Source organism: Shimia biformata, assembly GCF_016888515.1.
Taxonomy (GTDB): Bacteria; Pseudomonadota; Alphaproteobacteria; order Rhodobacterales; family Rhodobacteraceae; genus Shimia_A; species Shimia_A biformata.
In genome coordinates this window covers 1135633-1190425 of record NZ_JAFEJK010000001.1, presented here as the reverse complement: position 1 = coordinate 1190425, position 54793 = coordinate 1135633, and the positions used below count along the sequence as shown (strand labels likewise).

At 61.2% G+C, this 54793-nt stretch carries 62 protein-coding genes (2 of these 62 running past the window's edge); 22 read left to right on the top strand and 40 right to left on the bottom strand.

The features are described 5' to 3' along the window. The 6 genes from JQ863_RS05855 to JQ863_RS19620 all read right to left on the bottom strand — a co-directional run. Positions 1 to 296: the start of an energy transducer TonB gene (locus JQ863_RS05855; protein ID WP_204113375.1), read on the bottom strand. 823 nt of this gene lie to the left of the window's left edge; the window shows 296 of its 1119 coding nt (coding positions 1-296); it begins with the start codon at positions 294 to 296; its stop codon lies off the left edge, out of view. A gap of 14 nt (positions 297 to 310) precedes the next feature. Then, entirely contained in the window at positions 311 to 790 is a 480-nt protein-coding gene (gene tolR / locus JQ863_RS05850; protein ID WP_204113374.1) for a protein TolR, read from the bottom strand. 3 nt (positions 791 to 793) lie between these two features. Next, positions 794 to 1468, bottom strand: a complete 675-nt coding sequence (tolQ, locus tag JQ863_RS05845; protein WP_204113373.1) for a protein TolQ — start codon at positions 1466 to 1468, stop codon at positions 794 to 796. 111 nt (positions 1469 to 1579) lie between these two features. Next, positions 1580 to 1969: a tol-pal system-associated acyl-CoA thioesterase gene (gene ybgC / locus JQ863_RS05840; protein WP_204113372.1), complete on the bottom strand. Its 390-nt coding sequence runs from the start codon at positions 1967 to 1969 to the stop codon at positions 1580 to 1582. A 72-nt stretch (positions 1970 to 2041) separates the two neighbouring features. Next, positions 2042 to 2560, bottom strand: a complete 519-nt coding sequence (gene thpR, locus JQ863_RS05835; protein ID WP_204113371.1) for an RNA 2',3'-cyclic phosphodiesterase — start codon at positions 2558 to 2560, stop codon at positions 2042 to 2044. Next, positions 2560 to 2742 (bottom strand): hypothetical protein, encoded by a 183-nt coding sequence (locus JQ863_RS19620; RefSeq protein ID WP_420826226.1) that lies wholly within the window; start codon positions 2740 to 2742, stop codon positions 2560 to 2562. The genes thpR and JQ863_RS19620 overlap by 1 nt, the downstream gene beginning before the upstream one ends. On the opposite strand from JQ863_RS19620, the gene JQ863_RS19615 reads away from it, so the two are divergent. Beyond that, entirely contained in the window at positions 2723 to 3133 is a 411-nt protein-coding gene (locus JQ863_RS19615) for a GspH/FimT family pseudopilin (protein ID WP_420826225.1), read from the top strand. The two genes, JQ863_RS19620 and JQ863_RS19615, sit on opposite strands and share 20 nt — an antisense overlap. Positions 3134 to 3283: 150 nt before the next feature. Here the strand turns inward: JQ863_RS19615 and ruvB are convergent, their stop codons facing one another. From ruvB to JQ863_RS05810, 4 genes are all read right to left on the bottom strand, one after another. Then, on the bottom strand, positions 3284 to 4303 hold the full coding sequence (gene ruvB, locus JQ863_RS05825) for a Holliday junction branch migration DNA helicase RuvB (protein WP_204113369.1): 1020 nt from the start codon (positions 4301 to 4303) through the stop codon (positions 3284 to 3286). Between the two features lie 4 nt (positions 4304 to 4307). Beyond that, positions 4308 to 4994, bottom strand: a complete 687-nt coding sequence (gene ruvA / locus JQ863_RS05820; protein WP_204113368.1) for a Holliday junction branch migration protein RuvA — start codon at positions 4992 to 4994, stop codon at positions 4308 to 4310. Further along, positions 4991 to 5497: a crossover junction endodeoxyribonuclease RuvC gene (gene ruvC / locus JQ863_RS05815; protein WP_204113367.1), complete on the bottom strand. Its 507-nt coding sequence runs from the start codon at positions 5495 to 5497 to the stop codon at positions 4991 to 4993. Before ruvC ends, ruvA begins: the two co-directional genes overlap by 4 nt. Positions 5498 to 5599: 102 nt before the next feature. Beyond that, positions 5600 to 5737, bottom strand: a complete 138-nt coding sequence (locus JQ863_RS05810) for a hypothetical protein (protein ID WP_204113366.1) — start codon at positions 5735 to 5737, stop codon at positions 5600 to 5602. Between the two features lie 91 nt (positions 5738 to 5828). Here JQ863_RS05810 and JQ863_RS05805 point away from each other — a divergent pair, with 91 nt between their 5' ends. Beyond that, positions 5829 to 6017, top strand: coding sequence for a DUF1127 domain-containing protein (locus JQ863_RS05805; protein WP_204113365.1), 189 nt, complete (start codon positions 5829 to 5831; stop codon positions 6015 to 6017). 221 nt (positions 6018 to 6238) lie between these two features. Here the strand turns inward: JQ863_RS05805 and JQ863_RS05800 are convergent, their stop codons facing one another. The 5 genes from JQ863_RS05800 to JQ863_RS05780 all read right to left on the bottom strand — a co-directional run bounded on the left by JQ863_RS05800 (position 6239) and on the right by JQ863_RS05780 (position 12718). Beyond that, on the bottom strand, positions 6239 to 6844 hold the full coding sequence (locus JQ863_RS05800; RefSeq protein WP_204113364.1) for a hypothetical protein: 606 nt from the start codon (positions 6842 to 6844) through the stop codon (positions 6239 to 6241). Positions 6845 to 6860: 16 nt separating this feature from the next. After that, positions 6861 to 7730 (bottom strand): 50S ribosomal protein L11 methyltransferase, encoded by an 870-nt coding sequence (locus JQ863_RS05795; RefSeq protein ID WP_204113363.1) that lies wholly within the window; start codon positions 7728 to 7730, stop codon positions 6861 to 6863. A gap of 31 nt (positions 7731 to 7761) precedes the next feature. Next, positions 7762 to 9129, bottom strand: a complete 1368-nt coding sequence (locus JQ863_RS05790; RefSeq protein ID WP_239113213.1) for an MATE family efflux transporter — start codon at positions 9127 to 9129, stop codon at positions 7762 to 7764. 13 nt (positions 9130 to 9142) lie between these two features. Next, positions 9143 to 10375, bottom strand: a complete 1233-nt coding sequence (locus tag JQ863_RS05785; RefSeq protein WP_204113362.1) for an MFS transporter — start codon at positions 10373 to 10375, stop codon at positions 9143 to 9145. A 132-nt stretch (positions 10376 to 10507) separates the two neighbouring features. Beyond that, complete coding sequence (locus JQ863_RS05780; RefSeq protein WP_204113361.1) at positions 10508 to 12718, bottom strand: primosomal protein N'; 2211 nt, start codon at positions 12716 to 12718, stop codon at positions 10508 to 10510. Between the two features lie 103 nt (positions 12719 to 12821). Between JQ863_RS05780 and fsa the strand changes: the two genes are divergently transcribed. From fsa to JQ863_RS05765, 3 genes are all read left to right on the top strand, one after another. After that, positions 12822 to 13475: a fructose-6-phosphate aldolase gene (gene fsa / locus JQ863_RS05775; RefSeq protein WP_204113360.1), complete on the top strand. Its 654-nt coding sequence runs from the start codon at positions 12822 to 12824 to the stop codon at positions 13473 to 13475. Positions 13476 to 13636: 161 nt separating this feature from the next. Continuing rightward, a complete protein-coding gene (locus tag JQ863_RS05770) occupies positions 13637 to 14347 on the top strand; it encodes a DUF484 family protein (protein WP_204113359.1) in 711 nt (236 codons plus the stop codon). Continuing rightward, a complete protein-coding gene (locus JQ863_RS05765; protein ID WP_204113358.1) occupies positions 14344 to 15258 on the top strand; it encodes a tyrosine recombinase XerC in 915 nt (304 codons plus the stop codon). Before JQ863_RS05770 ends, JQ863_RS05765 begins: the two co-directional genes overlap by 4 nt. Here the strand turns inward: JQ863_RS05765 and JQ863_RS05760 are convergent, their stop codons facing one another. Continuing rightward, positions 15259 to 16278 carry a YcjF family protein gene (locus tag JQ863_RS05760; protein ID WP_204113357.1) on the bottom strand — a complete coding sequence of 340 codons (1020 nt, stop codon included), beginning with the start codon at positions 16276 to 16278 and terminating at the stop codon, positions 15259 to 15261. Further along, positions 16275 to 17690 carry a YcjX family GTP-binding protein gene (locus JQ863_RS05755; RefSeq protein WP_204113356.1) on the bottom strand — a complete coding sequence of 472 codons (1416 nt, stop codon included), beginning with the start codon at positions 17688 to 17690 and terminating at the stop codon, positions 16275 to 16277. The genes JQ863_RS05760 and JQ863_RS05755 overlap by 4 nt, the downstream gene beginning before the upstream one ends. Before the next feature lie 164 nt (positions 17691 to 17854). Between JQ863_RS05755 and truA the strand changes: the two genes are divergently transcribed. After that, on the top strand, positions 17855 to 18622 hold the full coding sequence (gene truA / locus JQ863_RS05750) for a tRNA pseudouridine(38-40) synthase TruA (protein WP_204113355.1): 768 nt from the start codon (positions 17855 to 17857) through the stop codon (positions 18620 to 18622). Positions 18623 to 18707: 85 nt separating this feature from the next. Further along, complete coding sequence (locus tag JQ863_RS05745) at positions 18708 to 19829, top strand: beta-ketoacyl-ACP synthase III (protein ID WP_204113354.1); 1122 nt, start codon at positions 18708 to 18710, stop codon at positions 19827 to 19829. 320 nt (positions 19830 to 20149) lie between these two features. Here the strand turns inward: JQ863_RS05745 and JQ863_RS05740 are convergent, their stop codons facing one another. Beyond that, positions 20150 to 21034 carry a helix-turn-helix transcriptional regulator gene (locus JQ863_RS05740; RefSeq protein WP_204113353.1) on the bottom strand — a complete coding sequence of 295 codons (885 nt, stop codon included), beginning with the start codon at positions 21032 to 21034 and terminating at the stop codon, positions 20150 to 20152. Further along, entirely contained in the window at positions 21034 to 21495 is a 462-nt protein-coding gene (locus JQ863_RS05735; RefSeq protein ID WP_204113352.1) for a hypothetical protein, read from the bottom strand. Before JQ863_RS05735 ends, JQ863_RS05740 begins: the two co-directional genes overlap by 1 nt. 309 nt (positions 21496 to 21804) lie before the next feature. On the opposite strand from JQ863_RS05735, the gene JQ863_RS05730 reads away from it, so the two are divergent. After that, a complete protein-coding gene (locus tag JQ863_RS05730) occupies positions 21805 to 22395 on the top strand; it encodes a thymidine kinase (protein ID WP_204113351.1) in 591 nt (196 codons plus the stop codon). Between the two features lie 2 nt (positions 22396 to 22397). On the opposite strand, the gene JQ863_RS05725 is transcribed toward JQ863_RS05730, so the two are convergent. The 8 genes from JQ863_RS05725 to JQ863_RS05690 all read right to left on the bottom strand — a co-directional run bounded on the left by JQ863_RS05725 (position 22398) and on the right by JQ863_RS05690 (position 29927). Then, the gene (locus JQ863_RS05725) at positions 22398 to 23348 is read right to left on the bottom strand and encodes a 2-hydroxyacid dehydrogenase (RefSeq protein WP_204113350.1); all 951 of its coding nucleotides are present in this window, start codon (positions 23346 to 23348) and stop codon (positions 22398 to 22400) included. After that, positions 23348 to 23686 carry a tRNA-binding protein gene (locus JQ863_RS05720; RefSeq protein WP_204113349.1) on the bottom strand — a complete coding sequence of 113 codons (339 nt, stop codon included), beginning with the start codon at positions 23684 to 23686 and terminating at the stop codon, positions 23348 to 23350. The genes JQ863_RS05725 and JQ863_RS05720 overlap by 1 nt, the downstream gene beginning before the upstream one ends. Next, positions 23679 to 24494: a pyrroline-5-carboxylate reductase gene (proC, locus tag JQ863_RS05715; protein WP_204113348.1), complete on the bottom strand. Its 816-nt coding sequence runs from the start codon at positions 24492 to 24494 to the stop codon at positions 23679 to 23681. Before proC ends, JQ863_RS05720 begins: the two co-directional genes overlap by 8 nt. Before the next feature lie 34 nt (positions 24495 to 24528). Then, entirely contained in the window at positions 24529 to 25029 is a 501-nt protein-coding gene (locus JQ863_RS05710; RefSeq protein ID WP_204113347.1) for a type III secretion system chaperone family protein, read from the bottom strand. A 252-nt stretch (positions 25030 to 25281) separates the two neighbouring features. Continuing rightward, the gene (locus JQ863_RS05705; RefSeq protein WP_204113346.1) at positions 25282 to 26508 is read right to left on the bottom strand and encodes an efflux RND transporter periplasmic adaptor subunit; all 1227 of its coding nucleotides are present in this window, start codon (positions 26506 to 26508) and stop codon (positions 25282 to 25284) included. A gap of 5 nt (positions 26509 to 26513) precedes the next feature. After that, the gene (locus JQ863_RS05700; RefSeq protein WP_204113345.1) at positions 26514 to 28880 is read right to left on the bottom strand and encodes an ABC transporter permease; all 2367 of its coding nucleotides are present in this window, start codon (positions 28878 to 28880) and stop codon (positions 26514 to 26516) included. A gap of 3 nt (positions 28881 to 28883) precedes the next feature. After that, on the bottom strand, positions 28884 to 29612 hold the full coding sequence (locus JQ863_RS05695; protein WP_204113344.1) for an ABC transporter ATP-binding protein: 729 nt from the start codon (positions 29610 to 29612) through the stop codon (positions 28884 to 28886). Positions 29613 to 29681: 69 nt separating this feature from the next. Further along, on the bottom strand, positions 29682 to 29927 hold the full coding sequence (locus JQ863_RS05690; RefSeq protein ID WP_204113343.1) for an accessory factor UbiK family protein: 246 nt from the start codon (positions 29925 to 29927) through the stop codon (positions 29682 to 29684). A 96-nt stretch (positions 29928 to 30023) separates the two neighbouring features. On the opposite strand from JQ863_RS05690, the gene lgt reads away from it, so the two are divergent. The 4 genes from lgt to JQ863_RS05670 all read left to right on the top strand — a co-directional run bounded on the left by lgt (position 30024) and on the right by JQ863_RS05670 (position 33024). Beyond that, positions 30024 to 30905, top strand: a complete 882-nt coding sequence (gene lgt / locus JQ863_RS05685; protein ID WP_204113342.1) for a prolipoprotein diacylglyceryl transferase — start codon at positions 30024 to 30026, stop codon at positions 30903 to 30905. Continuing rightward, positions 30902 to 31960, top strand: coding sequence for a class I SAM-dependent methyltransferase (locus JQ863_RS05680; RefSeq protein ID WP_204113341.1), 1059 nt, complete (start codon positions 30902 to 30904; stop codon positions 31958 to 31960). The genes lgt and JQ863_RS05680 overlap by 4 nt, the downstream gene beginning before the upstream one ends. Further along, positions 31957 to 32715, top strand: coding sequence for a peptidoglycan editing factor PgeF (gene pgeF / locus JQ863_RS05675; protein ID WP_204113340.1), 759 nt, complete (start codon positions 31957 to 31959; stop codon positions 32713 to 32715). Before JQ863_RS05680 ends, pgeF begins: the two co-directional genes overlap by 4 nt. A gap of 165 nt (positions 32716 to 32880) precedes the next feature. Then, complete coding sequence (locus tag JQ863_RS05670; protein ID WP_204113339.1) at positions 32881 to 33024, top strand: hypothetical protein; 144 nt, start codon at positions 32881 to 32883, stop codon at positions 33022 to 33024. An 83-nt stretch (positions 33025 to 33107) separates the two neighbouring features. Here the strand turns inward: JQ863_RS05670 and JQ863_RS05665 are convergent, their stop codons facing one another. After that, positions 33108 to 33608 (bottom strand): Lrp/AsnC family transcriptional regulator, encoded by a 501-nt coding sequence (locus JQ863_RS05665; RefSeq protein ID WP_204113338.1) that lies wholly within the window; start codon positions 33606 to 33608, stop codon positions 33108 to 33110. A 229-nt stretch (positions 33609 to 33837) separates the two neighbouring features. Between JQ863_RS05665 and trxB the strand changes: the two genes are divergently transcribed. From trxB to JQ863_RS05650, 3 genes are all read left to right on the top strand, one after another. Continuing rightward, on the top strand, positions 33838 to 34779 hold the full coding sequence (gene trxB / locus JQ863_RS05660) for a thioredoxin-disulfide reductase (RefSeq protein ID WP_204113337.1): 942 nt from the start codon (positions 33838 to 33840) through the stop codon (positions 34777 to 34779). 179 nt (positions 34780 to 34958) lie between these two features. Continuing rightward, on the top strand, positions 34959 to 37034 hold the full coding sequence (locus tag JQ863_RS05655; protein ID WP_204113336.1) for a bifunctional sulfate adenylyltransferase/adenylylsulfate kinase: 2076 nt from the start codon (positions 34959 to 34961) through the stop codon (positions 37032 to 37034). 128 nt (positions 37035 to 37162) lie between these two features. Further along, positions 37163 to 38002, top strand: coding sequence for a glycosyltransferase family A protein (locus JQ863_RS05650; RefSeq protein WP_204113335.1), 840 nt, complete (start codon positions 37163 to 37165; stop codon positions 38000 to 38002). A 46-nt stretch (positions 38003 to 38048) separates the two neighbouring features. Here the strand turns inward: JQ863_RS05650 and JQ863_RS05645 are convergent, their stop codons facing one another. Together JQ863_RS05645 and JQ863_RS05640 are read right to left on the bottom strand one after the other, a co-directional pair. Next, positions 38049 to 38276: a DUF1150 family protein gene (locus JQ863_RS05645; protein WP_204113334.1), complete on the bottom strand. Its 228-nt coding sequence runs from the start codon at positions 38274 to 38276 to the stop codon at positions 38049 to 38051. 3 nt (positions 38277 to 38279) lie between these two features. Further along, positions 38280 to 38693, bottom strand: coding sequence for an Hsp20 family protein (locus JQ863_RS05640; protein WP_204113333.1), 414 nt, complete (start codon positions 38691 to 38693; stop codon positions 38280 to 38282). 152 nt (positions 38694 to 38845) lie between these two features. Between JQ863_RS05640 and JQ863_RS05635 the strand changes: the two genes are divergently transcribed. From JQ863_RS05635 to JQ863_RS05625, 3 genes are all read left to right on the top strand, one after another. Further along, complete coding sequence (locus JQ863_RS05635) at positions 38846 to 39070, top strand: YdcH family protein (protein WP_204113332.1); 225 nt, start codon at positions 38846 to 38848, stop codon at positions 39068 to 39070. A 70-nt stretch (positions 39071 to 39140) separates the two neighbouring features. Further along, the gene (gene purE / locus JQ863_RS05630; protein WP_204113331.1) at positions 39141 to 39629 is read left to right on the top strand and encodes a 5-(carboxyamino)imidazole ribonucleotide mutase; all 489 of its coding nucleotides are present in this window, start codon (positions 39141 to 39143) and stop codon (positions 39627 to 39629) included. Then, positions 39622 to 40692, top strand: a complete 1071-nt coding sequence (locus JQ863_RS05625; protein ID WP_204113330.1) for a 5-(carboxyamino)imidazole ribonucleotide synthase — start codon at positions 39622 to 39624, stop codon at positions 40690 to 40692. Before purE ends, JQ863_RS05625 begins: the two co-directional genes overlap by 8 nt. Here JQ863_RS05625 and JQ863_RS05620 read toward each other — a convergent pair whose 3' ends face one another. After that, the gene (locus JQ863_RS05620) at positions 40693 to 41826 is read right to left on the bottom strand and encodes an alpha-D-ribose 1-methylphosphonate 5-triphosphate diphosphatase (RefSeq protein ID WP_204113329.1); all 1134 of its coding nucleotides are present in this window, start codon (positions 41824 to 41826) and stop codon (positions 40693 to 40695) included. After that, positions 41826 to 42602: an alpha/beta hydrolase gene (locus JQ863_RS05615; RefSeq protein ID WP_204113328.1), complete on the bottom strand. Its 777-nt coding sequence runs from the start codon at positions 42600 to 42602 to the stop codon at positions 41826 to 41828. Before JQ863_RS05615 ends, JQ863_RS05620 begins: the two co-directional genes overlap by 1 nt. 62 nt (positions 42603 to 42664) lie before the next feature. On the opposite strand from JQ863_RS05615, the gene JQ863_RS05610 reads away from it, so the two are divergent. Continuing rightward, positions 42665 to 43135, top strand: coding sequence for an NUDIX domain-containing protein (locus JQ863_RS05610; protein ID WP_204113327.1), 471 nt, complete (start codon positions 42665 to 42667; stop codon positions 43133 to 43135). A 4-nt stretch (positions 43136 to 43139) separates the two neighbouring features. Here the strand turns inward: JQ863_RS05610 and JQ863_RS05605 are convergent, their stop codons facing one another. Further along, a complete protein-coding gene (locus JQ863_RS05605) occupies positions 43140 to 43970 on the bottom strand; it encodes a DMT family transporter (RefSeq protein ID WP_204113326.1) in 831 nt (276 codons plus the stop codon). Positions 43971 to 43993: 23 nt separating this feature from the next. Next, a complete protein-coding gene (locus JQ863_RS05600) occupies positions 43994 to 45652 on the bottom strand; it encodes an NAD+ synthase (RefSeq protein ID WP_204113325.1) in 1659 nt (552 codons plus the stop codon). A 167-nt stretch (positions 45653 to 45819) separates the two neighbouring features. Between JQ863_RS05600 and JQ863_RS05595 the strand changes: the two genes are divergently transcribed. Further along, positions 45820 to 47220 carry a 2-isopropylmalate synthase gene (locus JQ863_RS05595; protein WP_204113324.1) on the top strand — a complete coding sequence of 467 codons (1401 nt, stop codon included), beginning with the start codon at positions 45820 to 45822 and terminating at the stop codon, positions 47218 to 47220. 54 nt (positions 47221 to 47274) lie between these two features. Here JQ863_RS05595 and JQ863_RS05590 read toward each other — a convergent pair whose 3' ends face one another. From JQ863_RS05590 to JQ863_RS05570, 5 genes are all read right to left on the bottom strand, one after another. Beyond that, a complete protein-coding gene (locus JQ863_RS05590) occupies positions 47275 to 48321 on the bottom strand; it encodes a threonine aldolase family protein (RefSeq protein ID WP_204113323.1) in 1047 nt (348 codons plus the stop codon). Next, positions 48321 to 48794, bottom strand: a complete 474-nt coding sequence (locus JQ863_RS05585; protein WP_204113322.1) for a YcgN family cysteine cluster protein — start codon at positions 48792 to 48794, stop codon at positions 48321 to 48323. Before JQ863_RS05585 ends, JQ863_RS05590 begins: the two co-directional genes overlap by 1 nt. Then, complete coding sequence (locus JQ863_RS05580; RefSeq protein ID WP_204113321.1) at positions 48791 to 49723, bottom strand: bifunctional riboflavin kinase/FAD synthetase; 933 nt, start codon at positions 49721 to 49723, stop codon at positions 48791 to 48793. Before JQ863_RS05580 ends, JQ863_RS05585 begins: the two co-directional genes overlap by 4 nt. Before the next feature lie 106 nt (positions 49724 to 49829). After that, positions 49830 to 50273, bottom strand: a complete 444-nt coding sequence (locus JQ863_RS05575) for a MaoC family dehydratase (protein ID WP_204113320.1) — start codon at positions 50271 to 50273, stop codon at positions 49830 to 49832. A 103-nt stretch (positions 50274 to 50376) separates the two neighbouring features. After that, positions 50377 to 51252 (bottom strand): TIGR01459 family HAD-type hydrolase, encoded by an 876-nt coding sequence (locus JQ863_RS05570; protein WP_204113319.1) that lies wholly within the window; start codon positions 51250 to 51252, stop codon positions 50377 to 50379. A gap of 109 nt (positions 51253 to 51361) precedes the next feature. Between JQ863_RS05570 and JQ863_RS05565 the strand changes: the two genes are divergently transcribed. After that, positions 51362 to 52507, top strand: coding sequence for an acyl-CoA dehydrogenase family protein (locus JQ863_RS05565; protein WP_239113212.1), 1146 nt, complete (start codon positions 51362 to 51364; stop codon positions 52505 to 52507). A 41-nt stretch (positions 52508 to 52548) separates the two neighbouring features. Here JQ863_RS05565 and JQ863_RS05560 read toward each other — a convergent pair whose 3' ends face one another. After that, positions 52549 to 53883 (bottom strand): ferredoxin reductase family protein, encoded by a 1335-nt coding sequence (locus tag JQ863_RS05560; protein ID WP_204113318.1) that lies wholly within the window; start codon positions 53881 to 53883, stop codon positions 52549 to 52551. A 359-nt stretch (positions 53884 to 54242) separates the two neighbouring features. On the opposite strand from JQ863_RS05560, the gene JQ863_RS05555 reads away from it, so the two are divergent. After that, positions 54243 to 54793: the 5' portion of a glutathione S-transferase family protein gene (locus tag JQ863_RS05555; protein WP_204113317.1), read on the top strand. 244 nt of this gene lie beyond the right edge of the window; 551 of the gene's 795 nt are visible here — the first part of the coding sequence; the start codon lies at positions 54243 to 54245; its stop codon lies off the right edge, out of view.

The window sequence follows — 54793 nt, the reverse complement described above, 5'->3', positions numbered from 1 at the left end:
ACGTCCGGCTCTGCCGTTTCAGTCTCGACCGGGGTCGGGCGCGTCACATCGGGGTCCGCTTCAGGTGTCGTCGCAGGCGGTTCGGGATTGATTTCGGGGGCAACAGGCATCGCCACATCGGTTTCCGGCCTTGGCGTCTCTTGCGCCCTCAGCACAGCCTCGAAATCCTCGGTCGAGATCATGGACACCGATGCAATCTCAAATTCAGGTGGCTCCGAGGCAAAAACCCCGGCCAGAAGCGCCCAGCCGATCAGACCCGCATGCGCGGCGCCCGAGATATAATGCCCGATATGCAATCGCGCCTCCGGCCTTACCCGTCCTGCCCGCTGCCATGGTCGGGCCCGCCAATATCGGTCACCAGACCGATATCGCTGAACCCGCCGGCATTGAGCGCCCCCATGACCTGAACCACCAGCTCATAGGGCAAGGTGCCATCAGCCCGCAGGAACACCCGCTGCGACGACCGTTCGGCAGCAATGGCACGCAGTTTTGGCACCAGTTGGTCGACTGGCGTTTCCGTGGTCTGGATCATGATCCGGCCATCCGCGGTCAGGGTGATCGTCAGCGGTTCTTCCTGCTCGCCAGGCAAGGGGTTGGCGGCCGTTTTCGGCAGTTCCACCGGCACCCCCACTGTCATCAGGGGGGCAGCAACCATGAAGATGATCAAAAGAACCAGCATGACGTCGACAAACGGGGTGACGTTGATCTCTGACATCGCCACCGCGCGACGGCGGCTGCGGCGTCGCTTACCTCCGCCGCCGCCCGATTTCTGCATGACACCCGCGCCCATAGGTCAGGAATCCAACTGGCGGCTGAGGATGGTCGAAAACTCGTCCGCGAACGCCTCGTATCCCGCGACGATCCGGTCGCTGTCGGCGCTGAGCTTGTTATAGAATATTACCGCAGGGATCGCGGCCAGAAGCCCAAGCCCGGTGGCAAACAGCGCCTCGGCAATACCGGGGGCAACAACGGCAAGGTTGGTGTTCTGCTGCTCGGCGATTTCGACAAAGGCATTCATGATGCCCCAGACCGTGCCCAGAAGCCCGATGAACGGCGCAGTCGAGCCGACGGTCGCAAGGACTGGCAGCCCCCGCTGCAAATCCTCGGCTTCCTTGGCAATCGCCACATCCATCGACCGGTCTATCCGCGCGGACGCATTGGCGATCATGCCGCCATCCTGCCGGTGACTGCGGCGCCACTCCATCATCCCGGCCGAAAATATCCGCGCCGAGCGCCCCTCCGGTTCCGGCCCCAATTCCTCGAACAGTTCATCCAACGGTTCACCCGACCAGAAGGATCGGTCGAACCGCCCTGCCTCCGACCGCGCGCGGCGATAGGTCAGGATTTTCTGAATGATCACGGACCATGACCAGAACGATGCCACGATCAGGATGATCATGACGATCTTCACGCCAAAAGTTGCGCGCGCAAAAAGCGCCCACACGGACAAGTCGATTGCTGATTCCATCTGCCTGCTCTTTCCTCGGCCCGGGTTGCCGGTGCCTCTTTTGCCGTAAACCTACAGAAGTTCCACGGGGAAAGCCATCAATTTGGCGTCAGGTGCGAGATTTCGCGGGGTTTAGTGGACCATTTGGCGGATATTCGCCGGAAGTCGCACCGGCGCGCCCTCGGTTGTCATGCAAATCACCGTCACGACGGCCTGAAACAGGATCTCTTCGCCGCGTTTCACCGACTGATCCATTACCATGCGGACGCCGGAAACCGAGCGCACTTCGGTTTCGACCACCAATTCATCGTCCAGCCGCGCCGGAGACAGGTAATCGCATTCGACCCGACGCACGGCAAAAACGATCCCGTCCTCGGATTTCATCCGTTTTTGATCCATGCCAATCTCGCGGACCCACTCGCTGCGACCACGCTCGATGTAGCGCAAGTAGTTCGCGTAATAGACGATGCCGGCCATGTCGGTGTCTTCATAATAGACGCGGATCGGGTGGGTATAGATCATGGGGCCTGCCTTGGTCTGCTTCCTCGCCGCGACCCTAGGGCGGTGTGCTGGCCGGGGTCAAGTCGGCGGGCATCAACCCAGCGGATAGGTCGCCAGCACCTCATAGCGCGCGCCCTCGGGCCGCAGAAAGGATTGGCACAGGCTGATCGAAGTTGCGGTCGCCGCCGGCACGGGCGGCACGGCATCGGACACCACAGGCGGCGCATCTCCGCGGGTGAAGCGGCGTAGGGTGACATGCGGGCGAAACCGCTCTCGCCGCAGCGGGATCCCAGCCCGCCGCACAGCTTTCTGCACCTCTTGGTGCAACAATCCAAGTGCGGCGTCCCGCACCAGATCAAGCGCAAGGCAGCGCGGCGGCTGGCCGCGCAAAAACGCATAACTGCCAAAAGTGATCTCGACCGGAGCGGCCTGGATCACGGTCAATTCTTCGTGCAGGGCTTCGAGCGCCTCGACCGGCTGGTCGTCGAGAAACGCCAGCGTGACATGTAGGTTGTCGCGCGCCACCTGCCGGCCACCCCGCGCCGCCGCCCCGACACGGATCAGCGCATCGCGACAATCCTCGGGCAGATCCAGCGCAACGAAGCTGCGCATCATTTCAGCCGTGCGAACAGGCGAAGCGCATGCGAGGTATCCCCCGCCGCCACAGGCATCATCCGGTCATACGCAGCGGCAATCACCGCAGCAATTTCCGGTCGTAGGATCGTTGCGCCGTTTTCAGGATGCAGCGCCAGCGGCGATTGCGCCTCAAACGCCTTGTCACCCCAAGTCAGCATCGCGCGCACCGCGACATTCAGCGCAATCGCCTCGGCTGGCATCTTGGCAAGGTCCGAGTCCATACAAAGGAACACGAAATGCGCCCGGATCGCGCCTGACTCGTCAAAGCGGAAGGCGCGATACTCGGCGGCACCTTCCGCCGACAGGCGGGCCACCAGTCCCGGCAGACCGGGGATCAGCTTGTCTAGATCGGGAACGTCCAACAACTCGGCCCAGTCGCGGAAGAAAAACACCATCAGGTTCGCGCCCAGTTCCGGGTCGGTCTCGGCCATCTGGTGCCCGGCCAGCGTGACCATCGCCTCGACCGCACCCTTGACCGTTTTCAGCGTCGCGTCTTCGACCCCGAAAACAATTGGCGCAATCGGTCGCCCCCAACGGGCAAACCCATAGTTTCCATCGGTGCGGGTAAACAGGGCTTCGACATCTTGCGGGGTCATGGGCGATCCTTTCCAAACCGGCCCTCACATGCCGCAAACCACACCGCAAACGCAATAGCCCCGGCTTTTTGCTGGTCAAAAATACCCCAGCGCGACGCCGATCCTATTCGAACAGGTCGGACTGATTACGCGGCGGGGCCAGACCAAGGTGTTTCCACGCCTTCTGCGCCAGCATTCGACCGCGCGGTGTGCGGTTCACCAGCCCCTGCTGCAACAGGAACGGTTCGATGACCTCTTCAATGGCATCGCGCGCCTCGGAGAGCGCGGCGGCGATGGTGTCTATCCCGACAGGCCCCCCGCCATAGTTTTCCGCGATAAAGCGCAGATAGCGGCGGTCAGCCCCATCCAGCCCAAGCTGGTCCACGCCAAGCCGCGTCAGCGCGCCATCCGCCAGTTCGCGGGCAATATGGCCATCCCCCTCAACCAGCGCGAAATCCACCACGCGACGCAGCAGCCGTCCCGCGATCCGGGGCGTCCCGCGCGAGCGGCGGGCGATCTCGCGTGCGCCAGGCTCATCGGCGGGCACGCCCAGCTTGCGGGCATTGCGGGTGACAATCTCGTGCAATTCGGCCTCGGTATAGAACTGCAGCCGGGTCGGAATGCCGAACCGATCCCTGAGGGGAGTCGTCAACAGGCCCAGCCGGGTCGTTGCCCCGACAAGGGTAAACGGTTGCAACTCGATCCGCACCGTGCGCGCGGCAGGCCCCTCGCCAATGACAAGGTCGAGTTCGAAATCTTCCATCGCGGGGTAAAGCACCTCTTCCACCGCCGGGTTCAGGCGGTGGATCTCGTCGATGAACAGAACGTCCCGCGCTTCGAGGTTGGTCAGGATCGCGGCAAGGTCGCCGGCCTTGGCCAGAACCGGGCCAGAGGTCATGCGGAAGCTGACCCCCAGTTCGCGGGCCATGATCTGCGCCAGCGTGGTCTTGCCCAACCCCGGAGGACCATGGAACAACGTGTGGTCCATCGCCTCGCCGCGTTGACGGGCGGACTGGATGAAAACCTTGAGATTTGCGCGCGCTTCGGCCTGACCGATGAATTCATCCAGCACTTGTGGCCGCAGGGCGCGGTCGGCATCCTCGGGACGCGGTTCGGGGCGCAGGGTGGGGTCGGGTTCAGTCATGTCGTCACCCTTTCGGCGCCAGCAACTTCAGCGCCGCCCGGATCAGCGCCGGGGTCTCAGCCTCGGGATCGTCGCTGGCCGCCTGAGCCACCGCGCTGGCAGCTTCGCCCGGGCCGTAGCCCAGGTTCGACAATGCCGACAGCGCCTCGGCCTGGGCCGCCGCCCCTGAACCGCTGGCCGCGGGTGCAACGGGGGGTGCCGCCGGCGTGTCGCCGCTGTCCACAAGCGCTTCATCCGACGCCGGCGCCCCGCCCTGCGCCGCCGCCAGCGATCCGCCCAGCGCCATAACCGCCGGTGCCTTGTCCTTCAACTCGTTCACCACGCGCTGCGCGGTCTTTGGGCCGATGCCCTTGGCGGCCTTGATCGCGTTCCAGTCGCCCAGTGCAATCGCCCGCCCGGCACCGTCCGCCCCCAATGTGCCAAGAATCGCCAGCGACGCCTTGGCGCCGACACCCTGCACGCTCATCAACAGGCGGTGCCATTCCTTTTCCAAGAGGGTCGGAAACCCGAACAGCTGAAGATTGTCCTCGCGCACCAGAAGGTCGGTGAACAACGCCACCGCCTCACCGTTGCCAGGCAATGTCGACAAGGTCCGGTCCGAACAATAGACAACATACCCGACGCCGTTCACGTCGATCACCACGTGATCGTCACTGCGATAGAGCAGGCGTCCCGCGATACGTCCGATCATGCCTGTGCCCTCCTCAAAGCTGCGTCATAGCCGCCCGAGGCGCGGGCATAATGTGCGTGGCAGATGGCAATGGCCAGCGCGTCAGCGGCGTCGGCACCTTGGATGACGACACCCGGCAGTTGCAGCTTCACCATATGTTCGACCTGATGTTTCTCGGCATGTCCAACCCCAACAACGGTCTTCTTGACGCGGTTCGGCGCATATTCCCCGATGTGCAAACCCGCCTGCGCCGGAACCAGAAGCGCGATCCCGCGCGCCTGCCCCAGTTTCAGCGTTCCAGCCCCATCCTTGTTGACAAAAGTCTGTTCGATCGCGGCATGGTGTGGCGCAAATCGGGCCACCACGTCGGTCAAACCGGCATGCAATGACAATAGCCGCGTGGCCAGGTCCTGGCCGGTGGAATGGAGAATACCATTAGCCACATGAGACAACCGGCTGCCATCCGCATCGATGACACCCCAGCCCATGTTCCTCAGACCGGGATCGATTCCCAGAACCCGCATGTTGCGCCCCTGTCTGCCCGTGTTTTCATTGTCGTTGCGCCTTCATTAGCACGAAACAAGAACATTCGCCAAGGGCCAACGGACCAGGCCAATCACATTTGGCTACTGCACCTGCCCTCGGAATAGGTCAAAAACGACACTTTTCGGCTCCAATTCAGGCAAAAGCGACACCGCCGGGATCACCTTTGTTTCAAGGCGTTTCAACTCGGCCCAGCCATGCAGAAACCGCATATCAAACATGCAATTTCCCACCTTGCTGCCGGTTTTATGCGCAACTAATTGCGCCGGGTGAAAACGAAGACATCGACCACTCAATAGAAGGAATACTGATATGGCCGTATTCGACACCCACGCCCCCGCAAGTTTCACCGGCCGCATCGGTCAGTTTTTTGCATCCGTGGTTGCAACTGTCGCCGCATGGAACGACGCCCGCGTGACCCGCAATGCCCTTTCCGAATTGTCGGACCGCGAACTGGACGACATCGGCCTGTCGCGCGGCGACATCGAAAACATCCGCTAGGACGGTCGAAGCACAGCTTCGCCGTTTTCGCCGTCACTCACGTGTGACCGGAACCGCAGTTCGGAAACGAACTGCGGTTTTTCGTTATTGAATGGTTTGAATCGGGTAACGACATCAAAACAGAAAGACCCCGCGAGAGAGTGCAGCGGGGCCTTCCGTGCGAAATTGAAATGGCGGCCGAACACGTCAAAGGACAGAAAACGTGCCCTGCCCGCGCATCCTCATCGCAGCGATTTTATCTGGAGCGCAATCCACCGCGACAGCGGATCAGGCTGCATAGTCCATGCCGCAGCGCGTTCCACGATGTTGGCCGGTTCCAGCTTGGACACTTTACTGTTGTAGAAATCGTTACCCATCGTCGCGATCATCGTGCCTTTGACACCAAAGAACGCGGCCGCAATCATAATCAACCCGGCCCAGGGAACCGACCGACGCGGCGCGCGGCCGCGAATGACGACATATCCGTCACGATCAACATAGCGCGAAACCTTGCGCAGGCGCGGGCCCTTTTCGTGCTTGGCATAAATATGTGCCACACGGTCTTGGAATTCAGAATATGAATCAGACATGGCAGACTCGAAACTGTACTGTTTGGCCCCCACCAAACATGTCCAAAATATGTCGCCAATTGTGGCGGAAATGTGGCGAAGCTGACAAATTGAGGCAATTTTTGGCCAATTCTGACAGGTTTGCCGCAATTCAATTTTCGACTTGGAAACGATCCCCAAAGCGCCACCGGACCATGCCAAAACAGGAAACAGTGCGACGTCAGAATTGGGCGCAGTCGGGGCGGTCACCGCACACTGCGCGAGGTGATTCTCGGGCACTGTGACGTGAAGCGGCTTAGCGGTGGCAGAGTGTCAGAGTAGTCCATTCGCCGATTTCTTCGCGCGTATGGACATCAAATCCAGCCGCATCATAGGCGGCGACCACCTCGTCGGCCTGTTCGTTCAGAATACCCGACAGAATGGCAAACCCGCCCGCTTGAATGTTCGCGCCCATTTCAGGTGCAAGATCCACCAGTGGGGCTTTCAGGATATTGGCAAAAACCAGATCGAAAGGTGCTTTTGCGGCAAGGTCCGGGTGGCCAAAACCGGCCGCCTCGACGCAGCGCACCTGGCCCGTCAACCCGTTTGCCGAGACATTCGCCTCGGCCACTTCCACCGCGACCTCGTCAATATCCGAAGCCAGAACCGTCTCGGGCCAGATCCGCGCAGCGCCCATGGCCAAAACCGCAGTGCCACAGCCGATATCGGCAACCGAGCGCCCATGAAACCCTTCTCCGGCAATACGGTCCAGCGCTTTCAGGCACCCCAGCGTGGTGCCGTGGTGCCCGGTGCCAAAGGCCATCGCAGCCTCGATCAGCAACGGTTCCGACCCGACCGGGACTTTGTCGGCGTCATGGCTGCCATAGACAAAGAAGCGGCCCGCTTTGACCGGGGCCAGTTCGCGTTTGACCTTGGCGACCCAGTCCGTCTCGGGCAACTCGCTGACCACGAAAGGCTTGGCGTCAAAGGCGGCTGCCAGCACCGCCAACCCCGCCGCATCCGGGCTTTCGGTAAAATATCCGCCGACTTCCCACAGACCTGATCCATCCTCGATCTCAAAAACGCCAACACCGGTGGGTTCCGGGGTCAGGCGCTCCATCGCTTCGCCGAGTTTTTCGGCCGAGTCCTTGCCGACAAGGGTGGTCAGGGCGGTAAAGGTGGGCATGGGTCGGGTCCTTCAAAAAGATGGGTTTCGCCTAAGCCTGCGGCGGCGGCGCGTCAAGGGGCGCAGCCGCGGGCGCGCCGAAGCCACGCAGGAAATACCAGGCCCAGATCGCGGCCAGCACCCCCACGACCGATCCAGCGATCGACTGGCCATAGATCACGCCCGGCGCACCCCAGATCGCGGCCGCGGCCCAGGCGATAGGCAGGATCAGAACCCCGTCCCGAAACCAGTTCGCCACGGTAGAGCGGGTCGGCTTGCCGAGGTTGTTGAATGCCGCATTGGACACGAAAAGCGTCCCGGTGAAGACAAAACTGCCCGCTCCGACCACCGCAAAGGCCCAGAACACCTTGGCACCTGCCGGCGTCAGCCCGAACCCCCGGATCACGTAGGGCGCACTTAGCATCAGCAGTCCCCAAGCGACCAGCGTATAGACCGCGCAGAACCTGAGCGCGTCGGCATAGGTCGAGCGCAATCGGTCATAGAGACCCGCGCCGTAGTTCTGGCCAAAGATGCCCCCGACCGCACCGGACAGCGAGAAGATGCCGCCAAAGGCCACCACGGTCAGCCGGTTCACCACCGCCCAGGCCGCCACAGCTTCGTCTCCGAAACCAGCAATGACGCCCGTTAGGAGGTAATTGCCGAAGGGTGTGGACAGCTGGGTCAGGATCGCCGGGATCGCGATGGCAAAGAACGGACGGACCGCGCGTCGCACCGCCCAAATCGCAGGACGCGCCAGCAGATCGTGGGTGCCGATGGCAAAGCGCAGCGCCATTGCCGCAAGGACAAAGCGCGACAGAACAAGCGCCAGCGCCGCCCCGTCCAGTCCCAGACCCAGCCAGATGATCAGCACCGGGTCTACAATGATCGAAACGCTGCCCGAGGTCAGGGTGACATACATTGCCCGGTGCCCGTCTCCCTCGGCGCGCAGGACCGCAGACCCAACCAACCCGATCGCCATCACCACCAGCGATGGCACCGTCATCAGCAAATAGCGCGCCGCCAGGTCAAGCGTGTCGCCCGCAGCGCCCACAAGCTCGAGCAGCGGGTAGCGGAACAGCACGACCAGTGCCGCCACAAGTGCCTGGAAACTGACTGTGATGATCATGCCCGAAGTCGCTTCGTGACGGGCGGTGTCGCGGTCGCCCATTCCGATGCGGCGCGACACAAGCGCGGTCGCCGCAATCATCAGCCCGATACCCGACGAGACCGAAAAGAACTGGATAGCAAAAGCATATCCGATGGCGGCGACCAGCTGGGGATCGCCAAGACGGGAGATCCAGAACAGGTTGGCAAGATCGACAAGAAAGACAAAGGTGATGCCGGTGGCGCCGGTCAGGGTCATGCGGATCACATGGCTCATGGTCGAGCCGGTGAGGAAACGTCCGCGCTGGCCGCTCATCAATTTCCTTGCCTTATTCCGCCGGTGCGGGCACGAAGCGCGCCAGCCGGGTTTCGTTGCCTTTCTCGGGGTGGCGCGGGATCAGCAGCGCAAGACCAAAAGACGTTGCCGCCATCAGCGCAGCAAGCCCAAAGACAGCCGCCGGGGACACCAGCCACAAAAGTCCCAGAAGCACAGGCAGGAACACCGCCGCGATATGGTTGATGGTAAAGGCCACCGCCGCCGTGGGCGCAATGTCCTGCGGGTCGGCAATTTTCTGGAAATAGGTCTTCAACGCCAGCGCCATGGCAAACAGCAAATGGTCAATCACGTAAAGCACCATCGCCAGCACGACACCCCAGCCGAAGAAATAGATGCCGCCATAGGCCAGAAACACCACGATCAGCCCGAGGTACTCAAACAACAACGCCCGCTGCTCTCCGAACCGCTGCACCACGCCGCCTATCACCGGGGCAAAAACGATATTGGCGACCAGATTCACAAGATATAGCGTCGTCAGTTCATGCACTTCGAAGCCAAAGCGCTCGACCATCATGAAACCGGCAAAGACGACAAAGATCTGCCGACGCGCTCCGGCCATGAATTGCAGAGCATAATAGAGCCAATACCGGCGGCGCAGCACCATCTTCTTCAGTTGCGGTGTAGGATTGTCGAATTGCGGAAAGGCAAACAGGCAAACCAGCGCGATCAGCACTGTCGCCCCGCCCGCCAGCATGTAGACGGTATTGTAGGACAGGCCGAGCGACTTCCATGTCATCACGATCAAGAGATAGACAACAAGCGTCACCGCAGACGACACCGCCAGCATCCAGCCCAGCACACGCGGCGCGCGCGCCTTGTCGATCCACTGCAATTGCAGAGATTGGTTCACAGTCTCGTAATAGTGGAAGCCAATCGACGACAGCATTGTGATCGTCAGGATGCCTGCCAAGGACGGGAACCACGCCGTCACCGCCGTCGCCGCTCCCAACAAGATCAGCGAGACCACGCCCAGCACCTGTTCGCGCATGACCATGATGATCGCGATTACGCCAACCGCCAGGAAACCCGGTATCTCGCGCACGGTATGCAACAGACCGATGTCAGCCCCATCGAACCCCGCAACCTCAATCACAAAGTTGTTCAGAAGCGCCGACCAAGTCTGGAACGCAATCGGCATTGCAATCGCCATCAGGAACAACAGCGCGATCGGGCGGCGCCATACAGGAAGATGCTGCGCCTCGTCGAGAGTGAAGATTCTTAACATGCTTTGCAAATAGCCCCATTCAGCTGACTTGGCGAGGGCAATCGCGACATTTGCGCTTCGCTTTTGCCTGTCTCGCCGCGAGGCGCTGCCTCGCGCTCCGGGGTATTTGGGACCAGCAAAAAGGCCGGTTTGTCAGTAGAAGCTTTGCGGGTCGATATCGATGGACAGGCGCAGATCACCCTTCAGCTTGATCGGCGCGACCCATTTGGCCAATGCCGCCTGGATCGGCGCGCCTTTCGGGGCCTTGACCAGAAGCCGGACCCGATGGCGGCCGCGCACCCGGGCGATCGGGGCTGGCGCGGGGCCGTAGACTTCGGCGCCGATCTCGCGCAGCGGTCCGGTGGTGCGGGCAAGGTGATTTCCGAGATCAAAGACCTGGCTCACATCCGAACCCGACAGAATGATCCCCGCCATGCGGCCATAAGGCGGCACTCCGGCTGCGCGGCGGCCTTCTGCCTCGGCCCGCCAGAAGGCTTCTTCGTCATTGCCGAGGATGGCGCGGATTACCGGGTGGTCAGGCTGATAGGTCTGGAGCAAAGCCTCGCCCGGCTTTTCCGCCCGGCCCGCGCGTCCGGCGACCTGCCTCATCAGCTGGAAAGTACGTTCAGCGGCGCGCAGGTCCGAGCCCTGAAGCCCAAGGTCGGCATCGATCACCCCGACAAGCGTCAGAAGCGGGAAATTATGCCCCTTGGCCACCAGTTGCGTGCCGATGATGATATCGGCGCCGCCTTCGGCGATCTTGAGGATGCCCTCTTTCAACGCCCGCGCCGAACCGAACAGGTCCGAGGAAAGCACCGCCAGCCGCGCGTCGGGGAAAAGCGCTTGCGCTTCCTCCGCCAGCCGTTCAACCCCCGGTCCAACCGCCGCAAGCTTGCCCTCGACATCACACGAGGGACAGGTTTCCGGCATCGGCTTGGTCTCACCGCATTGATGGCATACCAGGCGCTTCAGGAAACGGTGTTCAACCATACGGGCGTCGCAGCGATCACAGCCGACCTGATGACCACAGGCGCGGCAGATGGTGACGGGCGCATAGCCGCGCCGGTTGATGAACAGAAGCGACTGTTCTCCCTTGCCCAGCCGGTCCCACACCGCCCGTTGCAGTTTTTCGGAAATCCAGCGGTTCGCGGGCAGGTCTTCGATCCGCATATCGAGACTGCGCATCTCGGGAAGGATCGCATCCCCGAAACGGGTCGTCAGATCGATACGGTCATATTTGCCCGCTTCGGCATTGGCCCAGCTTTCCAGGCAGGGCGTGGCCGAGGCAAGGATCACGCGGGCATCGTTGATCGAGGCACGCAGTACAGCCATGTCGCGGGCATTGTACAGCACGCCGTCTTCCTGCTTGTAAGACGTATCGTGTTCCTCATCGACCACGATCAGGCCAAGGTCGCGGAACGGCAGGAACAGGGCCGAGCGCGCACCGATTACCAGCTGTGCCCCACCCTGCCCGACCATGCGCCAGATGCGGCGGCGTTCGGTCATCGTAACGCCCGAGTGCCATTCCGCCGGTTTCGCGCCGAACCGCGCCTCGACCCGGGTCAGAAACTCCGCCGTCAGCGCGATCTCGGGCAGCAGCACCAGCGCCTGCCGTCCCTTGCGCAGGGTTTCGGCCACCGCTTCGAGATAGACCTCTGTCTTGCCCGACCCGGTGACTCCACGCAACAGGGTGGTGCCATAACGTCCCGTTTGAACGGCGTCGCGCAGCCGGTTGGCGGCTGTGGCCTGGTCTTCGGTCAACTGTTTTGCAGAATAGTCGGGATCAAGGCGGGGAAAAGGCAGGTCGCGGGGCGTGTCCTCTTCTCGCACGACGCCCTGCTGCACCAGCCCTTTGACCACCGAGGATGTCACCCCAGCCATGTCGCTGAGTTCCTTCAACGTGAAGGCGAGCCCGCCATATTCCTCAAGCGTTTCGATTACCCGGCGGCGGGCATCGGTTTCGCGCTCGGGCCGCCCCTCGCCCCGGCGATAGACCTTGCGCATCGAGGGCGGGTCCCCCAGCCCCGGCGCGCGGGTCGCCAGCCGCAGCATGGCCGGGCGCGGGGTCAGTGTATAGGCCCCGGCCGTTTCGAGAAACTGCATCATCTCGGCCCGCATCGGCGCGACCTCAAGCACCCGGTTGACCTGCCGAACCTTGGCCGGATCCCAGTCGCCGCGCCCCGGCCCCCAGACCACGCCAAGCACCTTGCGCGGGCCAAGCGGCACCTCGACATAGGCCCCGGCAAAACACCCGCCTTCGGGCGCGCGGTAATCCAGCACGCGGTCAAGCGGTTGGGCCGTCAGGACGCCCACCAGGGCGCCTTCCTCGAAATATCCGGGGGTGGCGTGTGGATCGGATGGCATGTTAGCGATAACAGAAAAACCTCTTTCGGGCTTTCAGCATCGCCAAACTTGCGCTAAACGCAAGCCGAAGCCTTACCCAATCCGTGAAAGGGATGCTGCCCCCATGAAATTCTTTGTTGATACCGCTGAAATCGACGCAATTGCCGAGCTGAACGACCTTGGTATGGTCGATGGCGTGACCACCAACCCGTCGCTGATCAAGAAATCCGGCCGCGACATCATCGAGGTCACCAAGGAGATCTGCGACCTGGTTGACGGTCCGGTCTCGGCCGAAGTTACCGCAACCGATGCCGAGACCATGATCGCCGAGGGCCGCAAGCTGGTCCAGATTGCCGACAATATCGCCGTCAAGGTGCCGCTGACCTGGGACGGGTTGAAAGCGTGCAAGGCGCTGTCTGACGATGGTCACATGGTCAACGTGACGCTTTGCTTCTCGGTCAACCAGGCGATTCTGGCGGCCAAGGCGGGCGCGACATTTATCTCGCCCTTCATCGGACGTCTGGACGACATCAACCTAGATGGCATGGACCTGATCGCCGACATCCGCCAGGTCTATGACAACTATGGGTTCGAAACCGAGATCCTGGCGGCCTCGATCCGCTCGGTAAACCATATTGCCGACAGCGCCCGGATCGGCGCCGATGTGATCACCGCACCGCCCGCCGTGATCAAGGCGATGGTCAACCATGTGCTGACCGACAAGGGGCTGGACGCCTTCCTTGCCGACATCAAGGCAGCGGGCATCAAGATCCTGTAAGCCGACACAGGAGGGGGGCCAGCCCCCTTACCCCCCGCGGTATTTCCGGCAAGAGGAAGGGACGGTTGCCGATTGTTGCCGACCCTTCAAATCCTCGCGAAAAAAGATGAGGAATTTCGCGGCACCCTCTGTTAGAGTGCCGCAAACAAGACGAGGCACGCATGAGCAGCACGCCCAAGATCGACGACGCATTGCGCGAGAAAATCATCTCGGAACCCGATGTGATCCTTGAGGATCGCGACCTGATGCGTGCGCTGATCGCCGCCAATGAGCGCGCGATGGGCGGCAATATCGTCGATCTGCGCGGCATTGCGATGGAACGGCTTGAGGCGCGGCTGGACCGGCTTGAGGACACCCATCGTTCGGTCATTGCGGCGGCCTATGACAATCTGGCCGGCACCAACCAGGTACATCGCGCGATCCTGCGTATGCTGGATCCGATCGAGTTCGAGACCTTCCTGCACGATCTTGGCGGCGAAGTGGCCGAGATCCTGCGCGTCGACGCCGTGCGGCTGGTTCTGGAATCCGAGGAAGAAGCGGAGGGCGACGCCGCGATCCAGAAACTAGGGGACGTCCTGTCCGTCGCCGAGCCGGGGTTCATTGACGACTACCTGGCGGGCGGACGCAACATCCCTATCCGCCAGGTCACGCTGCGCCAGCTGCATCAGGGAAACAAACTGATCTATGGCGAAAGTGCCGACTGGATCAGGTCCGAAGCCTGCCTGAAACTGGATTTCGGCACCGGGCGGTTGCCCGGAATGCTGGTATTGGGGGCCGAAGACCCACACCAGTTCACACCACAACAGGGCACCGACCTTTTGGCGTTCTTTGCCGGTGTTTTTGAACGGGCGATGCGCCGCTGGCTGGCATGATCAGCCCTGCGCTTACTTCTGCAATTGACGACTTCCTCATTCAGCGCCGTGCGCTTGCGGGCAATGCCGAGAACACGATTGAGGCCTATCGCCGCGACCTGACCGGATTCCTGAGTTTCATCACCCTGCACAAGGGCGAGGCCTTGGGATTACAGCCGCTGTCGGCGATCGGAGTCTCTGACATGCGGGCATGGATGGCACGCGAACGAGGCGCCGGTATTGGGGCGCGGTCGCTGGCGCGCAAACTCTCAGCCGTCAAAAGCTTCTTTCGCTGGCTGAGCGATCGCGAAGGGTTTGACGCCACCGCCGTTCTGTCGGTCCGTGCGCCCCGGTTTCAGCGCAAGCTGCCCCGCCCCCTGGCCGAGCCCGCCGCGCGTGAGGTACTCAATATGGTCGAGATGCAAAGCGACACGCCCTGGGTTGCGGCGCGGGATGTGGCGGTGGTCACCCTGCTATATGGCTGTGGGCTACGGATTTCCGAGGCACTGGGACTTGATCGCAGATCCGCACCTCTGGGCGAATCGCTCAGGATTGTCGGCAAGGGTGGAAAGGAACGGCTTGTGCCGGTCCTGCCTGCGGCGCGGGACGCGGTTGATGATTATCTTGGCCTTGCTCCGTTTGGACCCGAGCCCGATCAACCGCTGTTTCGGGGCGTGCGCGGCGGGCGGTTGTCGGCACGGCAGGTCCAGAAGGTGATGCAGGCGACCCGGATGCAGCTTGGCCTGCCTGCCAGCGCAACACCTCATGCGCTGCGCCATTCCTTTGCTACGCATCTTTTGAATGCCGGTGGCGATTTACGCGCGATTCAAGAGCTTCTGGGACATGCCTCGTTAGGCACCACGCAAACCTATACCGCCGTCGATAGCGCCCGGCTGATGGACGTCTATAACCGCGCCCATCCGAAAGCGTAGTCAGTCTTTTGACGGTGTATTCTGATCGGCGGCGCTTCCAAACAACCCGGTCAGTGAGCGCTTGATGATCGCTGTTACTTTGGGGCGACGTGAAGGCGAGAACGCCATCGGGCGGCAGACATCCATCGCCGCCACCCCGACGCGCGCTGTCAGCGCGCCGTTGACCAGCCCCTCTCCGAAACGGCGTGACAGCTTGCCCAAAAGCCCCCCACCCGCCAGCGCGCCGATCATGTCGTCTCCGACGGCCACAGCACCAGTTGCAACCAAGTGCGCCATCACTGCGCGGGTCAGGCGCCAGCCGCCGAATGCGCCGGACCTGCCGCCATAGATGTCGGCGATGCGGCGGATCATGCGCAGGTTCGCGGTCAATGCGGTGATCAAGTCCGCCAGCGCCAGAGGCACCAACGCCGTCACCGTTGCGACCTGACGCGCGGCGGCCTCGACCTCGGCCTGGGCGCGGACGTCAAGCGGGGCCAAAAGTTCGGTCTCGACAAGCTCGATCAGGGCGTCGGCGTCCATTACCTCATCCATCCGCTCATCCAGCCGGGCGCGCGCCCAAGCGGTGTCTTCGCGGTTGTGATACAGTGCAACCACGCGGGACGTTGCAATGCGGGCCGATGCCAGGTCACCTGCCGCCGAGACTTGATCCATGTCGCGGCGGATGCGATCAACCCGACGCAGGCGGGAAAACGCGGCCAACTCTCTGGTTGCGATGGCCAAAGCCACCACGCCCAGCGCCGTAAGGAGCCCGATTAAGGTCCAACCAAGGATCGGCACCCGCGCCACAAGGCCGGTTGCAAAATCCCAGGCCGCAATCGAAGCCACCGTGCCGAGAACCGCCATCAACAGCGTCCAGAACCATCGCGCCAGCCGCGACGGGCGGCGGTTTGCGAAACGGGCAGCCGCCTGCATTGCGGCGCCTTCGGGCAGATCGTGATCCAGATCCGGCACCGGCGCGGCGTCAGCCACGGGCGGCAGGTCCCGGCCGTCCAGATCAATCAGAATGGGGCCATTGGTCATAGCTTGTCTCCGATCAGGAACTCGGCCGCCCGGTCAAGGCGGATATGCGGCGGCCCCTCGCCCGGTTTCAGATTGAGCCGCGCAGGGGCAAACCGCATGGCGCCATAATCTGCATCAAGCCAGCGGTCCGCCCCCTGTCGCGCCGCGCGCAACAGCAGGTTGGGATCATCCGGCAGTTCGCCGGGATAAAAGGCCGCCGGCTTGCCGGTATCAAGTAGGGTTCCGCGCACGCAAGGCAGGTCGCGCCCCTCGTGGGGAATGACCTCTTCTGTGGTGGCCCGCAACGCGGCGATGGCCAGCGCCTCGGTCCGGGCCCCTGCGAACTGAGCGCGATCGCGGGCATCGCGTGTTACCGCCTGCATGATCGCGGCAAGCCGGGCGTGTTGTTCGTGGTGCAAGTGGTCGGCCTTGGTCGCGGCAAACAGGATGCGTTCGACACGTTTGCCCAGAAGCAATCGGGACAGGAACGCGTTTCGACCCGGGCGGAACGTGCCCAGGATGTCCCCCATGGCTTGGCGCATACCGTCAAAGGCTTGCGGACCGCGGTGGATCGCACCCAATGCGTCAACCAGAACCACCTGCCTGTCGATCCGCGCAAAGTGATCGCGGAAAAATGGCTTCACGACCTTCGACTTGTAGGCTTCGAAACGGCGCTCCATTTCGCGCCTCAGCGACCGGCGCCCGGCATTTGCGACTGCGGGCAGCGGGGCGAATGTCAGGACAGGAGACCCGGCCAGGTCTCCGGGCAAAAGGAACCGCCCCGGGGTGCAGTCATAAAAACCTGCATCTCGTGCTGACTGAAGGTAGGTGGTGAAATGGGCTGCAAGCGACTGGGCGACGGGTTCTTCCAGCTGCGCGGCCGGGTCAACGTTCGCCAGCAGGTCAAGAAACGGTTTTGCCTGTGAACGCGGCGTGATGCGGCCCAGCACCTCGGCTGACCAGATGTCATAGTTTTTGTCCAGAAGGCCAAGGTCCAGCAGCCATTCGCCGGGATAATCTACGATATCCAGATGCACCGTACGCGGCCCTTGCAGTCCTCCGAGTAGGCCGTCGGGCCGGACACGCAGGGAAAGCCGCAACTCGCTGACTGCACGGGTGCTGTCGGGCCAATGCGGAGACGGACCGGCAAGCACCGCGAGATGCGCCTCATAGTCAAAGCGCGGGACGGTGACATCAGGCTGAGGCTGCAGGAAAGCCGCCGAGATGCGCCCGTCGGCAACCCCGGACAGGCGCTGCATCCGCCCCCGATCCAGAAGATTTGCCACAAGCGAGGTGATGAAAACCGTCTTGCCCGACCGCGCCAACCCTGTCACACCCAGCCGGATCACCGGCTCGAACAGGGTTTCCGAGATCGTGTCGCCCATGCTTTCGATGCTGCGGGTGACGCTGTCAGCCAGGGAAGAAATGACCAAGGGCAGGCCCTTTTTGTTGCCTTTCTCGATACCTAAGCACCGAGCGGGCGTTTTGCCAGCCCCACCGTGCGGCCCGGGGGTTCCACCCCCAGACCCCCGGGGAACTTCAAACCAGCAAAAAGCCGCGACTTTCGCTTGGCGAAGGAATGAGGTATCGCCAGCCCATGCCAAGATACGCACTGAAAGTCGAATACAACGGGGCGCCCTTTGCCGGATGGCAGAGGCAAGCCGATCAGCCCTCGGTCCAGGGGGCGGTCGAGGCTGCGCTGGCGCGGCTTGAACCCGGCCCGTTCACCATCGCCGCTGCCGGGCGTACCGATGCCGGGGTGCATGGGCTGGCGCAGGTGGCGCATTGCGACATGGCACGAGAGTGGGATCCGTTCCGTCTGTCGGAGGCGCTGAACCATCATCTGAAGCCGAACCCGGTGGCAATCATCGGCGCGGCGCGGGTGGCGGAAGACTGGCACGCGCGGTTCTCGGCGGTCGAGCGGCGTTACTTGTTCCGCATCCTGATCCGGCGCGCACCGCCGACGCATCAGGCGGGGCTGGTCTGGCATATCCGCCACGACCTGGATGTGGACGCGATGCAGGCCGGGGCGGATTTCCTGATTGGGCATCATGATTTCACCACCTTCCGGTCTTCGATCTGTCAGTCTGCCAGCCCGGTGAAAACGCTTGACGCGTTGCAGATCAAGCGGATCGGGACACCGTGGGGGGACGAAATCCATTTCCACGTCCGTGCCCGGTCTTTCCTGCACAACCAGGTGCGGTCCTTTGTCGGAACGCTGGAACGCGTCGGCGCGGGGGCATGGGGGCCGGATGATGTTCGTACAGCCCTAAATGCCCGCGACCGGGCGGCTTGCGGTCCAGTGTGTCCGCCGCATGGATTGTACCTTGCCGGGGTTGGTTACCCCGAAGATCCGTTCGCCTGACAACCTTTCCCTTGCGTAAAGACTTGACCACAACCCCAGGATTGGTGCTTCTAGGGAACGCCTTGCAGCATCATCGGGGGTTTTCATGTTTACGCCAGCCATCACCGGAACCGGAGTGTTCACACCGGAAAACGTCATCACTAATGACGAGCTGGTCCTGGCCTTCAATGCCTATGCCGACCGGGTGAACGAACAGAATGCCGCCGCCATTGAAGCCGGCGACGTTGAGCCGGTCCCGCATTCCTCTACTGAGTTCATCGTCAAGGCATCCGGTATTGAGCAGCGTTTCGTGATGGACAAGGAAGGGGTGCTGGACCCCGAAGTAATGCACCCCAAACTGCGCGAACGGTCAGATGACGAACCGGGGATCATGACCGAGATGGCGCTGGATGCCTGCCAGAAGGCACTGGCTCAGGCGGGGATCGCGGCGGATGAAATTGACCTCGTGATCTGCGCGGCATCCAACCTCGAACGTGCTTATCCCGCTGTGGCAATCGAGATTCAGCAAGAACTGGGCGCAGGTGGGTTTGCCTTTGACATGAACGTCGCTTGTTCCTCGGCCACGTTCGGCATTCAGGCTGCGGCGGACATGATCCGGTCCGGTTCAGTGAAAAAGGCCATCGTGGTCAATCCCGAGATCTGTTCGGCCCATCTGGAGTGGCGCGACCGCGATTGCCATTTCATCTTTGGCGACGTTGCAACGGCGACTGTGCTGGAACGGGCCGAAGACGCAAAAGGCGGCTATTTCGAGGTGCTGTCGACACGCTGCGCCACCCAGTTCTCCAACAATATCCGCAACAACAACGGCTTCCTGCGCCGTACCCGCCCCTATGGCCTTGAGGACCGGCGCGACATGCAGTTCATGCAGAACGGACGCAAGGTGTTCAAGGAAGTGCTGCCGATGGTATCGGCCCACATCCTGTCGCACATGGAGGAAGAGGGAGTTGCGCAGTCCGACCTGAAGCGGGTCTGGCTGCATCAGGCGAACAAGACAATGAACGATTTTATCGGCAAGAAGGTCCTTGGTCGCGAACCGGAACCGGGCGAACAGCCCAACATTCTTCAGGACTACGCCAACACCTCGTCCGCGGGTTCAATTATCGCCTTTTCGAAATACAACGAGGACTTCGCCGCCGGCGAGTATGGGCTGATTTGCAGCTTTGGCGCAGGGTATTCGGTTGGGTCAGTGCTGGTGAAACGGCATTAAGGGTATGGCAAATATGAACTGCTATTAATTGCAGGTATCAGAAATATTCCTGTAATAAATAGTAGTACCTTTACGCCAAAACTGCGGAAAACCCCACCTTACACTGCCATGGCTTCGCACTAGACTCTTCGTCGTGGCTACGGGTTCAAGTACGCCGGTTCCCCAGATTGGCAGAGCCCGGTGCAATCCTGCTGGACAGGAAAGCAGTCGCATCCCACGCCTGTCGTGGGCTGACTGGTCCGGTAATCCGGATTGGTTTCCGTGAGTGATTTGATCAGTTTCGGGTGCCTCGGTGAAAGCCGGGGCACCCTATTTTCAGGTCATGTCCGTGGTGATGGCCGCGACAGTTTCTGACGCACCGACGGCATCCCCATTTCCTTCTGGATGATGACCTCGTCGGACCCCATTTGGCGCAGCGGATCGGGCAATAGGCCGATGCTCATTGCGAGCGCCGCCAGTTCCGCCCTGTTTCCCAACCCGGTTTTGCGCATGACGGCCTTCATGCGCTGGCGTACCGCAGAAATCGAGACGCCCAGCGCCTCGGCGATATGTTTGTCCTGATAGCCATTGCCAATCAGCTTGAGCAATTCGCTTTGCTTTGCGGACAAACGGTTCCGCTCAGGGAATTCGTTGGCAAAATGCATGACAAAATGCTGGTGTCCCATCAAAGCGGCTGTCTGCAGTAACCAGCCGTGATTGCGGATGATGACCTGCATCTCGCGGCGCGAATGATTGCCGGAGAACGTGATCAGAGCAGCCTGCGGCGGCGCATGTGCGCGCAGAGGAATCGAAAATCCCGCACGAATACCCCGCCGCGCGGCTTCCCGCAGGACATGGACGCGTTTCTCGGGGATGTGCCGGTATTCATCGACAAATTCGAGCCCCACGGCAATAGGCGTCAAATAGTGCATCGCATGGGTGCGGAAATATGACCATTTCTGAACGTCGGGGTCCTTGTTCAGGTCATTGAGCCACGTGGAATCATAGGACGTCCGAATAAAGGTGGTTCGTTTCCAATCGGCATAATTGCTGGCGGTGATGAAGTCGATGAAAGGCAGATTGAGCGTCTGCCCCAACCGGATAATCAACTGCCAGACTTCTGACGAATGCCGCGTTGCCTCGAGATCGACCAGGAACTCCTGCAGCAGTTCCGGCACGTGACGTTCAGCGTCAATCAGCTCGCGGCGTGGCGGCAGGGGTTGCATCAGGTCTCGGTTTCCTCTTCCAGATGCAGCTTCATTTCGACCAGGACCTGTTGCAGGGCCAGCGTCTCTTTCAACAGGCGCTTGGCCTCATTCACGGTGATGATGCCGTCTTCGATCGACTGGTGGTACTCGGCCATCAGCATGCCGAACCGTTGGCTCAGCGCGATAACGTCGGTATTGACGCCGCCCTTGTCACTGTCGTTGCGCCGACGGTCATCATAAGACAGGGTTATGCCATTGAGATCGGCCAGCGCCGAGGTGACATGTGGAAATGACGCGGCCTCTTCCAGCGCGGCAACCGCATCGACCGGCATGAAGCGGTCGGCATGTTCATCGTGGTCCGAATAATAGCGGCCCAGGGTCGCCTTGGACTTGCCCGTCAACGTACACGCCGCTTCGATGCCGACATCTTTGACAAGGGCCTCTGTGTGTTTTTTCAGGTAGCGCCCCATGTCCGCCATGCCTTCACTCCCACGCGTCATTCAAGTCCAAAAACGGGGAATGGCCCCGGTCGTTTCCCATTATAGGCTTGCGGCAATATTGTCATTTGTAAAGTGTTCCCAGTGTTTTCGGGAATAATGACGAGTGTCCGGCCATCCCAAGGCCGGGTCTTGTTGCCCCGGGGCGGCGCCACGAAACTCGGCGGTGCGTCCCTAGGATCGGGACAAGGGCGCCTTTGTCCATCCCCAGAGGCCCTGCCTCGCGAATGCGGCTTTGTTCCGGTCCGAACCACCCTTGCAATTACGCCGCTGGGCGGGATAACTCGCGCCATGGCCAAGCTGTATTTCCAATATTCGACCATGAACGCCGGCAAATCGACGGTGCTTCTGCAAGCCTCTCACAACTACCGCGAACGCGGCATGGACACCTATCTGCTGACTGCCAAACTGGATAACAGGGCAGGTACCGGGCGGATCGCGTCACGGATCGGAATCGGGGCAGAGGCGGATACGTTCACGCCTGCCGACGACCTGTTTGCCCGGATCGAGGCCCGGCTGGACGCTGGCCCGATCGCTTGCGTCTTCATAGACGAAGCACAATTCCTGACCGAAGATCAGGTCTGGCAGCTTGCTCGCGCGGTGGATGATCTGAGGGTGCCGGTCATGTGCTATGGTCTGCGCGTCGATTTCCAGGGCAAGCTGTTCCCGGGCTCGGCCGCACTTCTGGCGCTGGCAGATGAAATGCGCGAGGTGCGCACGATCTGTCATTGTGGAAAGAAGGCGACGATGGTGGTGCGCATGGGTCCCGACGGCAAGGCACTGAAGGAAGGCGCGCAGGTACAGATCGGCGGCAATGAGACCTATGTCTCGCTCTGCCGCCGTCATTGGCGCGAAGCTGTCGGGGACGCGGCCCCGGCCTGAAATCAGACCGCGTTCGGGAGCGGTTCTTTTCGCTTGAAGGCGACAAGATTGGCCACCGACATCAACCCCATACCTGTCCGCACTTCAAGGGCGGCGGTGCCCAGATGCGGCAGAAGCGTGACGTTGTCCAATGCCCGCAAAGCGTCGGGCACATCCGGTTCGTGTTCATAGACATCCAACCCGGCTCCGGCGATTTCACCCGATTTCAGCGCCTGCACAAGCGCGCCCTCATCGACGATTTCGCCTCGCGCGATGTTGATGAAATGGGCATGAGGCGGCATCGCGCCGAAAACCTCAGCACCAATCAGGTGTCGGGTGTTGCCGCCACCGGGCAAGGCCACGACCAGAATGTCGACCCGCGCCGCAAGATCACGCAGTTCCCAGTGCCGGGTGGCGGGAAACGGCAGGTCTTTTTCTGAGCGGTTGAAGTAATGCACAGCCATGTCGAACCCGAAGTGGCAGCGCTTGGCGATGGCCTGACCGATCCGGCCCATGCCGACGATTCCAACCGATTTCCCCGTCGCATGAAGGCCAAGCATCTGCGTCGGGGTCCAGCCCGTCCATTGGCCGGAACGGACCAACCGATCGCCCTCGGCGGCGCGGCGCGCACTCATCAACAAAAGCGTCAGGGCAATGTCGGCAGTTGCGTCTGTCACCGCACCGGGGGTGTTGGTCACAACCACGCCAGCCTTTGCGGCCGCGACAGTATCAATATGGTTATACCCGACGCCGAAATTCGCCAGTATCCGGCACCGCGCGGTCGGCACATCGGCAAAGACATCGGCGGAGAACGCGTCGCCGAGTGTTGGCAAAACCGCATCGAAGTCACGTAGCGCTGACCGCAACTCATCGTTGCTCAGCGGTAAATCGTTGTTGCGTACCGTGACATCGAACTCGGTTCGGGCGGCGTCGATCACTGCGGCAGGCAGCGGTCGCGTGATCAGCAGCTTCATCAATGCATCCTTCCGCCGCTCGGCACCGGGCTGTCCGGTCCGATCAGAACAATCTCTCCGTTTTCATCTGGCAGGCCGAGAACCAGGATCTCGGACATGAACTTGCCGATCTGACGGGGCGGGAAATTCACCACCGCCATCACCTGCTTGCCGATCAACGTCAAGGGATCGTAATGCGCGGTAATCTGGGCCGAGCTTTTGCGTATCCCCAGTTCTCCGCCGAAGTCGACCCAAAGCTTGATCGCCGGTTTGCGCGCCTCAGGATAGGGTTCGGCATCGACAACCGTGCCCACACGAATGTCGACCTTGAGGAAGTCGTCGAAACTGATATCACCCACCAGCCAGCTCCTTCGACCGGTTTGTTGCCGCCGCAACGGTTTTTCCGATTAGCGCCGGAAGCCCGGTTTCAGGGTCCATAAGCACCTCTAGCCCCGCCTGCGTGGTTCCATTCGGGCTGGTGACATTGACGCGCAGTTGCGCTGGAGTTTCGTCGGCGGCCTCAGCCAGCGCCCCTGCCCCGGCCACCGTCGCCTTTGCCAGCGCCATGGCAAGCTCGGCTGGAAGGCCCTGGGCTTCGCCCGCCGCGGCCAGCGTTTCAATCATGTGAAAGACATAAGCCGGGCCCGAGCCGCTGACCCCGGTGACCGCGTCCATCTGGCTTTCGCTGTCCAACCGCACGACCTGCCCAACAGCCGACAGAAGCGCCTCTGCCAGATCAAGCTGCGCGGCGCTGGATTGCGTGTTGCCAATGATGGCGCTGATGCCGCGCCCCACAGCGGCGGGTGTGTTCGGCATGGCGCGGATGATCGGGGTCTTGTCCCCCAGCATGTCTTCGTAAGTGTCGATGCCTATTCCCGCTGCAACAGACAGGAACAGCGTGTCGCCATTGCCCATAGGCTTCAGGACCGGCAGCGCGTCCGCCATCATCTGCGGCTTCACGGCGATCAGCACGATCGCGGGTGCTGCGGGCAAGTTTTCGTTTATGTGGACTCCGGTGGCTTTCAGCCAGTCTGATGGACGTGGGTCCATGACCCACACCGATGCGGCAGGCAGCCCGCCGTCAAGCCAGCCCTGCAACATGGCCGACCCCATCTTGCCGCAACCCAACAGCACCAACCCGCGCCGCGCCACAATATCCATGTTCATGAATGCCCCCGTCTATCGAATACCGGGGACTTTCTTATGCGCGCCCGTAGGCTTCCGCAATCGCAACCTGTATCGCGTCTTCGGCGCTGCGCTCGCCCCATGTGGCCAACTGGAAGGCCGGGTAGTAGCGTTCCGCGCTGAGGACGGCGGCATTGATCATCGTGTCGATCTGTTCGGCGCTGGCAACCTGCCCGCCAGCCAGCACCAGCCCGTAGCGGTAAATCATCAGCTTCTGACCGTCCCAGTAGGTGAAAGCACCGGCCCAACACTGGTCATTGACTGCGTTCAGCACCTCGAAAAGCGCGTTCATCCGGCCTTCTGGGGGCTCCATTTCGAAGGAACAGACCAGGCGTAGCGTTTCATCGAACCCAGACCAGGCCAGTGTGATCGAATAGGTTTTCCACTGTCCCTCGACAGCCATGGCGATCTGGTCGTCGGCGATGCGATCGAAGGTCCAGTCGTGGTGTTCGGCGATATGCTCCACGATATCAATCGGGTGCATTTCCTCTTCAAGATAGGATTCTGACAGTGCCATGGCGCCACCTCTTTTTGCTGTTGCGCCGGGGAATGGCAGCGCCCCTAGCGCTTGGTGCCTGCTCTAGGAAAAGCGGCAATTGCCACCTCTCTTACTAGATATGGTGGTCCGTCAGCCGTCATCTGTAAAGCTATATTTCTGTGGATAACGCAATAAGTTGTGGATTGATTACCAAGAGACACAAAAAATGGGCAGGTAAATCACCTGCCCTAATCCTTGCGTTTCCCTTGTGTTTCCCTTGTTCGAAGAGGGTCAACCTGCCGATCTGATGGCAATTCCGGCCCCGTCCACAAGCCCGGCAGTGGGGAACAGGACGACCTTGTCTCCGGCCTGCAATCCGCCCAGAACCTGGGCGTCGATGCCATTGTTGCGTCCGATCTCAACCTCGGTTCTAAGTGCCTTGCCCCCCTTTGCGACAAACACGGCCCAGCCGCCGTTATCCCGGAACAACGCACTGGAGGGAACAATCAGGCTGTCCTTCGCCTCCCAAACGATGATGCGGGTTTCGACACGGAAGCCATGACCCAAACTGCTGCGTGTTTCGGGCGGCCCGGTGAAGGCGACCACCGCGTTCACCCGCTGTTCCTCGACGCCCAGCGCCGAGTATTTGGTGAAGCCCCACGGGTCGATGCGTTCAACTTCTCCGCTCAGCGGCGCGTCCTGCCCCCAATTCGTAATCATCACCCGATCGCCGGGCGTCACTTGAACCGCATCCGTCGACAAAAGCTCGACCACGATCTCAAGATCGCCCTCGGTGTCACCGATCTCAAGGATGGGCGCTCCGGCAGACAGTGTCGTTTCGGATTGCTGGATCACCCTCAGCACCCGCCCAGAGATCGGTGCTCGAATGTTCACAGCGTTGCCGTTTTCAACATCGCTGGCATAGGTGCCTTCGGTGTCAAAGCTGATCAGTCGGGCGCGGGCGGCGTCAAGGTCAGCGATCCGCATCGAGATCGCGGCACGCGCGGTGTCCACGGCGGCCTCTGCCATGCGAAACTGACCTTCTGCCTTGTCCAATGCGGCCTGGGATATGTTGTCGTGCTCGAACAGCCGCCGTGTACGCTCGACTTCCGAATCCGCAAGATCGCGGTCGGCAATGGCACGATTCAGCTCGGCCTGCGCCGCCCGCAGCGCGGCATCGGCAGCGGCAATCGTCGCGCGCACCTGCTCTCGCGAACGGGCGTCAAGCGCATCCGGGTTCGTCGGCAGCATCCGCGCCACAGTTGTCTTGCCGCGTTCGACCATATCGCCGGGTTCCAGGTTGACCCGCAAAAGCCGTCCGGTGACCGGGGCAGACACGACATAGGCATCGCGCACCCTGGTCCGCGCTTCTTCGTCGACCGTCACGATCATGTCGCCCTGCCGGACCGTGCCAACATCCACCATCATCGGCTGCGGCCAGAACGCGGCGACCATACCGGCCCCGACAATCAGGGCTGCGGCAAGGGTCAGGATTCGTCTGGACTGTCGTTTGGCCATGTCATCTACTCTCTGGTCTTAAGTGTCTCGACGAGATCGACTTTCTGAATATCACGTTTCACCAGCCATCCCGACACCAATGACGCAACGACGACAGCTGCCGCCGCCTGCCCATGCGCGACCGGCCTGAACCCGGCGGGGATCTGGTAAAGCTCGGTGCTGAACCCGGCGGCAACGAGAAACCCCAGCGCGTACCCCAACCCGATGCCAAGCGGGATGGCCATCAGCACAACCAGCGCAAGTTCGCCCAGCAGGACAAAAGCGGTTTCGCTGTTGGAAAATCCGATCACTCGCAGCGAGGCCAAGTCACGAGACTGCTCGCCATAGGAAATGCGGGCGGCGTTATAGACGATGCCAAAGGTAATGATCGCGGCAATACCGACCATGACAAAGCGCATCGCGCCCGCACCCTCGTCCATCATCTTCTGCATCGCTTCCCGCGCATCGGTCTGGCGTGACACGCCCGCGACCATGGGCATGCCCTTCACCTTGTCGAAAATCTGCGGCAGTGCATTGGCATCCACCCTGAGATAGGCGCCCGACACGCGGTCAGGTTCCCGCAGGGCGCGGTTCAATGTTTCGATTCGCATGAAGGCGGGCGCGCCCATCAGGGTTTCGGCGATGGACGCAACGGGCAGTGTCAGGACCGGCCTGCGCCCTTCCAACACCTCAACTGTCAGCATCTCGCCCGACTTGATCTGCAACAGGTCCGCAAGCGATTTCGCCAGCACCACGCCTTGTTCCGGCAGGTCGATGGCCTGAACGTCCTTGTCGACGGCCCGGTTCAGCCGCGCCCCTTCCGCCAATCCGGTGATACCTCCGCGATAGGTATACAGCCCGTTGCGCAACACAGCCGACACCGCGCGGGTCGGTTCGACCTCGATCACGCCGGGCAATTGCTGCAACTCGAACACGGTCTTGCCCGACATCGGCTGATAGAAACTGACCTGCATGTCGCTGCGGTCAATCACGCCAAACGTCAGGTCGAGGGATTCGTCGAAACCGGACAACAGCGTGATCATCGCCGCCGACAACGCCATGCCAACCGAAATCCCGATGACCGAGCCCGCGATCCGGCCCGGGCTGCGGATCACCCGGCGCAACACCATGCGGCTGGGTTGGTCAAGCCAGCGTTTCAGACGGACGTTCAACGCGCCGCTGCGCGAAAAATCCGCTGGCGCAGGCGGCCGCATCGCCACTGCCGGGGTCAGGGTGAAGACCCGCCGCAGCACGAAGATGCCGCCGGCCGAGGCCGACAAGACCGAAACGGTGACACCCGACACGAACGCCGCCGGGTCGACGCGGAAGACGAGGAATGGGAAATGGAAATTCGCCTGATAGACTCCCACCATCGACCGCCCGGCCCAGATCCCCAGCACGCAGCCCATTAGCGCCCCCAGAAGCGCTATCAGCACAACCAATTTGAAATAGTGAACTGACACCTCAAGGTCAGTATAGCCAAACGCCTTGATCAGCCCGATCTGCTCTCGTTCAGCCTGAACAAGCCGGGTGACGACGATGTAGAGCAGAAAGGCCGCAACGCCCATGAAAATCGGCGGCACCGCGGCGCTGGTCGAGCGCAGTCCGTCGATCTCATCCGAAATGAAGCGGTTCGACATGTGGTCCTTCAGCCCATAGGCCCCTAGCCCGCCGAACTGCGCCAACTCCCGGTCGGCCGCGGCAAGGACCGGTTCAAGTTCCGCCCCACGCTCAAGCGACAGCAGCGCCTCGTTGAACGCGCCTTTCATGTCGAAGGCGGCGGCCATGGCGTCCTCGTTCATCCAAAGAACGGCAAAGCGGGTCACATCCGGCACCAGTTCACCGGGCGCGACGGCAACAAGAAACTCGGGAGATTGGGCAATCCCGACCACCGTGAACGTCCTGCGGGCACCGTTCATCGTGGCCGAAAGCTGCGCGCCAAGAGGAATCTCATGGGCATCCGCGAAGCTTTTCAGCAGCAACACCTCGTCAGTGCGCCCCGGCGCCAGCAAACGGCCCGCCGACAGGTGAACATCGTTCAGCTTCGGTGCGCCGATCTGCGGCAGGGACACGGCCTGGGCGCGGACCGGCAGATCCTGACCTTCCATGTCAAGAAGCGCGCCGCCGGTGATCCGACCCTCGACCGCTCCGACCCCTTCGATGGCCGACAATCGGTGCAGCACGTGTTCGGGCGCACGGGTCACGGGTGCGAAAATCTGCGCCAGACGTGAGCGGTCGTAATAGGTCTGGCGGGTCTCGTCGAGCGAGGCGACCATGCCCGACATCATCACCTGCAACAGCACACCCACCGCGACAACGGCGGCAATGGCCCCAGCCTGCCCCTTGATGCGCCACAGATCGCGCAACAGTTTCCGGTCAAGCGCCCGCATCATCCGTCACCACTTGATCTCGTCAGGATCGAGCCGCGTGTCGTTGGTGGTCACACTTCGGATCGCACCATCGGCAAAGTTGATTACCCGGTGCGCCATACCGGCCGTAGCGGCGGCGTGGGTGACGATCATCACGGTTGCACCCAGCTTGTCGTTCACGTCGCGCAACACGCGCAGCACCGCACGCCCCGTCGTCGAATCCAGCGCACCGGTCGGTTCGTCGCAGAACAGGACCGTCGGATTCTTGGCGATGGCGCGCGCAATGGCGACACGCTGTTGTTCGCCGCCGGACATCTGCGCCGGAAAATGGTCCATCCTCTCGCCCAGTCCGACAAGGCGCAGCGCCTCGTCCGGGTCCATCGGGTCATCGGCGATCTCGGTGACCAGTTCGACATTCTCGCGCGCGGTGAGAGAGGGCATCAGGTTATAGAACTGAAAGACGAACCCGACGTGGTCGCGCCGATAGAGCGTCAGTTCGCGGTCGGACATTTCCGTCAGGTTCTGATCTTGAAACCACGCCTCGCCCTCGGTCGCCCGGTCCAGCCCGCCAACAATGTTGAGAAGTGTGGATTTGCCCGACCCGGACGGCCCCAGAAGGACAACCATGTCCCCCTTGGGAATATCCAGATCGACACCGCGCAGGGCATGAACGGCAGCCGGGCCACTGCCATAGACCTTTGTCAGCCCTTTGGTTCGGAATGTGAATTCCGCCGCCCCATTTCCGTCCTTGGCCATGGAACACTCCAATCAGCCGCGGATCAGATCACCGTCCCCACGATTTCCCGGGAATCTGAACCCCTGTCGTTACTTCTTGGCGCCTTCTAGCGCCTCGATCCGCGCTTTCAGCGCCTCGTTTTCTTCGCGGGCTTTCTGCGCCATCGCGCGCACCGCGTCGAATTCCTCGCGCGTGACAAAGTCGCGGTCGGCAAGCCAGCGATCCATCATCGACTTCATCGCCGTTTCCGCCTCTTCCTTGGCGCCCTGAGCCACGCCCATGGCGTTGGTCATCAATTGCGAAATGTCGTCCATGATCTTGTTACGGGTCTGCATCGCTCTCTCCGCTTTTTGCGTCTGTCCTTATATGGGCTTCGCATCCGATATTCACAAGGTTGACTTTCCCCAGCCGCCAAAGGCACAGAGTCGCATATGTTGGCCATGATCCCCTTTCCCGATATCTCGCCCGAGCTGTTTTCCTTCACCGTCGGCGGCTTCGAATTTGCCCTGCGCTGGTATGCGCTGGCCTATATTGTCGGCATCCTTGTTGCGTGGTGGATCATGGCGCGGACGGTAAAGCGCGATGCGCTTTGGCCGGGCGACAGGAGCCCGATGAGTGCCCCTCAGGTCGAAGATTTCCTGACCTGGGCCATCATCGGGGTGATTCTGGGCGGGCGGCTTGGGTCGGTCCTGTTTTACAACCCCGGTTACTACTTGGCCCATCCCGGCGAAATCCTGCAGGTCTGGAAAGGCGGCATGTCCTTTCACGGAGGGTTCCTTGGCGTAGTCATCGCGGCCTGGATCTTTGCCGGGCGGAACAATATCCCGAAATTGGCGATCTCGGATGCGCTGGCCTTGTCGGTGGCGCCTGGATTGTTCCTTGGCCGGATTGCGAATTTCATCAATGCCGAATTGTGGGGTCGCCAGACCGACATGCCCTGGGGCGTGGTGTTTCCTGGCGAAGCGGCGCAGGATTGTGGCCAGCTGACCGCACTATGCGCCCGCCACCCTTCACAGCTATACGAAGCGCTGCTTGAGGGGCTTCTTCTGGGCGGATTGCTGTTGTGGATGGCGTGGCGGCGCGGGGCGCTCAAGAAGCCCGGCCTGATTGCGGGGCTGTTCTTTGCCGGTTACGGCGTGGCGCGGTTCCTTGTCGAATTCGTGCGGCAGCCGGATGCCCAGTTCGTTTCCGAAGGCAATCCGCTGGGACTGGCTGTTCACGTCGGTGGAATCGGCCTGACGATGGGACAGCTTCTGTCCCTGCCGATGATCGCGGCTGGCCTTTGGCTGGCAATCCGGGCGCAGAAGCAATGAGTGCCATGCTGGAGCATCTCAAGGCGCGGATCGCTTCGGGCGGACCGCTGCGGGTCTCGGATTACATGGCCGAATGTCTGCTGCACCCTGAACATGGCTATTATACCACCCGCGACCCTCTTGGCGCGGCGGGCGATTTCACCACTGCCCCCGAGATCAGCCAGATGTTCGGAGAACTGGTGGGTCTTTCGCTTGCGCAGGCGTGGCTGGACCAGGGTTCGCCGTCACCATTTGTCCTGGCCGAGCTTGGTCCGGGACGCGGCACACTCATGGCAGACGCCCTGCGTGCCACCGCCCGCGTGCCAGGGTTTCATGACGCCGCTCAGGTGATCCTGGTCGAGGCGTCGCCGGCGCTGAGGCTCAAACAGGCCGCTTTACTGGGGGATCGCCCCACATGGATCGACGATGTCGCTGACCTGCCGGACCTGCCCCTGTTCCTTGTCGCCAACGAGTTCTTTGACGCCCTGCCCATCCGCCAGTTTCTGCGCGACGGAACGGCTTGGCGCGAACGGCTGGTTCATGACGAGGGTGGCGCTCTGGGTTTTGGCCTTGGGCCGGCAGGCGATCAGCCCGGCCTGTCGCATCGGCTGGTTGACACGGAAGACGGCCAGTTGGTGGAGATCTGCGCTCCGGCCCAGGCTATCGCCGCCCAGATCGGCGCGCATATCCGCGACCATGGTGGCGCGGCACTGATCATCGACTATGGCGACTGGCGCAGCCTTGGTGACACCTTGCAGGCGCTGGAGGCGCATGAGCAGGTCGATCCGCTGGCAAATCCTGGCGCGACGGACCTGACCGCGCATGTCGATTTCGAGGCGATCGCGCTTGCGGTTCCTTGCAAGTACTCTCGTCTGACCCCGCAGGGTATTTACCTGGAACGGCTGGGCATCACCCAGCGCGCGCAGGCTCTGGCCAAACACATGTCAGGCGCTAGACTGGAACAACACGTTGCCGCGCACAGACGCTTGACCCACCCGCATGAAATGGGAAACCTGTTCAAAGTTCTTGCCCTCTTCCCCGAGGGCGCCTCACCCCCGCCGGGATGCCTGCCATGACGCTAGAAATCCTGATGTCCGACACGCTGAAACCGCTGCGCCACGGGTTCTTTACCCGCAAGGGCGGCGCATCGTCTGGCGTCTTTCACGGGCTGAACTGCGGCGCGGGAAGCAGCGACCAATCCGACATCGTGGCGATCAACAAGCGCCGGGTTGCCGACGCCATGGAAGTCCTGCCCGAGAACCTCGTTACCATTCATCAGGTGCATTCGGCCGATGTGGTCACAATCGAAGAACCGATCGTGGGCGAACGCCCCAGGGCCGATGCCGTCGTCACTGACAAGCCGGGACTGGCGCTGTCGATCCTGACTGCCGATTGCCAGCCAGTCATCTTTGCAGACCGCGAGGCTGGCGTGATCGGCGCGGCGCACGCCGGGTGGCGCGGGGCGCTGGAAGGCGTGCTTGAGGCCACCATCGAAGCGATGGAGAAACTGGGCGCCAGCCGCGCCAACATCACCGCCGTGATTGGCCCGACCATCAGCCAGTCGGCCTATGAAGTGGGCCCCGAATTTCTGGACGCTTTCTTGCAGGACGACGCGGAGAACACCCGTTTCTTTGCCAATGGCAAAAGCGACCGAATGCATTTCGACCTGCCTTCCTATGGTTTGCACCGGCTGCGCAGCGCCGGTATCGGCCACGCGGAATGGACGCGTCACTGCACATATTCCGACCCCGAAAGGTTCTATTCCTACCGTCGGTCGACCCATGCGAAAGAAGCCGATTACGGCCGTTTGATCTCTTCCGTCCGGCTGTAACACAGCTTTGGTTCATGGCTTTTGCCTGATGCAAATGCCCCCAAAACACCCGCTTCTTTCTTGGAATCAGACCAATCCTGCCCCAACTCTGCCCGATTCCGGGACCAGATTTGACCCAACGGACAATGAAGGCCCCAAGAATAGGGCACAGAAGGAGAAACGGACATGACCAGCAATTCGCGTTTCATCAAATCGGTTCTGACCGCGGCAAAATCGGACGTTCCGGCTATGCCGTGGGCCCGTGGCGCACACCGAAAAGCGTTCATCGCACGTCGCAGCGGCGCCGAAGTCCTGAAGAAAACCGCCTGATCCGACGCAGCCGCGTAAGGGACGAAAAAAGGCCGCCCCATGGGACCGGGGCGGCCTTTTTCGTGTCTTGTGCCCGACGCAGGTCAGGCCTGCCGAGCAAGTCTTTCCTCAAGCACGTCGAATGGCACGCCGGGTTCATCCTTGGCGCCACGGATCACCAGCGAGGTCTTGACCGACGCGACGTTTTCCGCCGCCGTCAACTGCTCGGTCAGAAAGCTTTGGAACGTTGACAGGTCGGGCGCGACGCATTTCAGGATAAAATCCACCTCGCCGTTCAGCATGTGGCACTCGCGCACCAAAGGCCAATCCCGGCAACGTTTTTCAAACGCGTTCAGATCGGCCTCGGCCTGGCTTTGAAGCCCAACCATGGCAAAAACCTGAACCTCGAATCCCAGTTCGCGGGCATCTACTTCAGCGTGGTAGCCGCGGATCAGCCCGGCCTCTTCCAGCGTGCGCACCCGGCGCAGACAGGGCGGCGCCGAGATTCCGACCCGCTTGGCCAGTTCAACATTGGTCATACGCCCGTCAGCCTGCAACTCGGCAAGGATCTTGCGGTCGATGGGGTCTAGACGGGTTCCGGCCATGGTTTTCTCCGTTGAGATTTGCGGTTGTTATAGCACCGCGCCATAGGGACGCAATATTATTTCGTGTTAGCGCAACATCCTTTTGCATCCACTGCGAACCGGGTGCCCAATGCAAGCCCGGTATGCATTCTGCATGCGTCGAAATCGCAGGGTTTTATCGCAGGCCGGGGATGTCTATATCCGTTCCTCGACTCGAATTGCCAACAAGCCAACAACAAGGGGGCCACCCATGGCCGACACGCGACACACCAAGGTTCTGATTATCGGCTCCGGTCCGGCAGGTTACACCGCCGGCGTCTATGCCAGCCGCGCCATGCTGAGCCCGATCCTTGTCCAGGGCATCGAACCGGGTGGCCAGTTGACCACCACCACCGAGGTCGAGAACTGGCCCGGAGACACCGAAGTTCAGGGCCCGGACCTGATGGTCCGAATGGAAGCACATGCAAAGGCGATGGGCTGTGAGATCATCGGCGACATCATCACTGACCTCGACCTGTCCAAGCGCCCTTTCACCGCCAAGGGCGACAGCGGCACGATCTATACCGCCGACGCCGTGATCCTTGCCACCGGAGCGCGGGCGAAATGGCTGGGGCTCCCGTCGGAAGAAAAGTTCAAGGGCTTCGGCGTTTCTGCCTGCGCCACGTGTGACGGGTTCTTCTATCGCGGACAGGAGATCGTGGTGATCGGCGGAGGCAACACGGCCGTCGAAGAAGCGCTGTTCCTGACCAACTTCGCGTCGAAGGTGACTCTGATCCACCGTCGCGATGAGCTGCGCGCCGAAAAGATCCTGCAGGACCGCCTGTTGAAGCATGAAAAGATCGAACCGCTGTGGTTCCACACACTGGAAGAGGTCATCGGCGCGGATAACCCGATGGGTGTAACCGGCGTGAAGGTGAAAAACGTTCAGACCGGCGAGATCTCGGAAGTCCCTTGTGCCGGAGTCTTTGTGGCGATCGGCCATGCACCGGCATCGGAACTGGTGAAAGACCAGCTTGAGCTGCACAATGGCGGCTACGTCAAGGTCGAGCCGGGCAGCACGCGCACCTCGATCCCGGGCGTCTTTGCCGCCGGCGACCTGACCGACCATATCTATCGCCAGGCAGTCACGTCAGCGGGGATGGGCTGCATGGCAGCACTGGACGCCGAAAAGTTCATCGCCGAGCAGGAATGACATCCGCCAAAACCTGCGCATATGCGGAACGACATCCCATGAACGGCCACCGCAAGCGGTGGCCGTTTTCTTTTGCTGTGCCGATCGGCAACACCTCGCCTTCGTGACAAGTTGTCTCTTTCAAACACAGGGCGAAGGTGACATATGTTCACACGTGAACACACTTTGAGTCCGGCCCTATGTCGCAGTCGAAAACAAAATCTGAATTTGCAGAAGAGGATCAACTGTTCCGCCTTCTGCGCCAGATCGACCTGACGCCTGACGCCACTCAAAGATCAATGGCCGCGGCGCTGGATGTGTCGCTTGGCCGCCTGAATGCACTGCTCCGCGCTGCCACCGATGCCGGCCTCGTACGCATCGGCGACCGCGACAGCAGTGATCGACGCCAGCGGATCGCCTATCAGATCACATCTCGTGGTGCCGCTGAGAAGAACCGCCTCACCGACCAGTTCCTTGCCCGGAAATTCGCCGAATACGACGCGCTCCACGCAGAGCTGACGGGCACCTCCACAGGATTCGCCCCCTTAAAAAATAGGACCAAACTGATGCAGAACAACCTTGCTCCGATCCCCGAGCTGTATGTGTCATATGACAGCGCGCAAAAGCTGAAAGTCGAAGCCGCCGACCTGACCAGCTGGGACCTGACCCCGCGCCAGATCTGCGACCTCGAGCTTTTGATGAACGGCGGCTTCAATCCGCTCAAAGGGTTCCTGAGCGAAGCCGATTACGACGGCGTCGTCGAGAACATGCGTCTGGCGGATGGCACGCTCTGGCCGATGCCGATCACGCTGGATGTCAGTGAAGAATTCGCTTCCTCGCTGGAACTGGGTCAGGACATCGCGCTGCGCGATCAGGAAGGCGTGATCCTTGGCACCATGACCGTCACGGACCGCTGGGAGCCGAACAAGGCCCGAGAAGCCGAAAAGGTCTTTGGCGCCAATGACGATGCGCACCCTGCCGTGAACTACCTGCACAACACTGCGGGCAAAATCTATCTCGGCGGTCCTGTGACCGGCATCCAACAGCCTGTCCACTATGATTTCCGCGGTCGCCGCGACACCCCGAACGAATTGCGCGCATATTTCCGCAAGCTGGGCTGGCGCAAGGTCGTCGCTTTCCAGACCCGCAACCCGCTGCACCGCGCGCACCAGGAACTGACCTTCCGCGCCGCCAAGGAAGCGCAGGCCAACCTGTTGATCCATCCGGTAGTCGGCATGACCAAACCGGGCGACGTCGACCACTTTACCCGCGTGCGCTGCTACGAGGCAGTTCTGGACAAGTACCCGCAATCGACCACCACGATGTCCTTGCTCAATCTGGCGATGCGCATGGCCGGCCCGCGCGAGGCCGTCTGGCACGGGCTGATCCGCGCCAACCATGGCTGCACCCATTTCATCGTTGGCCGCGATCACGCCGGCCCCGGCAAAAACTCGGCGGGCGAAGACTTCTATGGCCCCTATGACGCGCAGGACCTGTTCCGCGAATATGAAGAGGAAATCGGCCTCAAGATGGTCGACTTCAAACACATGGTCTATGTCCAGGAGCGCGCACAATACGAACCCAATGATGAGATTGAGGACAAGGACAACGTTACCATCCTGAACATCTCGGGCACCGAGTTGCGCCGCCGTCTTCAGGAAGGGCTGGAAATCCCCGAGTGGTTCTCGTTCCCTGAAGTGGTCAAGGAATTGCGCCGCACCCGGCCGCCGCGCTCGAAACAGGGCTTCACCGTGTTCTTCACCGGCTATTCAGGTTCCGGTAAATCCACCATCGCCAATGCGCTGATGGTCAAGCTGATGGAGATGGGCGGGCGTCCGGTCACGCTGCTGGACGGTGATATCGTGAGGAAAAACCTGTCGAGCGAGCTTGGCTTCTCGAAGGAACACCGTGACCTGAACATCCGCCGGATCGGATACGTCGCATCGGAGATCACAAAGAACGGTGGTATCGCCATCTGTGCGCCAATCGCGCCCTATGCCACCACCCGCCGCGCTGTGCGCGAAGAGATCGAGCAATATGGCGCGTTTGTCGAAGTGCATGTCGCCACCTCGATCGAGGAATGCGAACGCCGCGACCGCAAGGGGCTCTACAAACTGGCGCGCGAGGGCAAGATCAAGGAATTCACCGGGATTTCTGACCCCTACGACATCCCCGAGAACCCGGAACTGCGTGTCGAGACCGAGAATGTCGAGGTCGACAACTGCGCGCACCAGGTCCTGCTGAAGCTGGAAAACATGGGTCTGATCGCAGGCTGATCTGCCATCTTCCCCCGAAAAAGCAGAAGGCGCGCGTCAACAATACGCGCGCCTTTTTTGCGTCTGGCTTGACAGTTGATGATCCACTAGCTTCGGCAATCAGAAACAACTTCGACACGAGGCGCGTCTTGCTGGTCGTTTCCCTCTCGACAATACCACCCAGGTTCAAGGGCATTGGGCCAACCCTGAACAGTTTGCTCAATCAAGCCGTGAGGCCGGACCAGATCATCCTTTGGATCCCGCGCGTCTATCGTCGCTTTCCCGAGTACGACGGACATTTGCCACAGGTTCCTGACGGCGTGGAAATCCGGCGCACGGACACTGATTATGGACCCGCAACAAAGGTCCTGCCGGCGGTACAGGCATTTCGCAATCAGACCTGTGAAATCCTGTTTTGCGACGACGATCAGATCTACCCCAAAAACTGGACCAATCGTTTCTTGCAAACTCGCCTTCTGCGGCCAGATGACTGCATTGTTTCGTGGGGGACGCATCTTTGGCAGGAACATGTGCCGTTGCCGACGATACCACGTCCCCTGCCACGCGCGCTGCGCTTCTGGCGCAAGACCGACCCGGCATTCAACCTGCGGCAACTAAAATTGAAGCTGCGCAAAAGCCTGACCGGAACGCCCATGTACGGCAACGGTCGCCGTGCCTATCTCAGGTCCGGCTACGTCGATCTGATCGGCGGTTCGGGCGGTGTTATGATCCGGCCCGAATTTCTGGACGACCCGGACGCATTTGACATTCCACGAAACCACAGCATCGTCGACGACATGTGGCTGTCAGGCATTATGGAAAAACGCGGCGTGCGCATTTGGGTGGATGCTCGGCACGGGCTGATCCGATCCTCGGCGAACACGGAAATAGAAGCGCTGGCCGACCTGAGCGCGCCAGGCGAGATCAGAAAAACAGCCAACCAAAACTGCATCGCTTACATGCGGGACAGGTTCGGTATCTGGCAATAGCCCTTGCGCGGCATTTGCCGCGACACCGCTCAGGCGAAACCGCGTTTCAATGCACGGTCACCGGCGCAAAATCGTTCTGACGCGCCAATACGAAGGCCAGTTTCCGATCCTTCACCAGCGCAAGGCGGTCGCCGTTCTGCGCGTGAACCGCATAAAGCCTCGTCGCGCCCATCGCCTGGTCGCGCAGTTCTTCGGGTAGCTCGTCCACGTTCACTTCCCGCACATAGACGATCCGGTCATTGTCGAGATCGCCGAAATCATACTTGCTGTACATCGTTTACCCCTTCTTGATCGAGATTGTCTGCACCACGGTTTCCGGCTTGGCGCGCGTCAGGTCGATATGCAGCAGACCATTTTCCATGATCGCCTCGCCAACCTCGACACCGTCCGCCAGAACGAAACTGCGTTGAAACTGACGTGCAGCGATCCCGCGATGCAAATAGACGCGGTCCTGCCCGTCATCGCTGTTGCGGCCACGGATCACCAGCTGGCGGTCCTCGATCGTGATGGAAAGGTCACTCTCGGAAAACCCGGCCACGGCCAGAGTGATCCGGTAGGAAAACTCCGAGGTCTGTTCGATGTTGTAAGGCGGGTAACCATCGTTTCCGGCCTTGGCGCTGCGTTCCAGCAGACGCTCAAGCTGTTCGAACCCAAGAAGGTGGGGATGAGTCCCCAAGTTCAGTTTTGTCATCGACACGTCCTTATCAAAGCGACAGTCCAGTACGGCCCCGTTCCGGCGGCCTGATACTTCAGAATATGGGTAAAGCTTTCGCGGGGTGCAAGGGCTTTGCAGAACAAGGTGATAACGCTATCTTGGGGCGCGAAGAATCCCGGAGACTCCCCATGAATGCGCCCAGCGATCTGTCGATGAAGAACGATGATGTGCTGCGCGTTGAGTTAGAGGTCTTTCGTCAGAAACACCGTGATCTGGACGAAGCGATCACCGCGCTTGTTGAACGTGGCACGGGTGACCAGTTGACGATTCAGCGGCTGAAAAAGCAAAAACTGCGCCTGAAGGACATTATCGCCCAGATCGAAGACCGCCTGACTCCGGATATCATCGCCTGAAACGGGTTTCGCCGCATTGCGTCGAGCCGCGAAACGGATATAGTGCGCGCTCTTTCACGCAGAGGCGGACATGAGCGACATCAAGGTGGGAATCATCATGGGCAGCCAGTCGGACTGGCCCACCATGAAACTGGCGGCGGATATCCTGGATGAATTGGGAATCGCGTATGAGGCCAAGATCGTCTCGGCGCATCGCACACCTGATCGGCTGTGGAGCTATGGCAAGACCGCGGCGGACAGGGGATTGCACGTGATCATCGCCGGCGCCGGCGGTGCCGCGCATCTGCCGGGCATGATGGCCTCGAAGACTCGGGTGCCGGTGATCGGTGTGCCGGTTCAGACCAAGGCGCTGTCGGGCGTTGACAGCCTTTATTCCATTGTCCAGATGCCCAAGGGTTTCCCGGTTGCGACCATGGCAATCGGCGCTGCGGGTGCCGCCAATGCCGGGTTGATGGCGGCAGGCATCCTGGCGGTGTCCGACCCGGATTTGGCCGAGCGGCTGGACGCATGGCGCGATGCGCTGTCGGCCTCGATCCCGGATGAGCCCCAAGATGACTGATCCTTTGCGTCCCGGTTCCACCATCGGTATCCTTGGCGGCGGTCAGCTTGGCCGCATGCTGTCGGTCGCGGCGGCCCGGCTGGGCTATCGCACACACATCTTTGAACCCGGAGCGAACCCACCTGCTGCGCATGTTTGCGACCGAGTGACCACGGCAGGCTATGACGACCTTGACGCGCTGCGCGGCTTTGCCGCCTCGGTCGACGTCGTGACCTACGAGTTCGAGAATATCCCCACGGACGCGCTTGACGTGCTGGAAGCACATGTGCCCATCCGCCCCAACCGCGAGGCGCTGCGCGTCAGCCAGGACCGGATGACCGAAAAGGAATTCCTGCGCGACCTCGGATTGAAAACCGCCCCCTTCGCGGCTGTCGACACACGCGACGATCTTGTCGCCGCGATTGACGCGATCGGCACACCCGCGATCCTGAAAACCCGCCGCTTCGGATATGATGGCAAGGGTCAGGCCCGGCTGAACAGCAAAGATGACATCGACACCGCAATCGCGGACATGGCGGGCGCACCTTCGATCCTGGAAGGATTCGTCGATTTCAGCCACGAGGTTTCGGTCATCGCCGCGCGCGGCATCGACGGGGAAGTCGCCTGTTTCGATCCCGGCGAGAATGTCCACCGTGATGGCATCCTGCACACAACCACCGTCCCGGCGCGCCTGAGCGCGGGCCAGCGGACCGACGCGGTGCTTCTGGCCGCCCGTATCCTGAACCAGCTTGATTATGTCGGTGTCATGGGGGTTGAATTGTTCGTCACGTCCGCGGGCCTTGTTGTGAACGAGGTTGCTCCGAGGGTTCACAATTCGGGCCACTGGACCCAGAACGGCTGTGCCGTGGACCAGTTCGAACAGCATATCCGCGCCGTGACCGGCCTGCCACTTGGTGACGGTCAGCGATATGCAGACGTGGTCATGGAAAACCTGATCGGTGATGACATGGACCAGGTGCCACAAATCCTGCGCGAGCGGGACGCGGCGCTGCATCTTTATGGCAAGGCCGAGACCCGCGCCGGTCGCAAGATGGGTCACGTGAACCGCATCAAGCGCGGCTGATCAGCCGGTCAGGAACCGCCGCGCCACTTCGCCCGACATATGGGTGATTTCGCCCCCTGTTATGGTGGCCCCGGCGCGGCGTGTCTCTGGGTCGATCACCACGAGGTCGGCACGTTTGCCGGGTACAATCTGACCACGATCATCAAGGCCAAGGATTGCCGCCGGACCTTTCGATACCAGCCGCCAGGCTTGTGCCAGATCGCAGACGCCCTCATCCGCCAACAGGAATGCCGCCTGAATCAGCGTAGGATAGTGATAGTCCGAAGCCAGCGCATCACCGATCCCCTGCCCGATCAGGTCGCGGGCGGACACGTTCTGTTTGTGCGACCCGCCGCGAACCACGTTGGGCGCGCCAAGAATGACCGGATCGCCTGCGGCAGATGCAGCAGCAGCGGCTTCTTGGGTTTCGGGAAACTCGGAAATTACCACCCCGCGCGCGCGCCACATGTCGCGGTCGGCGGCAGACTGATCGTCATGGCTGCCCAGCCGCACCCCGCGCGCCAGCAAACGCGCCGCCAGCCCCGCAACCGCCTCGGGTACTTGATCACCCACGCCATGCAGAGCCTGCAACAGCGCCAGATGCGCCTCGGGTGAACGGCCACTTTTTAGCGCCTGCCCCGTCAATCGGGGCGGCTTCTTGCCCTTGCTCAGCGCCGCATGCGGCAGGTGGTCGTTGAAGACCACATAGGGCACCTCATGGGTCGTCACGGCATCCTCGAAAGCGGCGTAGTCGTCTATCAAATGCGTTTCCAGACGCAGCTGCACCCGGATATCGGTCAGCATCCGGGTCCGCGCCAGCGCCTCCAGAAAGGCACGCGCGAAGTCTGGTCCGCGCATGCCGCCTTCCCATGACCAGAACTGCGCAAGAACCGCCGTGGTTATACCGTTTGCCGCCAGTTCCGCGTCGCAGGACCGTAGCCCCACTGACAGATCTTTCATTGCGCCGCGTCGAGGCGCGAGATGGCGCTCGAACCCATCACCGTGCATGTCGATGATGCCGGGCAGGATCAGGAATCCTGACAAATCGACCTCGCGGCCATCGTTTTCGGAAATGCGGCCGTCGGCGATGGATACGGGCTCTTGGCGAAAACCATCTGGCCGCAAAACGTCGGCCCCGGTCAGGCGCAGCTTCATCACGGTTCCTTCTGCCGGCACAGGCCCAGCGCACAAGTGTCCTGACCGATCTCTTCGCCACCGAGCCAGAACATCACGTCCGACCAGCTGAGATGGTGATGGAAATGTCCATGCTGAAGGAAATACACAACTTCGCCGATCACCACCGGGTTATTCATCATGAATGTATGGGTGACAGGAAGAACGATATGGTCCGCCATGCCCGCCACGCGGGTCGACGCAACCGAGACCTTCCCATCATCTGGCCCTTCGATCAGGCCAGAGAAGAACGGATTGAGTGACCGGTTCCCGGCGATCACCCCGACTTCATAATCCACCGGCGGCAATCGACGTGGTAGCCCGTCCGTGCCAAGCTGCATCCCCGCCGGACCGTTCAGCCACTCAAAGACTTCAAGGTCACCCAGTACATCGACCAACTCGGAGCCCTGGTTCGGTGGCCCCAGCATCACAACCCGGCCCAACGCCTCTGGGCGCGTGTCCGTCAACCATTGCCGGACGAGGATGCCCCCCATGGAATGGGTCACGAAATGCAGTTTCTCACCCGGTTCCAGCTGGCACGCCTCCTGCGCTGCCGGAAGTGTTGGCGCGACGAGGTTCTCGACCTTGTCGGTTGTTGACTCATATCCCGGCCGGATCACGCGGTATCCCGCCTCTTCCAGCGCAAGTTCCATGATAGCAAATGAGTTTTCCGTCCGCGCCAGCCCGTGCAGCAACACCACGCAATCGGCCATGGCCGGTAGTGGCAGAAAAGCAAGAAGAAGGGCAAACGCGCGCATGTCCTTGAGATAAGCCCAAGCGCTGGCTTACAAAAGGGGAAATGACGCAAAGGAATGGCGCAATGACGCCCAGACCGCCAAGGCTTGCCGTGCGCGCAGTGATTGTGGACCAGGACCGCCTGCTGGTGGTTAATGCCTTTCCCGATGGGCGCGGCGATCTTTGGTGCCTGCCCGGCGGTGGCGTCGAGACCGGCACGTCGTTGCCTGAGAACCTCGCGCGTGAGGTGCATGAGGAAACCGGCCTGACCATTCGTGTCGGCCCGCCCTGCTTGGTAAACGAGTTTCACAACCCTGAAACCGGCTTTCATCAGGTCGAGGTGTTTTTTCGCTGTTCCGTTCTGGACGGTCGGCTGGACAGGGGTTGGCGCGACCCCGAGGCGGTGGTGACAAAGCGGCGTTTTGTGACGCGAGACGAACTGGCAGCATTGCCGCACAAGCCCGGCTCTCTGGCCGATGTCGCCTTTGGTCGGGGCATGGGATATGACCCGCTGGAAATCATGGTGAAGCCGTCAAATGGCCCCGCGCTGTGGTGAGCGGCTAGCGCCGGGACAGCGACAGTGCCACCCCGCCCAAAACCACCACCCCGGCAGCCAGAAGCTGCGGCGTGACGGCCTCGGCCAGAAACAAAACACCGCCGATCGTCGCGATCACCGGCACAGTCAATTGCGCCACCGCTGCGCGCCCCGGACCAAGCGCGGGGATGATCGCATACCACAGCGCATAACCCATACCCGAGGTGACCACTCCCGACAGGATTGCCAGCAGCGCCGCCTGCGCGGTCGTTGGCAGACCACCCCCAAGCCCCCACCACAGGGTCAGTGCGACAGGAATGGCCAGCACGAAATTCATCGCTGTCCCTTGCGTTGCGTCGGTTTCCTGTCGCCCGGTCAGAGAATAGACACCCCAGCCAATCCCGGCGGCGACCATGAACAGCGCATGCGGGATTGAGATTGCCACCTTTTCAGAAGGCCACAACAGCCACACCAGCCCACAGAATGCCAACGCTGCCCCAATCCACTGCATCGCCCGCAACCCTTCTGTTCGGGCGGCGACGCCCAGCATGGTCACCTGCACCGTGCCAAACAGGATCAGCGCGCCCAAGCCCGCATCTAGGTCGCGATAGGCAAGCGAGAAACCGAAAAGATAGAGAAGCAGCATCGTGACCCCGACCGCCCGACGTCCGCCGCCAATGGCAATCCTCTTTTGCTGGATCGCGACGATCACCGCCAGCGCCGCCGAGCCCGAGATCAGCCGCAGCGTCGCAAAGCCAACCGCGTCAAACCCCGCGCCCGCCAGCGCCGCGCGGTTCAGGACCGAGTTCGCAGCGAATGCGGCCATGGTCAGCGCAGTTAGCAGAAACAGGCGCATCGCTGCCTTCCTTTTCGATTTGTTCAGCTGGGGTCGCGCCACCTGTTGACAATGGGATAGCGCCGGTCCAGCCAGAACGCCTTTTTCGACAGGCGCGCGCCGGGGGCCGACTGGAACCGTTTGTATTCGCTGATATAAAGCAGATGCTCGACCCGTTTCACCGTGTCACGGTCAAATCCGGCGGCAACACAATCGGCCACAGATTTTTCCTGATCGACCAGCATGGTCAGGATGGCGTCCAACTCGTCATAGGGCGGAAGCGAATCCTCGTCTTTCTGGTCCGGGCGCAGCTCGGCTGAAGGGGGTTTCTCGATGATCGAGACGGGGATCACCTCACCCTTCGGGCCCATCATCCAGTCGCGATGGGTCTCGTTGCGCCAGCGCGAGGTCTCAAACACCCGCGTTTTGTACATGTCCTTGATCGGGTTGTATCCGCCCGCCATGTCGCCATAGATCGTGGCATAGCCCACCGCCACTTCGGACTTGTTTCCGGTGGTCAAAAGCATCTCGCCGAACTTGTTGGACAGCGCCATCAGAAGAAGCCCGCGAAGGCGGGACTGGATGTTTTCTTCGGTGATGTCGGGCTGGGTTCCTTCAAACAACGGCGCAAGCGTGTTGGTGATCGCAGCACGGCCTTCCGAGATCGGCACGAAGTCATAACGCACGCCAAGCCGTTCGGCGATGTCCTTGGCGTCATCGAGCGACCCTTGCGACGTGTATTCAGATGGCAGCATCACGCAGCGCACGTTCTCCGACCCAAGCGCGTCAACCGCGATCGTTGCAACCAAGGCCGAGTCGATGCCGCCCGAAAGCCCCAGTAGAACCTTCTTGAACCCGGTCTTGCCCATGTAGTCGCGCAAGGCTTCGACACAGACCCGGTAATCCTGTTCCTCACCGGCAGGCAGAACCGCCTTGGGGCCGTCTTCGCAACGCCAGCCGTCATCGGTGCGAATGAAATCGACATGGGCCGTGACCTCGTCGAAAACGGGCAGCTGCACCGCCAATTGTCCGCCGGGATTCAGGACGAATGAACCACCGTCAAAGACCTGGTCATCCTGCCCGCCGACCATGTTGAGATAGACCAGCGGCAACCCCGTTTCGACCACGCGCGCGACCATGTGGTTCATGCGGCGGTCGAACTTGTCGCGGTAATAGGGCGATCCGTTGGGCACCAGCAGGAATTCGGCGCCGGTCTCGGCCAGAGTCTCGGGCACGTCCTCGAACCAGGCATCCTCGCAGATCGGCGACCCGATGCGGGTGTTTCCAATCGCATACGGCCCGCCCAGCGGTCCGCTGTCGAACAGCCGCACCTCGTCAAAAACGGTGTAATTGGGCAGGTGGTGTTTCAGCTGGGTCGAGACGATCCGGCCTTTGTTGAGGATGAAATAGGCGTTGAACAGCTTGTCACCCTCGGCAAACGGGCCACCGATTGCCATTGCCGGGCCATCTGCGGTTTCCTCTGCCAGTGCCTTGATCCGCGCCAGTGCCGCCGCCTGCACGGCGGGTTTCATCACCAGATCCTGCGGGTTGTAGCCAAGAATGAACATCTCGGGGAAAGCCACGAGGTCAGCACCGGCGTCGCGCGCCTCGGTCCAGACCGACAGCGCCTTTTGTGCGTTGCCTTCGATATCGCCCATCACCGGGTTGGCCTGGGCCAGCGTCAGCCGAAAACGGTCTGCCATGCTGCTCTCCGTCGCATCACGTGACTACAATCAGGGCGCAGATGTAGCAGATTGGCGGCGGGGGGAAAGGACTTATGGCCGAAAGGCGTTGCCCCTTGGCCTCCCGTGATTTAACTTTCGCCATGAAACCGGAAAACCGGACAGCGTGGGACCCACGGGGAAAGAGAATGAGCAGACGTACCAGATTTTCGCTCGTGACGCTTGTCGCGGCCGGCGCGCTTGGCAGCGCGGCCATAGCACAGGGCGACGAGGTCCTGACCAAGCAATACGATGATGGCGGTGTTTATGAAGGCACCTTCAAAGGGGGCCTGCAACACGGTCAGGGCACCTATCGCCTGCCCAACGGCTATGAATACACCGGCGAGTGGGTCGAAGGCGAAATTCGCGGCCTCGGCATGGCGCGTTTCCCCAACGGCTCGGTCTATGAGGGCGAGTTCGCCAAGGGCAAACCTCATGGTATCGGCAAAATCACTTTCACCGACGGCGGCACCTATGAAGGTGACTGGACTGACGGCAAGATCACCGGAAACGGCGTTGCGATCTATGCCAACGGGGTCCGTTATGAGGGCGCGTTCCAGAACGCCATGCACCACGGCAAAGGCACGATGACCAGCCCCGGCGGGTATGTCTACCAGGGCGACTGGGTCAATGGCGTGAAAGAGGGTGAAGGTGAAATCACCTATCCCGATGGCGCAAAATATGTCGGCGCCATCGCCGCCGGAGAACGCGAGGGGCGCGGTGTCCTGACCATGCCTGACGGTCTGGTTTACGAAGGCGAGTGGCAGGCCGGCCAAATCCACGGCATCGGAATGCTGACGCAACCCAATGGCGACCAGTACGAAGGCACGCTTGTGGCCGGTCAGCGTCAGGGCAAGGGCAAGGTCGTCTATGCAAACGGTGATGTCTATGAGGGCGAGTTTGCGGATGACAAACGCCACGGCATGGGCACGTTCACGGGGGCCGACGGCTATGTCTATGTCGGGTCCTGGGTGGCAGGCCGCATCGACGGCGAAGGCATCGTGACCTATCCTGACGGCTCGGTCTATGAAGGCCAGTTTCGCGCCGATCTTGCGGACGGTGTGGGCAAGATCACCTATCCCGACGGTTCCGTCTATGAAGGCGAATGGCAGGACGGCGTCATCAATGGCCTTGGCCGCGCGACCTATGCAAACGGGCTGGTCTATGAGGGCGAGTTCAAGGATGCCAAGAACCACGGTCGCGGGGTGATGACCTATGCCGATGGCTATCGCTATGACGGCGATTGGCAGAACGGCCAGCGCCACGGACTTGGCACCGCGACCTATCCCGATGGCACCGTCTACACCGGCAATTTCGTCAACGGACAGCGCGAAGGCATCGGCGAGATCGTGATGCCTGACGGATTCAAATATGCCGGCGAATGGAAAGCCGGAGAGATCAGCGGCATGGGTGTCGCAACCTATGCCAATGGCGATGTCTACGAAGGCACGTTCAAGGCCGGCAAGCGGCAGGGCGAAGGCACCATGCGCTATGCCAGCGGTGAAGAGCAGAACGGCAACTGGGAAAACGGTGCGCTGGTGCAGAACTAGGGATCACGCCGTCCATCAATGAAAAACGGCGCCCTTCCGAGCGCCGTTTTTTTGTCAGCCCCGCGCAAGCTCGAGGAAGCGGTCGATCTCGTCATCCGGGATCGACCAGTCGCAAACCAGCCTCGCCTCCACCGGTTCGCCCGGATCATCGCCTTCCAGTGACCCCGACCAGATGTGGTAAACTGCACCCGCCGCAAACAGGCGCTTGTGAGCCACTCGGGGCATGGCAAAAAAGACGATGTTCGCCTGGGGTTCATACATGAAAGTGACGCCCGGCACCGACTTCAGGCCTTCGACCAACCGCGCACATTTGGCGTTGGCGCTGCGGGCACAGTCCAGCCAGGCATCTTCGTTCAGATACCCCGCCATCTGCGCGGACAAATAGCGGTGCTTTGAAAACAAATGCGCCCCACGTTTGCGGCGCAACTCAAACTCCCACGCCTTGGCAGGATCGAAGAAGATTACCGCCTCGACTCCAAGGCAGCCGTTTTTCGTACCGCCAAAGCACACAACGTCCACCCCGGCTTTCCAAGTCATGTCTGCCGGTGAGCAATCCAAAGCGACCAGTGCGTTTGCAAACCGCGCACCGTCAAGCTGCACTGACAAATCGTATTCCTTGGCCACCGCACAAAGGGCGCGCAACTCGTCGAGCGTATAGATCGTTCCGCGCTCGGTCACCTGAGTAATCGAGACCGGGCCGCGCTGAGGTCCATGCACGCCACGGTTTTCCTCTTTGCAGATCGCCTGACGCAGGGCATCCGGAGTCATCTTGTCGCCGGTCCCGACCAGCGTCAGCTTGGCGCCGCCGGTATAGAACTCGGGTGCATTGCACTCGTCCTCGTGGATATGCGCCACGGGCGAGCAGAATACGGTTTCGAACGGCTGACACAGTGTTCCCAGCGACAGCGCATTTGCCGCCGTCCCGGTTGCCACAAGATAAACCGCCGCCTCGGGCGCCTCGAAAACCTCGCGGATGCGGGCCCGGACTTGATCCATCAGGGGATCGGCACCATACGCCTTTGCAAAACCGCTGTTCGCAGCCATCACCGCGTCCATGACGGACGGGTGCGCCGGGCCGGAATTGTCAGAAGCAAAGAACATCAGGTCGGCTCCTCAATGATATGGTCTTCCCATTCATCCTCGGGGGTCTCGAATTCGGACACCGTGCGGTGGCGGATGGAAATCCCGGCGCGATGTACGCTTTCTGGATCACCCGAGATCAGCGGGTGCCAGTCAAACAATGGCTTGCCCTGCCAAAGCAGACGATAGGCACAGGTGCGTGGCATCCAATAGGCGTGGGTGTCCAGGTTGTCGGGCTTCAGCACGATACATTCCGGCACGAACTGGTGCCGGATATCGTATTGCACACAGCGGCAGGTGGAATCGTCAAGCAGCCGACAGGCGACACGGGTCAACGCGACCTCACCAGTATCCTCGTCCTCAAGCTTGTTGAGACAGCATTTACCGCAGCCGTCACACAGGGCTTCCCATTCCTTTTCCGACATCTGGTCAAGGCGTTTTCGTTCCCAAAACCGCTTGCCCAGACCATCACGCTCGATCGGGTCTTTCTTCATGCTGATGCCAATATCTCGCGGGCGCGGACGCAATCAGCATCCATCTGCGCGATCAACGCATCGAGCCCGTCGAACATCATTTCGGGGCGCAGGAATTCGACCAACCCAACCGACAGATGCGCGCCATAAAGGTCGCCCGAGAAGTCGAACAGGAAGGTTTCGATATTGGCAACGTCGCCGCCGAACATCGGGCGCACCCCCAAACTGGCCGCGCCACGATAGCTGCCTTGGTGCGGGCCATCCAGCACGTCAACCAGCACCGCGTAGACCCCGAACTTCGGCGGGTGCAGCCCGGCGATAGACATGTTCGCGGTGGGGAACCCCAACTCGCGGCCGCGCTGCTCGCCCCCGATCACCGGCCCGTCGATCCGGTGCCAATGACCCAGCATTGCGGCGGCGTCGCGCGGGCGCCCTTCGGTCAGGGCGTTGCGGATCGACGTGGACGAGACCTGCCCGTCGCCTCTTTCCAGAAGCGGCGCGATGGTGACACCGAAGCCCATCTCTGCGCCAAAGCGGACAAGATCCTCGGCCCGGCCTGCCCGCCCTTTGCCAAAATGGAAATCCGCACCCACGACCACGTGGTCCAGCCCCAGTCCCTCGGCGATCACGTCACGGGCAAACTGTTCGGGCGACAACGATGACATCGCGACGTTGAAAGGCAATTCATAAAGCCGTTCGACCCCCAGCTTGGCAAGACGGTGCGCTCGGGTCTCGGCGCTGGTCAGGCGGAATGGCGGCGCGTCGGGAGCAAAAAACTCGCGCGGGTGGGGCTCGAAGGTGACGACCCCCAGCGGGGCATGCGGTGCCGCGCGCCGCGCCAGGTCGATGACCGACTGATGACCGATATGCACGCCATCGAAATTCCCGATGGCGGCGCTGGCGCCCTTGTCGGCGTCACTGACAAACTGGTAGTCGCGGATGATGCGCATGGCGAAGGGGTAGCCGCCAACCGCCGCAGGATCAAGCGCGACCTTGCGGCTTTTTACTGGTCACAAATACCCATTGCGGCGCCGTTCGGCCCGGCGTGACATCAGATCAGTCGAACTTGCGGCTGGGCGCCAGAACGGTTGCCTCACCGATCAACACCTTTTTGCCGTCCACTGCACAGTGGCAGTCCAGTTTCACCCGGCGCTTGGACATGTCGATGTCAACAACCTTGACCTCGGCATAGACCATGTCGCCCGGACGCACGGGCGCCAGAAATTTCAAGGTCTGTCCCATGTACACGGTGCCATGGCCGGGCAGTTGTTCACCGATCACAGCCGAAATCAGGCCAGCCGTCAGCATCCCGTGCGCGATCCGGCCTTCGAAGATCGTGTCCTGGGCATAGTCGTCGTCCAGGTGTACCGGGTTCCGATCGGTCGAAACCTGGGCGAACATTTCGATATCCTCATCGGTCACGACTTTGCGCAGGTGACGGGACATGCCCATTTCGATGTCTTCGATGCAGATGGTTCCGCGCGGCATGTTGTCCAACATTCGACCCTCCGGGCTGCAGTGTATCAGCAATATTCAGACCACAACGGCCCTCACTGAGAAACTTTATTACTTTGCAGCTGCAGAAAATCAACCCCTAATCGGGTCAGCGCAACTGACCAATCGTGAAGGTCGGAACGCTGTTTTCCTTTGTCAGATAGGTTTTGAGCGCCTCAGGGTCGGGCTGGTGCGACGTTTTAGTTTCCCGTGCGGCTAACCCGCCCGAGATGAAAAGCGAATCGATATCTTCACCCATCGCGCCAGCAATATCCGTATGCACCCCGTCGCCGATCGCCAGGATCGCACTATCCGCAATGTCCTTGCCCAGCGCAGCCAGCCGACGGCGGGCCAGGTCGTAAATCGGCGGGTGGGGTTTGCCGAAATACAAGCTCTCGCCACCCATTTCGGTGTAAAGACGCGCCAGTGCGCCCGCGCACCATTCGCGTTTCTCACCGCGGTCAACCACGATATCGGGGTTGGCACACAAAAGCTTCATGCCCTTCTGCTTGGCATAAAGGAACGCCGCCCGGTTGACCTCAGGGTCGGCAAACGGGTCGTCGGGACCGCAGCAGACGATGCCCTCGGCCTCATCAAGCTTCACGATCTCGATCTCGACCGGGTTTTCGATCACGTTCAGTGGCTCGAAGAAACCGGCATCCCGGTCCCAGTCACCCATGAACAGGACCTTGTTGCCGACCGCGCCACGGAACATCGCGGCGCGGGCACTGTCGCCCGACGACGCAATCGAGTCATAGGCATCCGCCGGGACATTGAAGCCCGAAAGCTGCTCGGCCACCCCCGCGCGCGGCTTGGGCGAGTTGGTGACCAGAACCACGATCCCCCCCTTGCGCCGATATTCCTGAAGCGCTGCGACAGCCTCGGGATAGGCGGTGATACCATTATGAACGCAGCCCCAGAGATCGACGAACAGCGCGTCATAGCGGTCTGAAACATCGGCAAGGGAATTGATGATCTGGGTCATGGGGCGCTCCGCACGGTTTGGGTTCGCGCGGTTTATGGCGAATGACGTCGGGTTTGGCTATGCCCAAGCGCCGATTTGCCCTCAACTGGGCGGCAAAAGGGAGGACACAATGGACCAGCACCTGTTTCTGGCAGAAGAACACACGCTGTTGCGCGACCAACTGCGCCGGTTCGTGGAAGAACGCATCAAACCCAATGGCGACGCCTGGGAGGAAGCGGGCTGCGTCCCACGCGAGGTCTTGCGCGAGATGGGCGAACTTGGCTTTCTCGGCATCCGCTACCCCGAGGAATACGGCGGTTCAAACATGGACAGCCGGGCAACGGCAGTCCTGGCCGAGGAATTGGGCAAATCAACCTATTCCGGCGCGGCGATCACGGCGCTGGTGCATACGGACATGGCTTCGGTGCATATCTTCAATGCCGGGACGGAAGCGCAGAAGGCAAAATATATGCCCGACATCATCGCCGGGAAAAAGATCTGTGCCGTCTGCGTCACCGAACCCGGAGCCGGGTCGGACGTGAAGGGCATCCGGTCCTATGCGCGGCGTGATGGGGATCATTTCGTCCTCAATGGCTCAAAGATCTTCATCACCAACGGGGTGCATGCCGATCTTTATTGCGTCGCCGCCAAGACCGACCGCGACGGCCCTGCCAGCCAGTCAGTGACCATGTTCCTTTTGGAAAAGGGTATGCCGGGATTCGATGTTGTGCGGCAACTGGACAAACATGGCTGGCGGTCCTCGGACACGGCGGAACTGGCCTTCACCGATGTCAGGGTTCCGGTCGAGAATATGCTGGGCGAGGAAGGGCGCGGGTTTTATGCGATCATGCAGAATTTCCAAAACGAGCGGCTGGTCGCGGCGGCGGCTGCGGTTGGGGAAAGCCAGGCTGCGCTTGATATGACCATCGCCTATACCCGCGAACGCCACGCATTTGGCGCGCCGCTCTGGGGTCAACAAACGATCCGCCAGCGCCTGTCGATGCTGGCCGCGCGGGTCGCGGCGGCGCGGGCATTTGTCTATCAGACGGCGGCGCGGGACGCGGATGGTCAGGACGTGGTGCGCGAGGTCTCGATGCTGAAATCCCTGTGCGGGGAGCTGGTCAACGAAGTCATGTATGACTGCCTGCAATTCCACGGTGGGTCTGGCTACATGCGCGGCATGGCAATCGAGCGGATGGCGCGCGACGCCCGTGTGCAGTCCATCGGCGGCGGCGCGACAGAAGTGATGCTGGAAGAGGTCGCCAAGCGGCTTTGACCGGAACCGCCCGCACCGGGGCGCGGGCGGCGGCGTACAGATCAGCGCATCTGGAACAGTTCCTGGTGGAAGTCTTGACGCACCGGGAAACCTGCGGCGGCGAAATTGTCGCGGATCGCATCGCCAAACCCGGTGGGGCCGCAGAACCAGATGCTGGCGTCGCGCCAATTCGGCACTGCGTCGCGGACCTTGTCTCCTGTCAGGTGGCCATCGCGGGCCGCGATCAGGATGTGCAGATTCACGCCGGCCTCTTCCGCCAGTTCACGCAAATGTGCAAGCGCGGTCTCATCGACATCCGCAGTGCTGTGGAACAGGTGGACGTCATGTGTGTCGCCTTTCTGGATGCGGTGGTGCATGCGGGCGATGAAAGGCGTGATGCCGATGCCGCCGCCGATCCAGATTTGAACCGGCTTGTCATCGTCGAAGGTGAAACACCCATAGGGGCCTTCGATCGTTCCGGTCATCCCGGGTTTGACGATCTTCAGAACCTGAGACGTGTGGTCGCCCAGCGCCTTGGTGACAAAGGTGATCTCGCGCATGTCCGGATCCCAGGCCGATGCGATGGTGTAGGGGTGCGCGCCTTCATGTCGGTCAGACGTCACAAAGGCAAACTGCCCCGGTTCATGGCCGCGCCAACCGTCACCGATGATCCCGGTTACGCGCGCGGAACGGACACCGGGGAAATGCTCGACCTCGGTCAGTGTCGAAGGCGCCATGCGCCCGGCGCCGATGCGCCCGAGCAGCGACACAAAGGCTGCATAACTGCCTGTTGCTAAAAGAACGGCCAGCACAAGGCCAAGCGGAGTTGTCCAATAGTCAAACTCGGTCAGGACGACAGTGTGAAATACCAGCGCAAGATAGGCGAGAGGGAACAACTTGTGCAGCTTGCGGAACACGCCATAGGGAATGCGGTGAATCAGCGCCGCAGCAACCAGCAGAAGCGCGATGTAAAAGGCCCACTCGCCGATGCCTTCGGCAAGGTGACGATATTCGCGCAGCGCGCTTTCCAGCCCATTCTCGATCGGTGCCCGAGGGCCGCGCTGCGGGCGGGAAAGCCACCCTGCCTGAACTGCCCACTTCGGAGCCTCGACCCAAAGCCAATGTGAAATCGCGACGACCGCCGCACCGATCCCCAGCCACTTGTGCAAGCGATACATCTTGTCCAGCCCACCCAGCGGTTTTTCAGGCCATCTCGGGCGGATAGAAAGGAACATCGCGACGCTGAAACACCCCATCGCCAGAACACCGCTGTATTGCAGCATCTGATTGCGCCATTCAAAGACGCCGTTGGCGCCAAGGAAGTCCGGGGCGGCAACCACCCACAAAAGTGTGAGCAAGGCCAGAATCCCCCAGAAACTACGTTTGATAATGGTCATGGCGGGCTCCTTCGTTACGTCGGTCTTTTGGCGTCAACACGCAGTCGCCGCCCCTTGAAAAAGGGGCGCGCAGGTGCGGTTTCCGCCTGGTCTGATATGGTGTTGGGCACAGCGGGCAACGCCGACGGCCATTGTTACAGCAGCCTTTCCCCGCCTTTCTCAACACTGTCGATGTAGGTGTTTTCATGGGATTTTTCAGGGGACAGCGCCAAGATGACGCGGGGTGAAAAACGAAAAATCAGGTTGCCGAAGTGACGTTGGGCACGCATCCGGCCAGTGTTGCGCTGAACGGGTGACAGGTAAACCTTTGCGTGGCAGGCTGGGGGCAGGAAACATTTTCAAGCGCGAGGATTTTTTGCATGGACAAACCCACCCTTTTTCACATCCCGGTCTGCCCGTTTTCACAGCGGCTTGAGATACTGCTGTCACTCAAAGGGATGAAGGATGCGGTCAATTTCAGCGTCGTGGATATCACCAAACCCCGCGACCCTGCCCTACTTGAAAAAACACGCGGCACCACCGCGTTGCCGGTGCTGGAAATGCCAGATGGCCGCATTCTGAAAGAGTCCCTGGTGATCCTGCGCTATTTCGACGAAGTGCTGGGCAACCCCATCGCGCGCTCCGACCCGTTCGAACGCGCGATTGAACGCCTGATGATTGCCAAGGAAGGCCCGTTCACAATGGCGGGCTACATCATGGTCATGAACCAGGACAGGGCCGCGCGCGACGGGCTTCGGGACAAGCTGCTGGGGCTTTATGCCGATCTTGGCGACTTTCTTGAGTGGCAGAACCCCGGCGGGCTTTTCCTGTTTGACGATTTCGGTCTTGCCGAAACGGTATTTACCCCGATGTTCATGCGGTTCTGGTTCCTTGATTATTACGAAGATTTTGACTTGCCGGACGAGCCCAG

Coding starts and splice junctions, on each gene's coding strand:
- tolR (WP_204113374.1), bottom strand. CDS start 790: ATGGGCGCGGGTGTCATGCAGAAATCGGGCGGCGGCGGAGGTAAGCGA.
- tolQ (WP_204113373.1), bottom strand. CDS start 1,468: ATGGAATCAGCAATCGACTTGTCCGTGTGGGCGCTTTTTGCGCGCGCA.
- ybgC (WP_204113372.1), bottom strand. CDS start 1,969: ATGATCTATACCCACCCGATCCGCGTCTATTATGAAGACACCGACATG.
- thpR (WP_204113371.1), bottom strand. CDS start 2,560: ATGCGCAGCTTCGTTGCGCTGGATCTGCCCGAGGATTGTCGCGATGCG.
- JQ863_RS19620 (WP_420826226.1), bottom strand. CDS start 2,742: ATGCTGACTTGGGGTGACAAGGCGTTTGAGGCGCAATCGCCGCTGGCG.
- ruvB (WP_204113369.1), bottom strand. CDS start 4,303: ATGACTGAACCCGACCCCACCCTGCGCCCCGAACCGCGTCCCGAGGAT.
- ruvA (WP_204113368.1), bottom strand. CDS start 4,994: ATGATCGGACGTATCGCGGGACGCCTGCTCTATCGCAGTGACGATCAC.
- ruvC (WP_204113367.1), bottom strand. CDS start 5,497: ATGCGGGTTCTGGGAATCGATCCCGGTCTGAGGAACATGGGCTGGGGT.
- JQ863_RS05810 (WP_204113366.1), bottom strand. CDS start 5,737: ATGTTTGATATGCGGTTTCTGCATGGCTGGGCCGAGTTGAAACGCCTT.
- JQ863_RS05805 (WP_204113365.1), top strand. CDS start 5,829: ATGGCCGTATTCGACACCCACGCCCCCGCAAGTTTCACCGGCCGCATC.
- JQ863_RS05795 (WP_204113363.1), bottom strand. CDS start 7,730: ATGCCCACCTTTACCGCCCTGACCACCCTTGTCGGCAAGGACTCGGCC.
- JQ863_RS05790 (WP_239113213.1), bottom strand. CDS start 9,129: ATGAGCGGCCAGCGCGGACGTTTCCTCACCGGCTCGACCATGAGCCAT.
- JQ863_RS05785 (WP_204113362.1), bottom strand. CDS start 10,375: ATGTTAAGAATCTTCACTCTCGACGAGGCGCAGCATCTTCCTGTATGG.
- JQ863_RS05780 (WP_204113361.1), bottom strand. CDS start 12,718: ATGCCATCCGATCCACACGCCACCCCCGGATATTTCGAGGAAGGCGCC.
- fsa (WP_204113360.1), top strand. CDS start 12,822: ATGAAATTCTTTGTTGATACCGCTGAAATCGACGCAATTGCCGAGCTG.
- JQ863_RS05770 (WP_204113359.1), top strand. CDS start 13,637: ATGAGCAGCACGCCCAAGATCGACGACGCATTGCGCGAGAAAATCATC.
- JQ863_RS05765 (WP_204113358.1), top strand. CDS start 14,344: ATGATCAGCCCTGCGCTTACTTCTGCAATTGACGACTTCCTCATTCAG.
- JQ863_RS05760 (WP_204113357.1), bottom strand. CDS start 16,278: ATGACCAATGGCCCCATTCTGATTGATCTGGACGGCCGGGACCTGCCG.
- truA (WP_204113355.1), top strand. CDS start 17,855: ATGCCAAGATACGCACTGAAAGTCGAATACAACGGGGCGCCCTTTGCC.
- JQ863_RS05745 (WP_204113354.1), top strand. CDS start 18,708: ATGTTTACGCCAGCCATCACCGGAACCGGAGTGTTCACACCGGAAAAC.
- JQ863_RS05740 (WP_204113353.1), bottom strand. CDS start 21,034: ATGCAACCCCTGCCGCCACGCCGCGAGCTGATTGACGCTGAACGTCAC.
- JQ863_RS05735 (WP_204113352.1), bottom strand. CDS start 21,495: ATGGCGGACATGGGGCGCTACCTGAAAAAACACACAGAGGCCCTTGTC.
- JQ863_RS05730 (WP_204113351.1), top strand. CDS start 21,805: ATGGCCAAGCTGTATTTCCAATATTCGACCATGAACGCCGGCAAATCG.
- JQ863_RS05725 (WP_204113350.1), bottom strand. CDS start 23,348: ATGAAGCTGCTGATCACGCGACCGCTGCCTGCCGCAGTGATCGACGCC.
- proC (WP_204113348.1), bottom strand. CDS start 24,494: ATGAACATGGATATTGTGGCGCGGCGCGGGTTGGTGCTGTTGGGTTGC.
- JQ863_RS05710 (WP_204113347.1), bottom strand. CDS start 25,029: ATGGCACTGTCAGAATCCTATCTTGAAGAGGAAATGCACCCGATTGAT.
- JQ863_RS05705 (WP_204113346.1), bottom strand. CDS start 26,508: ATGGCCAAACGACAGTCCAGACGAATCCTGACCCTTGCCGCAGCCCTG.
- JQ863_RS05700 (WP_204113345.1), bottom strand. CDS start 28,880: ATGATGCGGGCGCTTGACCGGAAACTGTTGCGCGATCTGTGGCGCATC.
- JQ863_RS05695 (WP_204113344.1), bottom strand. CDS start 29,612: ATGGCCAAGGACGGAAATGGGGCGGCGGAATTCACATTCCGAACCAAA.
- JQ863_RS05690 (WP_204113343.1), bottom strand. CDS start 29,927: ATGCAGACCCGTAACAAGATCATGGACGACATTTCGCAATTGATGACC.
- lgt (WP_204113342.1), top strand. CDS start 30,024: ATGTTGGCCATGATCCCCTTTCCCGATATCTCGCCCGAGCTGTTTTCC.
- JQ863_RS05680 (WP_204113341.1), top strand. CDS start 30,902: ATGAGTGCCATGCTGGAGCATCTCAAGGCGCGGATCGCTTCGGGCGGA.
- pgeF (WP_204113340.1), top strand. CDS start 31,957: ATGACGCTAGAAATCCTGATGTCCGACACGCTGAAACCGCTGCGCCAC.
- JQ863_RS05670 (WP_204113339.1), top strand. CDS start 32,881: ATGACCAGCAATTCGCGTTTCATCAAATCGGTTCTGACCGCGGCAAAA.
- JQ863_RS05665 (WP_204113338.1), bottom strand. CDS start 33,608: ATGGCCGGAACCCGTCTAGACCCCATCGACCGCAAGATCCTTGCCGAG.
- trxB (WP_204113337.1), top strand. CDS start 33,838: ATGGCCGACACGCGACACACCAAGGTTCTGATTATCGGCTCCGGTCCG.
- JQ863_RS05655 (WP_204113336.1), top strand. CDS start 34,959: ATGTCGCAGTCGAAAACAAAATCTGAATTTGCAGAAGAGGATCAACTG.
- JQ863_RS05645 (WP_204113334.1), bottom strand. CDS start 38,276: ATGTACAGCAAGTATGATTTCGGCGATCTCGACAATGACCGGATCGTC.
- JQ863_RS05640 (WP_204113333.1), bottom strand. CDS start 38,693: ATGACAAAACTGAACTTGGGGACTCATCCCCACCTTCTTGGGTTCGAA.
- JQ863_RS05635 (WP_204113332.1), top strand. CDS start 38,846: ATGAATGCGCCCAGCGATCTGTCGATGAAGAACGATGATGTGCTGCGC.
- purE (WP_204113331.1), top strand. CDS start 39,141: ATGAGCGACATCAAGGTGGGAATCATCATGGGCAGCCAGTCGGACTGG.
- JQ863_RS05625 (WP_204113330.1), top strand. CDS start 39,622: ATGACTGATCCTTTGCGTCCCGGTTCCACCATCGGTATCCTTGGCGGC.
- JQ863_RS05620 (WP_204113329.1), bottom strand. CDS start 41,826: ATGAAGCTGCGCCTGACCGGGGCCGACGTTTTGCGGCCAGATGGTTTT.
- JQ863_RS05615 (WP_204113328.1), bottom strand. CDS start 42,602: ATGCGCGCGTTTGCCCTTCTTCTTGCTTTTCTGCCACTACCGGCCATG.
- JQ863_RS05610 (WP_204113327.1), top strand. CDS start 42,665: ATGACGCCCAGACCGCCAAGGCTTGCCGTGCGCGCAGTGATTGTGGAC.
- JQ863_RS05605 (WP_204113326.1), bottom strand. CDS start 43,970: ATGCGCCTGTTTCTGCTAACTGCGCTGACCATGGCCGCATTCGCTGCG.
- JQ863_RS05600 (WP_204113325.1), bottom strand. CDS start 45,652: ATGGCAGACCGTTTTCGGCTGACGCTGGCCCAGGCCAACCCGGTGATG.
- JQ863_RS05595 (WP_204113324.1), top strand. CDS start 45,820: ATGAGCAGACGTACCAGATTTTCGCTCGTGACGCTTGTCGCGGCCGGC.
- JQ863_RS05590 (WP_204113323.1), bottom strand. CDS start 48,321: ATGTTCTTTGCTTCTGACAATTCCGGCCCGGCGCACCCGTCCGTCATG.
- JQ863_RS05585 (WP_204113322.1), bottom strand. CDS start 48,794: ATGAAGAAAGACCCGATCGAGCGTGATGGTCTGGGCAAGCGGTTTTGG.
- JQ863_RS05580 (WP_204113321.1), bottom strand. CDS start 49,723: ATGCGCATCATCCGCGACTACCAGTTTGTCAGTGACGCCGACAAGGGC.
- JQ863_RS05575 (WP_204113320.1), bottom strand. CDS start 50,273: ATGTTGGACAACATGCCGCGCGGAACCATCTGCATCGAAGACATCGAA.
- JQ863_RS05570 (WP_204113319.1), bottom strand. CDS start 51,252: ATGACCCAGATCATCAATTCCCTTGCCGATGTTTCAGACCGCTATGAC.
- JQ863_RS05565 (WP_239113212.1), top strand. CDS start 51,362: ATGGACCAGCACCTGTTTCTGGCAGAAGAACACACGCTGTTGCGCGAC.
- JQ863_RS05560 (WP_204113318.1), bottom strand. CDS start 53,883: ATGACCATTATCAAACGTAGTTTCTGGGGGATTCTGGCCTTGCTCACA.